General features: G+C 35.1%; 52 protein-coding genes. 21 read left to right on the top strand and 31 right to left on the bottom strand.

The features are described 5' to 3' along the window. Positions 1–980: IS91 family transposase (locus DIT68_RS00005; protein WP_109357768.1), on the top strand; the 980-nt coding region annotated here is incomplete at its 5' end. A 322-nt stretch (positions 981–1,302) separates the two neighbouring features. On the opposite strand, the gene DIT68_RS00010 is transcribed toward DIT68_RS00005, so the two are convergent. From DIT68_RS00010 to DIT68_RS00030, 5 genes are all read right to left on the bottom strand, one after another. Beyond that, the gene (locus DIT68_RS00010) at positions 1,303–1,524 is read right to left on the bottom strand and encodes a KTSC domain-containing protein (protein ID WP_109357769.1); all 222 of its coding nucleotides are present in this window, start codon (positions 1,522–1,524) and stop codon (positions 1,303–1,305) included. Beyond that, a complete protein-coding gene (locus DIT68_RS00015; protein ID WP_109357770.1) occupies positions 1,521–3,302 on the bottom strand; it encodes an ATP-binding protein in 1,782 nt (593 codons plus the stop codon). The genes DIT68_RS00010 and DIT68_RS00015 overlap by 4 nt, the downstream gene beginning before the upstream one ends. Then, entirely contained in the window at positions 3,289–4,569 is a 1,281-nt protein-coding gene (locus tag DIT68_RS00020; protein ID WP_109357771.1) for an SIR2 family protein, read from the bottom strand. The genes DIT68_RS00015 and DIT68_RS00020 overlap by 14 nt, the downstream gene beginning before the upstream one ends. 168 nt (positions 4,570–4,737) lie before the next feature. After that, positions 4,738–5,487, bottom strand: a complete 750-nt coding sequence (locus tag DIT68_RS00025) for a hypothetical protein (RefSeq protein WP_146194071.1) — start codon at positions 5,485–5,487, stop codon at positions 4,738–4,740. A gap of 161 nt (positions 5,488–5,648) precedes the next feature. Further along, positions 5,649–6,551 (bottom strand): leucine-rich repeat domain-containing protein, encoded by a 903-nt coding sequence (locus DIT68_RS00030; protein WP_109357773.1) that lies wholly within the window; start codon positions 6,549–6,551, stop codon positions 5,649–5,651. 814 nt (positions 6,552–7,365) lie between these two features. Between DIT68_RS00030 and DIT68_RS00035 the strand changes: the two genes are divergently transcribed. From DIT68_RS00035 to DIT68_RS00050, 4 genes are all read left to right on the top strand, one after another. Next, entirely contained in the window at positions 7,366–8,526 is a 1,161-nt protein-coding gene (locus DIT68_RS00035) for a hypothetical protein (protein ID WP_109357774.1), read from the top strand. Further along, entirely contained in the window at positions 8,519–9,115 is a 597-nt protein-coding gene (locus tag DIT68_RS00040) for an RNA polymerase sigma factor (protein WP_109357775.1), read from the top strand. Before DIT68_RS00035 ends, DIT68_RS00040 begins: the two co-directional genes overlap by 8 nt. Next, positions 9,112–9,831 carry a hypothetical protein gene (locus tag DIT68_RS00045; protein WP_109357776.1) on the top strand — a complete coding sequence of 240 codons (720 nt, stop codon included), beginning with the start codon at positions 9,112–9,114 and terminating at the stop codon, positions 9,829–9,831. Before DIT68_RS00040 ends, DIT68_RS00045 begins: the two co-directional genes overlap by 4 nt. Positions 9,832–10,214: 383 nt before the next feature. After that, positions 10,215–10,463: a hypothetical protein gene (locus DIT68_RS00050; RefSeq protein WP_109357777.1), complete on the top strand. Its 249-nt coding sequence runs from the start codon at positions 10,215–10,217 to the stop codon at positions 10,461–10,463. Positions 10,464–10,540: 77 nt separating this feature from the next. Here the strand turns inward: DIT68_RS00050 and DIT68_RS00055 are convergent, their stop codons facing one another. The 6 genes from DIT68_RS00055 to DIT68_RS00080 all read right to left on the bottom strand — a co-directional run bounded on the left by DIT68_RS00055 (position 10,541) and on the right by DIT68_RS00080 (position 19,408). Then, entirely contained in the window at positions 10,541–11,278 is a 738-nt protein-coding gene (locus DIT68_RS00055) for a T9SS type A sorting domain-containing protein (protein WP_109357778.1), read from the bottom strand. Positions 11,279–11,382: 104 nt separating this feature from the next. Beyond that, a complete protein-coding gene (locus DIT68_RS00060; protein WP_109357779.1) occupies positions 11,383–13,440 on the bottom strand; it encodes a T9SS type A sorting domain-containing protein in 2,058 nt (685 codons plus the stop codon). Between the two features lie 114 nt (positions 13,441–13,554). Beyond that, complete coding sequence (locus tag DIT68_RS00065) at positions 13,555–14,862, bottom strand: glycosyltransferase family 2 protein (RefSeq protein WP_109357780.1); 1,308 nt, start codon at positions 14,860–14,862, stop codon at positions 13,555–13,557. Then, complete coding sequence (locus tag DIT68_RS00070; protein WP_109357781.1) at positions 14,862–16,289, bottom strand: TackOD1 domain-containing metal-binding protein; 1,428 nt, start codon at positions 16,287–16,289, stop codon at positions 14,862–14,864. Before DIT68_RS00070 ends, DIT68_RS00065 begins: the two co-directional genes overlap by 1 nt. 1 nt (position 16,290) lies before the next feature. Next, positions 16,291–17,379 (bottom strand): HlyD family efflux transporter periplasmic adaptor subunit, encoded by a 1,089-nt coding sequence (locus DIT68_RS00075; RefSeq protein ID WP_109357782.1) that lies wholly within the window; start codon positions 17,377–17,379, stop codon positions 16,291–16,293. After that, positions 17,366–19,408: a TolC family protein gene (locus DIT68_RS00080; protein ID WP_146194072.1), complete on the bottom strand. Its 2,043-nt coding sequence runs from the start codon at positions 19,406–19,408 to the stop codon at positions 17,366–17,368. The genes DIT68_RS00075 and DIT68_RS00080 overlap by 14 nt, the downstream gene beginning before the upstream one ends. 287 nt (positions 19,409–19,695) lie before the next feature. On the opposite strand from DIT68_RS00080, the gene DIT68_RS00085 reads away from it, so the two are divergent. The 3 genes from DIT68_RS00085 to DIT68_RS00095 are packed head-to-tail and all read left to right on the top strand — an operon-like array spanning position 19,696 to position 20,989. Next, entirely contained in the window at positions 19,696–20,067 is a 372-nt protein-coding gene (locus DIT68_RS00085; RefSeq protein ID WP_109357784.1) for a VOC family protein, read from the top strand. 21 nt (positions 20,068–20,088) lie between these two features. Then, complete coding sequence (locus DIT68_RS00090) at positions 20,089–20,514, top strand: DUF1801 domain-containing protein (protein ID WP_109357785.1); 426 nt, start codon at positions 20,089–20,091, stop codon at positions 20,512–20,514. Continuing rightward, positions 20,501–20,989, top strand: a complete 489-nt coding sequence (locus tag DIT68_RS00095; RefSeq protein WP_109357786.1) for a DUF4199 domain-containing protein — start codon at positions 20,501–20,503, stop codon at positions 20,987–20,989. The genes DIT68_RS00090 and DIT68_RS00095 overlap by 14 nt, the downstream gene beginning before the upstream one ends. A gap of 436 nt (positions 20,990–21,425) precedes the next feature. Here the strand turns inward: DIT68_RS00095 and DIT68_RS00100 are convergent, their stop codons facing one another. The 9 genes from DIT68_RS00100 to DIT68_RS00145 form a co-directional block, all read right to left on the bottom strand. Beyond that, positions 21,426–22,601 (bottom strand): dicarboxylate/amino acid:cation symporter, encoded by a 1,176-nt coding sequence (locus tag DIT68_RS00100; protein ID WP_199223367.1) that lies wholly within the window; start codon positions 22,599–22,601, stop codon positions 21,426–21,428. Between the two features lie 166 nt (positions 22,602–22,767). Beyond that, positions 22,768–22,941 (bottom strand): hypothetical protein, encoded by a 174-nt coding sequence (locus tag DIT68_RS16210; protein ID WP_158276073.1) that lies wholly within the window; start codon positions 22,939–22,941, stop codon positions 22,768–22,770. A 520-nt stretch (positions 22,942–23,461) separates the two neighbouring features. Next, positions 23,462–24,706: a threonine ammonia-lyase IlvA gene (gene ilvA / locus DIT68_RS00110; RefSeq protein WP_109357789.1), complete on the bottom strand. Its 1,245-nt coding sequence runs from the start codon at positions 24,704–24,706 to the stop codon at positions 23,462–23,464. Beyond that, positions 24,706–25,749 (bottom strand): ketol-acid reductoisomerase, encoded by a 1,044-nt coding sequence (gene ilvC / locus DIT68_RS00115; RefSeq protein WP_109357790.1) that lies wholly within the window; start codon positions 25,747–25,749, stop codon positions 24,706–24,708. The genes ilvA and ilvC overlap by 1 nt, the downstream gene beginning before the upstream one ends. Positions 25,750–25,809: 60 nt before the next feature. Further along, positions 25,810–26,322 (bottom strand): acetolactate synthase small subunit, encoded by a 513-nt coding sequence (gene ilvN, locus DIT68_RS00120; RefSeq protein WP_109357791.1) that lies wholly within the window; start codon positions 26,320–26,322, stop codon positions 25,810–25,812. Positions 26,323–26,328: 6 nt separating this feature from the next. Beyond that, entirely contained in the window at positions 26,329–28,020 is a 1,692-nt protein-coding gene (gene ilvB / locus DIT68_RS00125) for a biosynthetic-type acetolactate synthase large subunit (RefSeq protein WP_109357792.1), read from the bottom strand. Between the two features lie 8 nt (positions 28,021–28,028). Beyond that, entirely contained in the window at positions 28,029–29,705 is a 1,677-nt protein-coding gene (gene ilvD, locus DIT68_RS00130; protein ID WP_109357793.1) for a dihydroxy-acid dehydratase, read from the bottom strand. Then, positions 29,705–30,604, bottom strand: a complete 900-nt coding sequence (locus DIT68_RS00135) for a branched-chain amino acid transaminase (protein ID WP_109357794.1) — start codon at positions 30,602–30,604, stop codon at positions 29,705–29,707. The genes ilvD and DIT68_RS00135 overlap by 1 nt, the downstream gene beginning before the upstream one ends. A gap of 529 nt (positions 30,605–31,133) precedes the next feature. Beyond that, entirely contained in the window at positions 31,134–31,586 is a 453-nt protein-coding gene (locus DIT68_RS00145) for a DUF420 domain-containing protein (RefSeq protein WP_109357796.1), read from the bottom strand. A gap of 194 nt (positions 31,587–31,780) precedes the next feature. Here DIT68_RS00145 and DIT68_RS00150 point away from each other — a divergent pair, with 194 nt between their 5' ends. Then, positions 31,781–32,827 carry a sensor histidine kinase gene (locus DIT68_RS00150; protein ID WP_109357797.1) on the top strand — a complete coding sequence of 349 codons (1,047 nt, stop codon included), beginning with the start codon at positions 31,781–31,783 and terminating at the stop codon, positions 32,825–32,827. Then, on the top strand, positions 32,824–33,558 hold the full coding sequence (locus tag DIT68_RS00155; protein ID WP_109357798.1) for a LytR/AlgR family response regulator transcription factor: 735 nt from the start codon (positions 32,824–32,826) through the stop codon (positions 33,556–33,558). The genes DIT68_RS00150 and DIT68_RS00155 overlap by 4 nt, the downstream gene beginning before the upstream one ends. 310 nt (positions 33,559–33,868) lie before the next feature. Here DIT68_RS00155 and DIT68_RS16670 read toward each other — a convergent pair whose 3' ends face one another. The 6 genes from DIT68_RS16670 to DIT68_RS00180 form a co-directional block, all read right to left on the bottom strand. After that, positions 33,869–34,099 (bottom strand): DUF5615 family PIN-like protein, encoded by a 231-nt coding sequence (locus DIT68_RS16670; protein ID WP_158276075.1) that lies wholly within the window; start codon positions 34,097–34,099, stop codon positions 33,869–33,871. A gap of 120 nt (positions 34,100–34,219) precedes the next feature. Then, entirely contained in the window at positions 34,220–34,456 is a 237-nt protein-coding gene (locus DIT68_RS00160; protein WP_109357799.1) for a DUF433 domain-containing protein, read from the bottom strand. A 61-nt stretch (positions 34,457–34,517) separates the two neighbouring features. Further along, positions 34,518–35,477, bottom strand: a complete 960-nt coding sequence (locus tag DIT68_RS00165; protein ID WP_109357800.1) for an HmuY family protein — start codon at positions 35,475–35,477, stop codon at positions 34,518–34,520. Positions 35,478–35,491: 14 nt separating this feature from the next. Beyond that, entirely contained in the window at positions 35,492–37,774 is a 2,283-nt protein-coding gene (locus DIT68_RS00170) for a TonB-dependent receptor (protein WP_109357801.1), read from the bottom strand. A 273-nt stretch (positions 37,775–38,047) separates the two neighbouring features. Then, positions 38,048–38,965, bottom strand: a complete 918-nt coding sequence (locus tag DIT68_RS00175; protein ID WP_199223356.1) for a DUF6607 family protein — start codon at positions 38,963–38,965, stop codon at positions 38,048–38,050. Between the two features lie 226 nt (positions 38,966–39,191). Continuing rightward, the gene (locus DIT68_RS00180) at positions 39,192–40,445 is read right to left on the bottom strand and encodes a T9SS type A sorting domain-containing protein (protein WP_109357802.1); all 1,254 of its coding nucleotides are present in this window, start codon (positions 40,443–40,445) and stop codon (positions 39,192–39,194) included. A 190-nt stretch (positions 40,446–40,635) separates the two neighbouring features. Here DIT68_RS00180 and DIT68_RS00185 point away from each other — a divergent pair, with 190 nt between their 5' ends. The 5 genes from DIT68_RS00185 (at position 40,636) to DIT68_RS00205 (ending at position 46,245) form a co-directional block, all read left to right on the top strand. Then, positions 40,636–42,093 (top strand): ankyrin repeat domain-containing protein, encoded by a 1,458-nt coding sequence (locus DIT68_RS00185; protein ID WP_109357803.1) that lies wholly within the window; start codon positions 40,636–40,638, stop codon positions 42,091–42,093. A 5-nt stretch (positions 42,094–42,098) separates the two neighbouring features. Further along, entirely contained in the window at positions 42,099–42,605 is a 507-nt protein-coding gene (locus DIT68_RS00190; RefSeq protein WP_109357804.1) for a DUF2271 domain-containing protein, read from the top strand. A 120-nt stretch (positions 42,606–42,725) separates the two neighbouring features. Further along, positions 42,726–44,969 carry a PepSY domain-containing protein gene (locus DIT68_RS00195; RefSeq protein WP_109357805.1) on the top strand — a complete coding sequence of 748 codons (2,244 nt, stop codon included), beginning with the start codon at positions 42,726–42,728 and terminating at the stop codon, positions 44,967–44,969. A gap of 209 nt (positions 44,970–45,178) precedes the next feature. Next, the gene (locus DIT68_RS00200) at positions 45,179–45,805 is read left to right on the top strand and encodes a carbonic anhydrase (RefSeq protein ID WP_109357806.1); all 627 of its coding nucleotides are present in this window, start codon (positions 45,179–45,181) and stop codon (positions 45,803–45,805) included. A gap of 65 nt (positions 45,806–45,870) precedes the next feature. Further along, on the top strand, positions 45,871–46,245 hold the full coding sequence (locus tag DIT68_RS00205) for a YccF domain-containing protein (RefSeq protein ID WP_109357807.1): 375 nt from the start codon (positions 45,871–45,873) through the stop codon (positions 46,243–46,245). Positions 46,246–46,252: 7 nt separating this feature from the next. Here the strand turns inward: DIT68_RS00205 and DIT68_RS00210 are convergent, their stop codons facing one another. After that, a complete protein-coding gene (locus tag DIT68_RS00210) occupies positions 46,253–46,708 on the bottom strand; it encodes a DUF305 domain-containing protein (protein ID WP_199223357.1) in 456 nt (151 codons plus the stop codon). Between the two features lie 229 nt (positions 46,709–46,937). Between DIT68_RS00210 and DIT68_RS00215 the strand changes: the two genes are divergently transcribed. Then, positions 46,938–49,364, top strand: coding sequence for a TonB-dependent receptor (locus DIT68_RS00215; RefSeq protein ID WP_109357808.1), 2,427 nt, complete (start codon positions 46,938–46,940; stop codon positions 49,362–49,364). Between the two features lie 170 nt (positions 49,365–49,534). On the opposite strand, the gene DIT68_RS00220 is transcribed toward DIT68_RS00215, so the two are convergent. After that, complete coding sequence (locus DIT68_RS00220) at positions 49,535–50,017, bottom strand: GNAT family N-acetyltransferase (protein WP_109357809.1); 483 nt, start codon at positions 50,015–50,017, stop codon at positions 49,535–49,537. A gap of 150 nt (positions 50,018–50,167) precedes the next feature. Between DIT68_RS00220 and DIT68_RS00225 the strand changes: the two genes are divergently transcribed. From DIT68_RS00225 to DIT68_RS00235, 3 genes are all read left to right on the top strand, one after another. Next, positions 50,168–51,136, top strand: a complete 969-nt coding sequence (locus DIT68_RS00225; protein WP_109357810.1) for an oxidoreductase family protein — start codon at positions 50,168–50,170, stop codon at positions 51,134–51,136. A gap of 70 nt (positions 51,137–51,206) precedes the next feature. Next, the gene (locus DIT68_RS00230; RefSeq protein ID WP_109357811.1) at positions 51,207–51,617 is read left to right on the top strand and encodes an OsmC family protein; all 411 of its coding nucleotides are present in this window, start codon (positions 51,207–51,209) and stop codon (positions 51,615–51,617) included. 96 nt (positions 51,618–51,713) lie between these two features. Continuing rightward, positions 51,714–52,238, top strand: a complete 525-nt coding sequence (locus DIT68_RS00235) for a hypothetical protein (protein WP_109357812.1) — start codon at positions 51,714–51,716, stop codon at positions 52,236–52,238. On the opposite strand, the gene DIT68_RS00240 is transcribed toward DIT68_RS00235, so the two are convergent. The 3 genes from DIT68_RS00240 to DIT68_RS00250 all read right to left on the bottom strand — a co-directional run bounded on the left by DIT68_RS00240 (position 52,235) and on the right by DIT68_RS00250 (position 54,321). Further along, on the bottom strand, positions 52,235–52,555 hold the full coding sequence (locus tag DIT68_RS00240; RefSeq protein ID WP_109357813.1) for a DUF6686 family protein: 321 nt from the start codon (positions 52,553–52,555) through the stop codon (positions 52,235–52,237). The genes DIT68_RS00235 and DIT68_RS00240 overlap by 4 nt on opposite strands. A gap of 273 nt (positions 52,556–52,828) precedes the next feature. Beyond that, complete coding sequence (locus DIT68_RS00245) at positions 52,829–53,527, bottom strand: LytR/AlgR family response regulator transcription factor (RefSeq protein ID WP_109357814.1); 699 nt, start codon at positions 53,525–53,527, stop codon at positions 52,829–52,831. Continuing rightward, entirely contained in the window at positions 53,524–54,321 is a 798-nt protein-coding gene (locus DIT68_RS00250) for a sensor histidine kinase (RefSeq protein ID WP_233244122.1), read from the bottom strand. The genes DIT68_RS00245 and DIT68_RS00250 overlap by 4 nt, the downstream gene beginning before the upstream one ends. 509 nt (positions 54,322–54,830) lie before the next feature. Here DIT68_RS00250 and DIT68_RS00255 point away from each other — a divergent pair. Then, positions 54,831–55,241: a DoxX family protein gene (locus tag DIT68_RS00255; RefSeq protein WP_109357815.1), complete on the top strand. Its 411-nt coding sequence runs from the start codon at positions 54,831–54,833 to the stop codon at positions 55,239–55,241. Further along, positions 55,238–57,616 carry an outer membrane beta-barrel family protein gene (locus DIT68_RS00260; RefSeq protein WP_109357816.1) on the top strand — a complete coding sequence of 793 codons (2,379 nt, stop codon included), beginning with the start codon at positions 55,238–55,240 and terminating at the stop codon, positions 57,614–57,616. Before DIT68_RS00255 ends, DIT68_RS00260 begins: the two co-directional genes overlap by 4 nt. Positions 57,617–57,671 lie beyond the last annotated feature (55 nt).

A 57,671-nucleotide genomic window follows, 5' to 3' on the forward strand; every position in this document is an offset into this window, starting at 1 on the left:
GTAATAAATTGCACATCAGTTACAATAGCTGCAGGAATAGACATTGTCCAACTTGCGGGGGACACAAGCGCGAAGAGTGGATAAATGCAAGAGAAAATGAACTTTTAGAAGTTCCTTATTTTCATGTTGTGTTCACCCTTCCATCAGAATTTAATGAATATGCTTTAAGAGAAGGCAAAATCATTTATGGTTCATTATTTAAGGCTGCTTGGGAGACCTTGAAACAGTTTTCACAAAACCCCAAACACCTTGGCGCTAAGATGGGAATGATTTCGATTTTACACACTTGGGGTCAGAATATGTCATTGCATCCTCATTTACACTGTATTGTTCCTGGTGGCGGTTTAACCAAAAGCAATAAATGGAAATCATGTAAAAATAAAGGAAAATACTTGTTCAATGTGAAGTCAATGAGTACTGTTTTTCGAGCAAAATTTATTGCTTTACTGAGAAAAAGCGAGTTAAAAATACAGCAAAGTGTCTATGACAAAGTGTTTTCCAAGAAATGGGTCGTTTATGCAAAACAGCCTTTCTTTAAACCTGAGTTTGTAATTGAATATCTTGGCAGATATACCCACAAAATCGCAATTTCAAATCACAGAATTAAGAACATTGATTACGCCAAGCGAACAGTCACTTTTTCAGCAAAAAACTATAGGAAAGGTGGACAAAAACACGACATAACACTCAATACTTCCGACTTTATTAAACGATTTTCGCTGCATATTTTACCCAAAGGATTTACACGTATTAGACATTTTGGAATATTAAGCAGCAGTTGGAAAAAGGTAAAGCTTCCTGAACTTCAAAAGTTATTGAATGAAAAGAAGACGTCCGAAATTATTAAGGAAAACCCAACGCACAACAGGAGATGTCCAACGTGTAAAAAAGGAAAATTAATCACTGTTTTACTTTTTGATGGAAGAGGACCGCCAGAAAACTGGAGAGAAACTTTAAGTGTCAATAAATCAACAGAATAAATACAACGATATTAACGTAATGGAGAAGTTATGGCTTAGAAATAGTAAAATCGATATCAAACTGGCGGAAGTCCTGATAAATGCGTGGTTTTTGTGACACTGAATAGTAATCAACCAAATTAAATTCGAAATGCACGCTCATAATCAAAGCGTAACACACCAAAATAATCTTTCAAAAATAATGTATTAAAACGTTTTCCCCATACGTTCGGCAAGCTCAGTAGGGCTAAGGAAATCCGGATCCGTCAACATGGTATTCAGCGCTGGCCTATCGGCACGCCGAATACTTAGTTATTGTAAGCTGGCTTCTTTTAGTTTTACTTTATTCAACACGCTCATAAGGAAATACATTTTTATAGCTCCTGTGTAAATAAGAACCTAATGAAGGAGCGTCTCGTAAACTTTCAAATTCATGGATGGGAACACTTGTATAAACATAAAGACTTCCATTTAGAAATCTTACATAGACTTGTTCATTTGATTCGTCATAACCTATACTTTCTATATTAGACGAACTAACTGGAATCATTTCTGGTAAACTCATAATTTATAATTTTTATTTCGCCAAGATTTTAATAATTTCTTGTATTCTTCTTCTGTTCCTTCAATTTTTTCAATCCATTTTTGAGATGCTTTAGGGTCTGAACTTTTGGGTGAATTTGCAATTTTATAAAATTTAATTCGAGATGGAATTTTAACTGCTTCTCCTGAAATAAGAGCTTCTCCTGTTCTTAAGCTTGGTAACAAATCAACCATACTCTGTAATTCGTCTTGGACTGCTGACCTTATATGCCCTCTGTCTTTTGAATTATTCATTCTAAGTGCAACCATTGTTCCACATTGACTTAAAACAGTTTCATCTAGTTCTGAAGGTCTTTGTGTGACGAGTAATAATCCAACTCCATATTTCCTTCCCTCTTTAGCAATCATTTGTACGGTTCTAGATGATATCGAATTTTCACCTGCTTTTAAATAACTATGTGCTTCTTCTAAAACAATTAGCAATGGTTGATTTTTACCACCAACTTTTGTATTAACACCCCAAAATAAACCGTCATATATTATTTTTAAAAGTGTACCTGAAATAGAAGACATAATTTCACTAGGGATACCTGATAAATCTAAAATAGTTAAAGGTAAGGTGTTCCCAAGCCAATTATATAGTAAACTGTCAATATCCTTTTTTGTTTTTCCGTCTACATCAGGTGTGAATTCACCTGGGTTAAACATAAAGCTGTAGCTATTATCTTTTATTTTGTTTCTTACACTATCTAAAAAACGTAATATTCCTTTTCTACTATTATTCAAAAAAGGAGCACTAGCACCTAAGCCTGTAGGAGGATATTCATTTGACTTTAAAGATTCAATATCTCCTTTCGATATTAATTTAGATTTTGTTTTTCTATCACTCTCAAAATTTAACCTTTCATAATCGTCCAATTCAAACCATAGTTTTTTAATGCTAAATGGAATTGGTGTATCAGCTGTAATAGATTCTTCTGGGACGTCTAGTTTATTTGTTTTTGCACTTTCAATTTTTGCATTTACTAATTTTTCTCTTATGTATTCAAGTTGTGAGTCGTTTAAATTACCTGAAAAAATAGACATTAGTTCATTAAAAGGAAGAGCCCAAAAAGGGATATTAAGTTTATTTATTACTTCTTTTGGATTAGTTTCAATAACCCTTGAATAATTAGATAGAGCATCATTATACTCTCCATGAGGGTCAATAACTAAGACTCTTGAACTTGGAAAGTTTCTTTTAGCAATAGCTTCTAATAATACTGAAACTGAGTTTGACTTACCACTTCCAGTTGAGCCAACAATAGCACAATGTCTAGAGATAAGTTTATCTAAATCTAATTTTGCATCTAAGCTTTCAGAGGCACTTATGTTGCCAATAGTTATTGAATTAGAATCCTCATAACCACCATAAATAATATCTAAGTCATTTATTGTTACAAGATGGACTTTATCACCAGTCGTAGGGTATTGAGTTACTCCTCTTTCAAATTTACGTCCTATTTGCTCACCTGCTAGTACAATATTTATCCATCTTGTGTTTTTAAGAGAGTCATAATCTTTAACCACAGCTTCCTTTAAGTTCTCAGGTATAGCAGCAGAACCAATTTGAGTTACTATTCCGTAAAGATTTGCATAACCTAATGGTATTCTGACAAATGAACCTATTTGACCTATACGATAAACAACACCATTTATAATTGGCATATTAGACTTTATGTTGTCAAATAGTTTTACAGAGATGCTATTACCGCTAATGCTATCTATTTCACCTATTTCTGTAATTCTATTTTTGGACATTTTCACCTATTTTTTTAATTTCATTGTCGTTTATCATTTTATTCAAAAACTTAGTTAGTTTACCAAAATCAGGTAAAATAAATTCACCTTTCCCAGTCCAAATTTCACCACCAACAGTTTCTTTATTCAGCTCGATATCTGGATTTTCTGGAGCATCTTCATCAAAATATAAGTTTATATTTATAGTGTCTTCTTTTGTTGGTTCAGATTTAAGAATCCATTCTCCAAATTGACATCCGATTACTGCACTTCTTGAACCATATAATGATATTTTTGAATTTTCAACACCTAATTTTACAGTCGAAGATTCACTAGTTATTTTATCATATTTATCGAACAACAAACCAATAACATGGGAAGTTGTATTAGTTTTTAAAGCTGAAATTATTCTTGAATTTATGTGTTCGTCTCCCCATGAATATCCACAAGTTATTAAAATGGTATCGTCTTGTTTTATGAAATTTGATAACCTATCTAATAGACTTTCATAAGGTTGTTTTTTAGAGTCTTTATACTTTAAGCTTGATGGATAAATTAAGATATCATTATCATCTGAATTTACTCTTAATATTTTTTCAGTGTCTTTATCAAAATGCCAACCTAAAGAACCGTGAATCTTCCATAATTTCGTTTGGTTTGCCAAAAATGAAAAATCTTCAACAGATTCTGGATTGAAAAAAGGTCTTAAACTCCCGCAAAAACCATCATAATATGGTACTTCTTTAGATTCAAGTCCTAATTCAAATAAAAAGTCATAATTTGTTGTAAATAGTTCAATAGGATATTTTCGTTCTGCTTGACCTATCCAACTAGCAAAATCTGTGTGAACTAATTCATTCACAATTTCTGAAGTAACAACTTTATTTGTTTCATTTTCATGAACACTAACCATTGTTCTTACATTTTTCTTAATCTCAATTATGAGATTTTCAAAATCTGTTTTTTTTAAAGTATTTAATTCTCCATTTCCTATAAAAGTTGCCTTTTGCTCTAAATTTGATAGAATAGTTTCAATATTGAAATTTTCTTCTCCGAGTTCAACTTTTATTTCATCTAAAGCTACTTCATATTTTTTTTGAACTTCACCTACAATAGTAATTATGTCGGTTGTCATTTTAGCTATTGCAGGTACTGTGAGAGTCTTATTGCTTTTTTTTGCTAATGAACTTCCTGCACCAAATAAAAATCCTATTCTTTTTTTATCTGAAATCAAAACTTGTTGTATTCCTCTAATATATTCAGAAGGGTCATGAGATATAGAATTCATATTTTATTTTTTTGGTTATTTTATTCGCTTGCTTACAACGGTTGGCAATAAGAAACGTAGGGCATTTCGAAGCGCCTACCTGTCAAGCTGCCAGACTGTTTTTTAAATGTTATATCGTTTAAATTTAGCACTTTCTGCCCTATGTTTTTTATTGCGTGTTGGGTTGCGTTATTCCATCCAATAATATTCTTTAGGAAATGGGTATCTAATCAATATAAAACACTCTTTCCCATTAATAACAAAGCTATCTTCTTTTGATTTCTTTTCATTTAACTTCTCATATACTTTATATTCTTGAGGTGTCAAATACAAACTATAGAAAATAGAATCTCTTTTTACAGTGTTTGAACTATTGAAATCAGGCAGACTATCAGGCCATGTTACACCTTCGTTTCCATTCCTTATCTGAACCATAAGCTCAATTAATTCTGGAGTCCACCTTTTTGCATTATCTGATTTATAATATGCTAATTTGTCATATAATTCAACGACCTTTTTCGAAGCCTTTTTCCTTGACTTCATATCTTTTTTTAAACTACCATAATAATAGTATGCATACCGATTATTCCCTTCAAAGAAATAGAAGTAATTTTGAGGTTGACTCGTATAATCTACCAAGGTATTATTGTATTCCTCTTTTGATAACACTTCTTTATAATTCAGGTCTTTTAGTAAGGAATAAAATGATGATGAATCCAAGACTTCATATGAATAATCAAGAGTAAAACCGCTTTCTTTTTTATTCGAAAATATTACTGTTCCATCATCATATAAAGCAAAAACAGGAGATTCTGAATGAGGATAAAATGTCCAATGGTTTGCTTCATATAATACTATCACAGGTAACCTGTCAGCATTTTGTGCATTTGACATACTAAAAGTCATTAATATCAAAATTCCAAGTATCAGTTTTTTCATTTCGTTATTTTTTTTATGCAACCCAACGTTTTGCAGCTACCCGAAGGTGGCGATTTCGGAGCACTTCACTGTCAACCAAGCACAAACTTTGATAGAAGTACAAAGCTTGATTTAACCACTGAACCGCCACTTTTGGGTAGGTGCTGTTAGGTGCAGAGTTTTTAGTCTTTACAATTTGTCTGTATTTCATTTGTTCTTATCTTGTCTTCTTCATTAAATGGATTAATATCTCTATACCAGCGATGATTTAACTGACTTTCTAATACACAAATTGTCAATCCGACATTTCCATTACTATAGAGTGTCGTAACTTTCAAATTGTTTCTCAAGTCAAGTTTTGTCAACTGATTATTTTGACAATCAAGAAAGACCAATGAAGTATTTTCATTTAAGAACAAATTGTTGAGTTTGTTATTACTGCATGCAAGTTCGACTAACTCTTTATTTTCACTAACATCAAGTTCCTGGAGTAAATTATCTGCGCAATAAAGCCAAATTAAGTATTTGTTTTTTCTAACATCTAATTCGCTAATCTGTGTGTTTTGACAATAGATAGATTGTAGCTTCAGATTTTTTGTAATATTAAGGGTTTTTAAGGGGTTATTTCGTGCTGACAAATGAACTAAATTGATATTACCTGTTAAATCAATGTTACTAATTCGGTTGTTATAAATTTTCACTTCTTTTAAAAGCTGATTTTGGGAAATATTCATCTGTTCAATAGCATTATTCTTGCAATCTAGAAATTCAAGAGCTAAATTTTTACTCAAATCTAAGTTTGTTAGTTTGTTACCAGAACAAATCAATTTTGTTAATTTAACAAATGCTTCAATTCCTTCCAGAGACTTAATTTTCATGTTTGATACATCAATCGTTCCATTAAACGATTGTGCTTCTAATATGGAAATTTCTTTTTTATTTGAGTCAAAGTTAATGCTATCATTTGTTAATAGGTATGATTTAAATCTTGAGTCAGTAAACTTTAACTCTTGAGCACTTAAACTCATCAGATTAACAAAAATGGCTGTTATAGCTGTTAGAAATCTAATTGTCATTCTTTGCATGTCGTGTGTTTTACTTTGCACCTAACAATTGGCTAATCGTATTACGTTTAGCCAACCTATACATTTTTATTCAAATTTATCAATTATAACATATTAGTAGCTTTAAAACGCTATGTTTTATTTAAAAAACAATTTACATTAAAAAGTAATAAGCATTTGTAAGCGTATAATTATACGAATAATATACGTTTAATTCTACCTCTAAAGCTCAATCCCGAAGCCCAAAATCTCCACCCCGACGAAAACCGGTAGCTTTGTGAAGTACTTTTTGTTGTAAACAAGCTAATTTGTGGAGCGACCTTGTGAAGCTCCCGCAAATAGCATTGTTTACTAAAAAGAAGGAGTAAACTATATTAGCTTGTATTTGATAACACAACAATATTAAAATTGGATTCTTTTGAGCACTTTTTACTTTTTTGCTTGTCGGCTGATGCTAAGGCATCTCCTAAAGAAAGAAAAGTAAAAATCTTCTCAAAAAATCTTCAATTTATAAAAATCGTCTGTTTTCAACCACAAGCTATGTTGCAGGCGGAAATGGTGGCCAAGAAAAGACATTAGACATTAGATGTTTAGACCGTTGTTATATTATTTTCTAGCATCTTGGCTTTAATTTAAAAGCTTTTAGATTTTTAGTTAATCACTAAGGAAATTTAGACAATAGCTTTATGTGTTGTTAATCATATTTTCATTTTTCATCTAACATCTAAACTTCTAAAATCTAACGTCTCTATCTAAATCATTCTATTCAAAAAACATAATTACAATTAATTCGAACCTTTTTCAAGCAACTGTGTATTACGGAAAAAGCAAGATCATGAAAATACAGACAATTTTATTCGCAATTCTAATTTTAACTTTTAATACGCAATTGTTTTCGCAAGTGCAACCTGTGAAATCTCTGGCGGTGGAATACCATGAATTTGAGTGGTATGAGGAACAGTATAATTTGTGGGAAAAGGAATTGAAGAGAAACAAAAAGGATGGTGAGGCCTGGATAAATTTTTATGCGGCGGCTCGAATGGCGAGGTTTTCTGCTCCAGATGCGGAAGTGAGAAATGAATGGTATACTAAGGAATACGAAGTGGTGAAAAACATGGAGAAATCGATAAAAGGAACTTTTGCATATTATCGAATTTTGAGTTGGTACAGCCAGATTTGGAACGCTAAAGACAAGGAACAGGAAGATGAATTTATCAGTTATGTGTTGAAAGCGCATGAGTTAAACCCTTTAAATTCGGATATTTATCCAAACTTGATGAATGTTTACGAAATTTATAGAGAGAATCCTGAAAAATTGGAGGAAACAGCCCAATTGTGGAAGGCTTCGGGACATCACACGCCAAATTTGATGGCGCTTTCGTATAACGCTTTAATCAATACGAGCAAAAACGCGATTTTAATTACGGGTGGTGATAATGACACTTATCCGCTATGGATTGCGCAAAAAGCAGATGATTTTAGAAGGGATGTGAATGTGTGGAATATTCATTTGATGAGCATTAAGGAATACCGAAATAAAAAGTTTAAAGCTTTAGATATTCCTATTTTGGAAGAAGAAAACTTAACGAATGAGGCTATTTTGAATCACATCATAGAACACAAAGGAAAGAAGGGTTTGTATTTCTACAGTAAAGGAATTATAGCGGAGGATTCGACCATTTTTGACCGACTTTATAATGTGGGCGTGATTTATAAATATGCAGAGGAATCTTTCAATAATAACGCCTTAGTGGTTGACTTTTTTGAATGTAAATTCTTACTGGATCATTTGAAATATGATTTTTATGAGAGTGCTTATCCTGAAGCAGACAAGAATAGAAATCGCCATTATTTATCTGGCTTAATTATCCTTTATCAGCATTATGCTTTAATTGAAGATTTGGTGAAAGCGGAGAAAACTAGGGAACTAATTATCGAAATAAGTCAAGATTTACCGTATTTTGATGACATTAAACAAGAGATAGGACTTGACTAATTTAGAACATAAAACAGATGAACAGCTGATGTCGTCTCTCCAAAAGGGGGACGAATCGGCGTTTACTATTTTGTATGATCGATACAGTCAGCGCATTTTGTATTTCATGTTTAAAATGTTGAAAAATGATGAGGCGAAAGCGCAAGATTTTACCCAAGATGTTTTTATGAAAGTTATAGAAAAGGCGGATCAATTTGATACTGCTAAATCATTTAAAACTTGGGTTTTTACTGTGGCTGCGAATCATTGCAAAAACTATTTTCGAAGTAATCAACAGCTGTTTGATATTGATTCTTCGGAGAATTCTCTTGTTGATTTAGATTCAATTGAGGCCAATTACGACCAAAAAGAATTTAAAAAGCGACTAGATATCGAAGTGAATAAATTGAGTTATAAATTCAAAGAAACTTTTATTCTGCGCTATTTCGAAAATTTAAAACTCAAGGAAATTGCCGAAATTATGGATTGTCCTGTGGGAACGGTAAAATCGCGATTAAACCATGTTACCCAAGTTTTGGCGAAGAAATTAAAAGTGTACAAAGTGTTGTTTGACGATAGCCCGATGGCACAAAAAAACAAAGGAATATGAAGATTAGATTATCAGAATTGATGGAAAGTAAATCTTTTTCGGAATTAACGATAGAGGAGCGGAATTTTGTTTTATCTGAGATTTCTGAACAGGAATTTAAGGAAAAACGCCAGTTGATTGTCCAAGTAAAAGAGGAGTTAAAATCGGAGGCCAATCAGCTGAAGGTAAATGAACAAACTCACCTCAATGCTTTGGCGGCTTTGCGTGCAAAAAATGCTTCGAAATCTGGATTGATAACAGAAGTTGAAGAAACAGTAGAAAGCCAAGAAAAAGAAGGGAAAGTGGGCTTTTTTGCTTTTAAAATTCCGTTATGGACCGCAATTGCTGCTGTTTTTATGATTTTTATTTTGACGACTCCTGTATTCATCAATTCAGAATTTGAAACTAAAAACGATACAACTTTAGCGGTGGCGGATACTGTATATATCGACAAAATCATTAGAGATACAATAGAAATTTCTATGCCAGCAGATACTGTTGTGAAGGTCGTTTATCAGTCAATGCCTGAAAGCGAGAAAGAGGTCAAAAATCAGAGAAATAACGAATTTATAGCGAATGATTTTGAGCCAATTCCTTTAGAAAATTTCAAGATTCAAGATGATTTAGAAAAAGCCATGGCAAATGACAATTTTTCAAATCCAATCGATATTCAATCTAATGTAAAAGGTAAAAGTTTGTCCGATGATTTAATAGGGAAGAGGGTTTTGGGACTGTGAGAGTGAATTGAGGAAGTGAAACGAGCTAAATTAGCTCCACAAGTTAATATTATGGGATTCCTCAATTAGTGATGAAATAAGGCTAACTCTTAAGGCGTAGGTGCTAATAGCCAATTTTATTTCTTACTTTTCACATTAGGATGACAGGGTTAATAATCTCATTTTTGATTCAATACGCTATGAAACTGTCATCCTGAACCTTGGAAAAAATTTTATTTTTCTGAGGGAAGGATCTTTTCTAAACTATTCTCTAGCCAATCTACATCAATGCTCAACTTGTGAAAAAAGTTTAAATAAGGAGATCTAATCGTGTAGACAAAAATTAAATCTTATCTTGAGGGAACAACAAATTCAAATTACAATAAAAATCAAAACAATATATCATGAGCGACAGTAAAAAAGACCAAATTCCGAAAGACAGAGAAGAAGCCGAAAAGTATTACGGAGACAAGAGCAACACACGCAGAAAAGAGGAGGACTTGGATGAGGTGAAAGCCAGTAAAGGTGAGTCTAAAACGAAAGGAAATGCGGGTGAACGTAAAGATAGCAATGTTTTAACGCATCCTAAAGATAAAAAAGATGAGTCTTTTAATGTGGATCACAATGAGAAAGACAGTAAGGGAAACAAATAATTATGAAGATTTAGGGGACGTTCAGTAAGACGTCCCTCTTATTTCCTTCAGTTTTTTTGATTTACCTGTACAAAACCCTACTCAATCACAACCTTCAATTGCTCGACAGCAGAATTTTCGTTATTGATTATTGTGAAAAGATAAATTCCTGGATTCAAATCAGAAACATCAAATTCGGAGTCGTTTTTCACTTCTCTCAATGGAAGAGATCTTACGAATTCACCTTTTTGATTATGGATTTTCATTTCACCATTTATTAGTGTTTCATTCAGTTTTAAACTTATTTTTCCTGTAGTTGGATTTGGATAAAGCCTTGTTCCTGTTGAAGATTTAGCAATTATGGTGTCTGTTTTCTTTGTGAAAACGTGTATTACAGGGTAATTCGTATTGTACAGCGTGGTGTCGTCGTAACCGATGTATCTCAATTGATAAAAACCTACTATTGCACTATCAAGAACCGAAGTTGCGCCATTTGTGCCATATCTGTAATTTGCCTCGTATTCACCATCGGGCATTAATTGATCATTAAAATACCATTTTGCAGTGTTAATCGTTGGGTAGGTTGTATGGCCCTCGTTAACATATTGCCATCTTAATAAAATAGCCTTGTTTGAGTCATAAGGAATTTTTAAAGTGTCGTTGTGGTCTGCATTAATTGAACTGTAAGAGTGCGGGAATAATGCTCCAATGGAATTAATTGGAGGAACATTTTCATATCCATAGGAAAATCTATCACTTACCTCAACACCTTTTTCTGTTTGCGACCACGATACAACACTTAATAAAAATAGAGATATTACTGTTAAGTTCTTCATAAATAGTTTGTTTTGATTTTAAAACGGACTAGATATAAAATTATTGTACTGAAATAATATGCACGTAAAACTTACTCACTACATTTTAGAAGGAATTTGCTGAACTATTTCCCAATCACAATTTTCTTTCTGTAAAAACTTTCTCCCGATTGAATTACAACAATATAAATTCCTGGAGGAGTAGAATTTTGCGAAATGGATATAGAAATTAGATCATTATTAGAAACAGAGGAATGAACAATTTTACCTGTGAAATCTGTTACAGAAATAAGTTTTTCACCAGTTAATTTTGACGCATCAATTGTAAAACTACCCTTGTTTGGATTAGGATAAATTGTGATGTTAACTGTCGGTTTTTCCTTGACTATACTCGCCGTCATGTCTTTCTGGTAATATAATCTTTGCTTGGCATTCAACTGCTCAAATTCAAAAGTGATTGGCGTATTCATTTCATCTTGGAAAATTACAGTGTCTAGTGAACCATTCCAATCTAAAACGAAAGATTGTTCTTCTACAAATGAAGGAGATTGAAGAGTAACAATTAAGTCATTTCCGCTCATTTCTGTGTGATAATCGAGTGAATCTCTTTTTCTCCAGAAGTCACCAAAATCTTCAAAAAGCATAATTTCTGCCCTTTCTGGTAATGCCGAAATGTAGTCTTTCATTGCGGTTAATTTATATTGACGATTCGGGTGAATTAACAAAGTGGTTGGTGCATGATTGTTATGATATTGCTGTGTCACCGTATTCCAAATATTAACTTTTTCATTGTAGTTGAGTGGAGTTATGGGGTCGCTATTGAAAACGTCTGAAATCGTCATCGGAATTTCTAATATTCTTGATTCTTCCGAACTAAAAGAGCGATCACGCAAAGCATAATAAGGAAAGTTCGAAAGTACATCATTAGCGGAATACGTAGAGTTGAAATCGTAATCTAGCAATTCCAAAGCTCTCACTAAAGAGTCGTTATACGCCAAGTGTCCCGCTCTAAAGCTGCGTACATTTACATTTATATCGTTTTCTAATAAATCTCTGGAAACTTCTAAATCTCCTAAAACACTTCCGTTTAGGGTTTCTGTTCCGTTGTAATAAGGTTTGTAATTACTGGTGTCATTTCCCAATTGACCCAAAGGGAAAATATTCTTGTCTGCAAAATCAGGAAAATGTCCAACAGAGTGTGAAGCAATGGTGTGTCCTTCCAATTTAAGTTGGTTTACCCTTTGTTGATTTCCCAAATAAAAATCCGTCATCCAAATGTCATTTCTGTACCTGGTGGTGATATTGTAATGAGCTTTTATGTTGTTCTGTTGTTGATATTCAGAAAAGAAATGCATGGAATCCATTCCGGTTCTGCTGTCTACATCGTGGGTTAACATTACTGCAGAATGTGCATTATTTGGAGCAGTGTGTTTGTAAATTGTGTGTGGAATGTGTTCTCGAATAATATTTCGAAGCACCATCATTATAACGTCAGATGTTGGTTCAAATCCGTTAGAATAAGTTCTGTGGGCGTTTACATCAAAGTTGGTTTGGTTTCTATAGAGCAAATCTCTAAAATCTGAACCAAAAGAATAAACTGTTCCTGAACCATATTGATTTTTCACGATTGCAGGCTCAAGGTTTTCATAATAAGCGAGTGGAGTAGCGGTGTTCACTTCAAAATAACGGGTGTAAAATGAAAAGCCTTGACTTTCTCTTCCAATAGAAATGTTTACTTCTAAAGAATCATCGATATAATCAAAAATTGGTGCAGAAAGGGTGTCCCACGCCATTTTATATAATGTATTTGAGGAAATTAATGTGTCAACTCCGCAAATATCATATAGTAAGGGTTCTCTAAGTGAAGAATGGATTAAAACCCCGCCGTTGTTCACATAATTTTTAATAGCAATAAGGTCTGAAGTAGCAAAAGAACTGTCTACTATTCTTGAACCTGTAATGATGATAGGATATTGAATAGCGGTGGATAAACTTGTGGTTGTATCAAAGGGAACTCCTGCTAAGCGCATCACGCGAAGGGAAGAAAGTGGGCGAGAAGTACTGATGTCATTATTGTACTTGCTCATGTCTAAAACACAGACTTTTCTATCTACTTGCGACAAAGTGGTAGAATTGAATGATATAGCTAGAAGTAAAAGGCTTAGTATGATGTAGTTTTTCATTTTTTAATTTTAGGTTAATATGCGAATATAGGCTTATATGGTTTTAATTCAATTAATTCCTGATTCATTTTTTTTTGTATGTAACACTTGTTGCATACTTATCGGTTAGAAACATCATAAGCCTTTTTCCTTGGCATGAACTGATGTTTTTAGGGGATTCCACGGATCATTATAACTGGCTTTAAAGAACAATTCCATGAAATAGGCCCTTGTTCTTACGAATCTTAAGAAATATCCAAAATAGATGACCATGAGCGGAATGTAGGGAAGGAAATAATAATTTGGCGCGTTTGATCGTGTTCTGAACCAGCCAAAAAGTATTAATTTAATGTAGCCCATTGTGGTGTACAAGAATAAATTCGTGAGCATGATGTGGACTAACAAATCGGGAAAGTTGATGACTAAATCTATGGCATAAAAATACCACTTGAAATTCAGGATCAAATTATAAAGGATGTTTTCGAAAAAGGAGATAAAATTGATTAAACTAAATCCTTGATTGGGAAAAAGCACGTCTTTGTGCTTACGCAGTCTAAAACGAATGAGTGATTTGTCCCACCTGTACCTCTGTTTTGCTAGTTTTTTAAAGGTATTGGGCACGCTTGTCAAGCAAACAGCTTCAGGGGCAAAATGAATTTTATAGCCTGATTTTCTAATTTTCACTGTGATGTCACCGTCGAGTCCTGGTCCAATGTCCCAACCTTGAATTTTATCCATGACATCTGCTCTAAACGCGCCAAAAGCCCCAGAAATAATGCGGTAGATTCCGAATTGACTGGTTACAATTCTTCCAATTCCTACGGAGTTGAAATATTCTACAGCTTGTAATGTGGTTACTAAACTTTCTTTGTAATTCCTTACCATTACATTTCCTCCAACACCACCAATATCTTTATCGTAGTAAAAAGGGAGAATTATTTTCTCTACGGCATCATTGTCATAAGAACAATCTGCATCCAGGTGAATAATGAATTTTCCCTTGGTAAAACGTAAACCTAGATTGGCAGCCGAAGCTTTTCCACCCCTAACGTCATTTCTGTAAAATTGATCGATTAATCCGTTTTTGAGTAGACTTTTGCAAATAATTGGGGTGTTGTCATCTGAACCGTCATCAATAATGATGAGTTCATAATTTTGATAAGTTTGCTCTGATAAAGATTTTACGAGTTTAAAAATGTGTTTACCTTCGTTTTTTCCGGGAACAATAATTGAAACCAAGGGATTCTCTTTCTTCAATTGTTCACTGGCTCTTTTCCATTTTTTTCTGTTTACCCACAAAGAAACCCGGTGTAAAATAAGTCCGACAAGGTCCAATAGGAAATAACGAAAAAACTCAAAAATTACGAAGAACCAAAACACCCGTAGAAATTTTGCGGGTCCAAGGGCTTGTATGTAACTGATGAATTCTCCTATCGTACTCATTAGAAATAATCCTTGACTAATTGTTGAATTTGCAATTCTCCTGATAATTTATTGGACACGGGTTTTACACTGTGATCTATGCTTACGACCATATCTTTAAAGTTCGTTTCGATTAAAGCGGTCATTAAATCCACAATGTCCTGCGTGAGTCTTTTTGCTATTTTTAGTGGCAAGTCATTCAGTGAAATAAGAATGGTAGACGAACTATAAAAGGTGATTATAGATGAGGTAGGAATATTTTTTCTTATGTCTTGAATTAAAAAATTGAGCATTGTTTTCTGTAAGTCTGTAGTCATTTTTGAGTACGCTTCACCAGAATTTTTTAAGTGCAATACAGCTAAATTACTTTTCCCATCTGTTTGTTTTAGTCGCTCTACTTCGTATTTCAACATTGTGGTAAAGGTGTCCAACTTTACAGTTCCTTTTATTTCTTGTAGATCCCTACTGGTCGTCACATAGCCATTTACAGCCATTACTTGACCCTTTTTTGTGATAGAAATTACGTTTATAGTACTTTTCTTTAATTCTTCAACCTCATTGTCGAATTGACAATTCATACATTTGGCTTTCACGTTAAAGTCTTGGTAACGGTGTCCGCAGCTTAAACAGTCATTCACTATGCTTGGTTTGTCATAGTCTACTCCAATATGCCTCAATGTTTTATTACATTTTGGACAATTGAGTTCGTCATCAATTTGATTTTTAAAGTCTTCAATTGGCCCCACATAACTGCATGGGAAATGGTGAACTATGTCTTGCGATACAGCATTAGAACTGTTGCATTTGGGACAAACTTCGCGGTAGCTCATATAACCAGAAGTACAATTATTGCAAAGATATACAGAGTCGTGAAACTCTTTAGTAATCAATTTTTCCTCCGTCATTGTTTTTATGATGTTGAGGACTTGATGTTCCTCTTTTCGGGAGAAATTAACAGAAAGAATAGGGTAGTTGTACCCAATTCCAGAATTGAAATCTACATTTGGTTTCATTTTATCTATGTTTCTGGAATACATAAATGAAATGGTTTTCTGTATGATGAGCGCTTCATAACTCAAAGAGCTGGTAAATGTTAAATCTTTTATACGCAATAGAATGTTTTGCACACTAGGCAAAATCAATTTGATTTGCTCCAAAGAATAAAGGGTTCCATCAATTAGATTAATGTAGGGATCTTTAAGGCTACTTTGATTGAGTAAAAGCACTGGTTTGAGATAATGCTCTGGGTTGAAATGTCCTCTAATTCTGGTAATAATGTGGCGTGTAAATTCTGGATCACCTGCTTGAATAATTACAGCATCATAGAAAACAATGTCATCTGTTTTTAACGAATCCGTATTATAAATAATATAAAATGACAAACCCGCATACTCTATAACGCGGTCATTCTCTTTGGATGTAGAAATTTCTGTATTTACGTTTTTCATATTAGAATTTTCCTTTGGTAATTTTTACACGCATTTTATAAAACTTTCTCCATTTCTTAAGATCTTCGGTATTCACAGGAAATACATCGGCAGATAAAGTTCTGGTTGGCGGATCATATCTGTTCTGAAATTCATCAGGGATCAAATAGGTTGAAAAATAAAATTTCTTGATGAATCCATCACTTTTGGTTCCATCTGGAAATTCTAGTTTTACGATATCTCCTTCTTTTAGTTCCTTTAAATCTTCTTGATTAAAGAATGCTTTGATGTAAACATTTTCCGGTTTGTGAATGGATAAAATGTTTTCGCTTTTTAAGGCCACTTCGAATTCAGATTTATAAAGTTCTGTTATGGTTCCTTCCATCGGACTTTTGAATAGTTTTCTTAAACTATCAGTTCCTTGCCCTGTTCCACTATTTGAGGTCAAGCCAATCTGATTTACTTCTTCTAATTTTCGTGCTAAAGATTCATATTGCTTTTTATACACATTGATCTCCGCTTCTAGCGCACTGTTTTCTCCAATGAGCTTATTTCTTCTGTCAATGTTATTGGTAAATTCAGATTTAGGTACAACGTCTAGAATGATTTGTTCCTCAATTTTTTTAGCTTGTTGTGCATAGAAATCAATGAGTTTCTGGTTTTCAATAAGTGTAGATTCCTTAATTGAAATGTCCTTTTCCAAATTGTACATTTCTCTCTCCATCCAGCTTTGTGACGATTGTTTTGCCTGAACAATGCTGTAAGTTCCTTCCAGACTAAAGCCTTGGTTCATTTCACCATATTGATCAGCGTTGATGTAAGTGAACAAAGAGTCACCTACCTTTACGGCATCTCCCGCTTCCCTGTGAAACTCCATAATTCTGGAGTCGTCCGTATTTCGAAACTTTACATCTTGAAACCTTACTTGTCCAACGGCTTCAATATAAAAGGCTTGACCTACAAAGTACTTTCCAATAAAAAATAGAATGATCAATAAAATTGAGATATAGATAATTCTGTCCCAGTTTTTGGGCTTTTTAGGCGTTTTCTTGGTCTGAACTGCGCCTTCAAAATTGGATGCTTCTTTTCTTTTGAAATTAATACTCTTCATTTAGCAGTGTCTTTTTATCCAACTCAATTAATGACTCCATATCGTGAATTACGAAATTCGAAACTGTACTTGCATTCTTCAGCAGCTGAATATGTTCTTCAAGCGCAATACGATTTGTAAAATCATTTGTTCGCAAAGCTATAACAACTTTGGATTTATAATCTTCTAGGAAAGGCGTAATTTTACGTGCAATATAATCTATTTTTATGTTTTCATAGGCCATGAAATAAACCTTGTCTGAAATTTCGAATATTTGCATTGTATATTCTTCTATATAGTGCAATGGAATTGAAACAGTTAATTCTATCCCTTGTTGGTCACAGTAGACCCTAACTTTTTTCAGCATAACAAGATATTGCTGTAAATATTCCACTTTTTTTTCTTGCCAATCATCAAAAACATGGGGTTCTACATCCAAGTGGAGGGCATTAATTTTTCTTTTTCCAATATTAGACAAAACTAAATCAATGTATTCATTTGGGTTGTCGTGGAAGATCAATTGATTATTTCCTACCATTATTTCAAGGCGAATACTGTCAGATTTTGGAATCCAATTGTACCTTTCTTCCTGCAAAGTATCGTTTTTAGGCTGAACAATGACTAAAGTATTCAAATTGTACAATTCCGCATATTCTTCCAAGAAGTAACCAGAATAATTACGAATAGCGTCTGTCCAAACATAAATTCCTTTTGAGACATTGTTATAAGTATCCGCATAATTTGGAATATTCGCATTTTTCACGAAGTCTAAACTATCGGCGTAAGGAAGTTCAGAGTAAATTTTTAATAAATTCAAATACAAATTCTGTTTTAAATCAATTAATTCTAGGTCAATGCTCAATAATTCATTTATCGTTTGATTTGCCTTTATTGGGTTGAACGCCATAGACTGACCATTTTTAAGAATTCTCAATTTTCTCACACGTTCTTCATAAACTCTTCTTTTTTGGTAAAGTTGGATGTATTGTTTGAGTTTATAGCGGTATTCATACGTCAAGTTAAGAATGTTTTTCTCTCGAATATAAGATTCGTCCGTATATTTTGAATATTCGATTTTTTGTTGAATTTCCTCCAATTTATTCTTCGCTTTTATATTCACCGGTAAAGGCATGGAAAGTCCTAATCCGAAAGTGAAGAAATTTCGTTTTGTAGCGGAAACACCTGCCAAATCATAGGTGTTGTATCTTGCAAAGGTATTGACCGAAAAGTTTTTCGACCAATGTGTTCTTAAAGCCAATTGTTCTTCCAAAATCATTTTAATGGTGTCGGCAATTGGTGAGTTAAAACTGTTGACCAAGGCTTCATAGTTGATGTCATAGAGCGGAAGTTCATTGATGAATACAGTAGAATCGACATCGTAGAAATATTGGTCATTGTATGAATTATATAGGTTTTTTAATCCTTTAATTTCAGCCAAGGTGGATTCATACTTTAGTAATTCCTCTTTGGAAAGGTGTTTGAGAAAAAAAAGCGATCTGGCAAAATCAATTTGTTCGTTAATCAGTCCTTCACGAACAGAAAGTAGCTTTAATTTTTCTTGATTAAAAAGAAAGATGATGTGATTCCACCGGTCAAGAAAATACCTGTCTTTTTCCTCTTCCATTAAATACTTGTCATCTAAATAGGCCTTATTAGCGAAGTATTGTGCTTCTTTTCTGTTTTCTACAAGTCCATTCTTCAGGATATCCCATTCTACTCCAATTTGTGCTCTTCTGTTGTAAATACTGTTGTCGATTACATTTTCTGAAGGCACGTTGATATTTTCAATATAGTTCGCATTAAGATCTACTCCCCAATCTTTTTTCAAGACTTCAGATTTCTGTAAATTGTATTCTGACAGGAATTGACTGGATGAGCTTCTTTTAAAAACCGTTCTGTTCATCAATGAAAATGCAGCAGTGCTATTTCCGCCTGTTTGCAATTGAGGCACAGTATCAAGGTATGGTGAAATGACAACTGTCGCTTTTTCAATTATTTTCCTTACTTCATTTTCTGGTGTAATTTGAGCGTGAGTGAATGTGGAAAACAAAAGAAGTATTAAAATTATTATGGAAAATTTAATGGGTGTTTTTATCATATATTCTAAAAAATTACAGCACTTTCGCGTTCGTCATGGTAATGTTAGCAATATACAAAAAAACATTTTCACAAAACGCAATTAGTTTGTTGAGAATGCCATTGTTTTACGAATTAAGAGAAATAAAGGTATTTTAGTGCTTTATTCTTTTTGATTCAATATTTTTGATGTCAATAAGAACTCGCCTTAGCACAGAAGAAATGCAGGTGTTTTAGCAATTATAATTCAAATAAAAAGAGATGAAATTAGGAGCGTTTTCAATTAGTTTAGCAGTAAAAGACATTCATAAATCTAAGGCGTTTTATGAGAAATTAGGGTTTTCTTACAAAGGAGGAAATATTGATCAAAATTGGGTGATTCTGAAAAATGAAACTGCCGTAATTGGTCTTTTTCAAGGAATGTTTGAAGGCAATATCATGACCTTTAATCCAGGATGGGATGGTGATGCACAAAACATAGAAGAGTTTGATGATGTGAGAGCGATTCAGGAACACTTGAAAAGTTTAGGAATTGAATTGTCGAAAGAAGCAGATACTTCAACTGAAGGTCCGGAACACATTACTTTAACCGACCCAGATGGGAATAATATTTTAATAGATCAACACAGATAAAGTGAAATTCAATAAACAAGCATGGCAAAAAATAAAACTCAAGAAACAGAGCAAAACGTCGAAGAATTTATTGAATCTTTTGCCAATACAGAACAAAAGAAACAAGACAGTTTTGAATTGATAAAATTGATGAAAGAGGTCACTGATTTTGAACCGAAAATGTGGGGACCATCCATCATTGGATTTGGTTCTTATCACTACAAATACGCAAGCGGACATGAAGGAGACGCTCCACTTGTTGGGTTTTCGCCACGAAAAGCAGAAATTTCATTGTATGTCTTTACTGGAGCAGAAGAGCATGAATACTTATTGGAAAATTTAGGCAAGTTCAGAAAAGGTAAGTCTTGTATTTACATTAAGAAACTGGAGAATATTGACCAAGAAGAACTCAAGAAAGTAATGAGAGAAACAATAAAATATTTAAACCAAATTTATGGAGAAGATTAAACTTGAAATAAAATGGGCGGTAATTTTTATGATTACTCAATTGTTGTGGATGTTGATTGAAAAACTATCTGGCTTGCATAGTACGCACATCGATCAGCACATGTTTTGGACAAATATTTTTGCGATTATTGCAATCACCATCTATGTTTTTGCGCTTAGAGATAAGAAAAAATCAGATTACAGCGGTCAGATGACTTATTTGCAAGGATTGAAATCAGGGATAATTATTTCCGTAATTGTGGCTATATTTTCACCGCTAACGCAATGGATAACAGCAACTCTCATTACACCAGAATATTTCCCAAATATTATTGAATATTCTGTAAAAGAAGGTCATTATGATTCAGTTGAGGATGCTCAGAAATATTTCAACTTGAAAAACTATATGGTTCAGAGTGCCGTTGGTGCCTTGATGATGGGAATTGTAACTTCGGCTATTGTTGCCGCATTTGTTAGAACAAAATCGAAGGGCTAGACCTGAACATATCGGTGATTTTAATCCTATTTAGTGTCTGGTCGGAAAGACATCGAAAATAATTTATTTTAAATGCCTATCCGATACTTTACCAGTAATATATCTAATCAAGTATGTGATTAAGCGGTGAACCGACAAGATCCTTCGCAAATTTCTATTTTCAACAAATTGAAAAAGAAATTTAGGATGACATTAGGCTAGGGGCATATTTCAAACGAGAGGAAAAAAAACAAAAGCGCTTTGGCGCTTTTGTTTTTTTTCCTCTCGTTTGCCCCCTAACTCCCACAACTGTCACCCTGATCATTGTTGAAAATTATGATTTTCAACAATGGAAGGATTTTGTCAAATTTAAGAGAAAACCATTTTCTATTGTAATTTATTAAACCGCTGGTAAAGTTTCCGACCAGCCACTATTTAGTGTCTGGATTTTCTTTTGTTAAACTTGAGATTTCTGCTGGGTTATTTTATCCACCACCAAAGAAATCGCTCCGTCTCCTGTTACGTTACAAGCAGTTCCAAAACTGTCCATCGCGATATACAAAGCAATCATCAATCCTATCATTTCTTCGTTGAAACCAAGCATGGATTGCAAGATTCCAACAGCGGCCATAATTGCTCCTCCAGGAACGCCAGGTGCTGCGATCATTGCGATTCCTAAAACGAAAATAAAACCGGCGAAAAGGGTAAAGGTGAACGGCATACCTTGTAAAATCATCAATGCCATCGCACAAGCGGTAATTTTCATAATGCTTCCCGATAAGTGAATTGTGGCGCATAAAGGAATAACGAATCCAGCGATTTTTTCTGAAACTCCATTCTTTAAAGACTGTTTTAAAGTAACAGGAATTGTTGCAGCAGAAGACTGTGTTCCTAGTGCTGTAAAATAAGCCGGCATCATTGTAGAAAGTAATTTTAAAGGATTCTTTTTGGTCAAAAACCCTGCAATTGTATATTGAAGTAAGAGCAATAAAATGTGTAATCCGAAAATGACGCCAATGATGCTGAGAAATACCGAAAGAATAGAGAATACTTTTCCATTGTAGGACATGCTAACAAAGATTCCCAAAATGAATAAAGGCAATAAAGGAACGATCACTTTTTCAATCAATTGCATGATGATTTTTTGAAAATCCTTAACGACTAGTTTCAAAGTAGACTTCTCTTGAAATGAAAGTCCCAACCCAACAACAAAAGCAAGAACCAGCGCCGACATCACATCTAAAACTGGCGGAATAGTTATACTGAAATAGGGAGATAATTCCCTGCCGGATTCTGTGATTTCAGACGCTGCGTTGACATGCGATTCCAATAGCGAAGGAAAAATATTTGAAGCAGTGAAGTAGGTCATAAATCCAGAAAACAAGGTGGAACCGTAAGCAATCAAAGCTGTAAGGAGAAGGAGTTTTCCTGCACCTTTTCCCAAATCTGCAATCGCAGGCATAATGAGTCCCATGATAATTAAAGGAATGGAGAAGCTCAAAAACTGTCCGAAAAACGCATTAAAAGTCGTGAAAATTCGATTGATGGATTCAGGTAAAACTTGACCAAAAACAATTCCTAAAACTATGGCTAAGAAAACTTTAAAGAGCAAGTTGGAAAATAAGCGTTTTATCATGTGATTTTGAATAACTTTTTAAGTTCGTAAATATAGGGTTTATGTCAGGATTAGAATTCTATGGGAGGAGTTAAAAAGATAAATGCCTTTCGGATACTTTACCCCAATTTGCTTTATGAATAAAATTAGCATTATTAATTGGTGTTTTTCTTTTTGGCATTATTCATTCTTGTCTATTTTTATCTGTAATCATGAGCTTCCTTTGGTCGGTTGCCCCAAAAAGAGAAAAAGCAACGCTTTTGAAGACGAAGTAGCGAGAAGCGATAGTGCCGAAGCTACAAGGAGAAAAAAGGTCTAGCGCCTGATATTTTTTATTCAATTCCTTAAAGTTTTTCATTTGTTTTCATGAGCTCGCTTCGCTACGGTTCTTGTCTTCACTCCTAAAAGTCGATAATGCGATGTGCTGAGCTTGCCGTAGTATCGGTGATCTCCGCCGCAAGCTATGGTCCCTGCTCTAACGTTTGGTCTTCAAAAGCCGTGCTTTTTCTCCACAATTATTAGCGACTTCTAGCACGCTCCACCTTCAAAAAAAGATAAAGCGCGTCCTAAAAACGAAGAATTTCCACCCTAATAACTATTTGGGATTTCATTTTGAAGTTATAAATTTTTAGTTTTCCAATAAAATTAGAATGACAATTCGCAAAACAAACCTAAAACAAAGGGGGGTAAATAGTTTTGGGGTAAAGAAGACGATAGACATTAAAGATAAATGCCTATCCGATACCTAAGCGGTAAACAGCAAAATCCTTCGCAAATTTCTATTTTCAACAATGGAAGGAACTTGTCAAATTAAAGTGAAATCCAATAATTCAACTAAAAAACAAACTCCGTCAACCCGACGGAGTCTCTCTTTCCCCTTAACCAATCAAATGCGTAAACAAATCCTTATTTCCATTCAAATATTGATAGGTAAACTTTTTCGCTTTTAAATTGGCTTCAATTCCAGATAAATCTGCTTTGTTTTGAAGTTCAATTCCAACGACCACAGGTCCTGTTTCTCGGTTGTTCTTTTTTGAATATTGGAAATAGGCGATATCATCATTTGGACCTAAAATGTCGTTTACGAATTCTTTTAATGCTCCGGGACGTTGTGGGAATTTCAACAAGAAATAATGCTTCAATCCTTCGTACAATAAAGAACGTTCCTTGATTTCCTCCGTTCGGGTGATGTCGTTGTTGCTGCCGCTTACCACACAAACCACGTTTTTTCCTTTGATTTGATCTTTGTAAAAGTCAAGTGCTGCAATGGTTAACGCTCCAGCAGGTTCTGCAACAATGGCTTCTTCATTGTATAAACGCAAAATTGTGGTGCAAATCTTTCCTTCAGGAACAAGGATAATGTCCTCCAAGTTGTTTTTGCAGATTTCAAAAGTCTGTTCTCCAACACGCTTCACTGAGGCACCGTCAACAAACTTATCAATGTCCTCTAAAGTGGTGTTGACTCCTTTTTGTATGGAATTTTTCATAGATGGAGCACCTTCAGGTTCAACGCCAATGATTTTCGTTTGTGGACTCAACTTTTTGAACACCGAACTCACTCCAGCCGCTAAGCCACCGCCACCAATGGGAACAAACAAATAATCAATAGGAGAGGAGCTGTCTTCCAACAATTCCAAGGCGATAGTTCCTTGACCAGCCATGACTTTTTCATCGTCGAAGGGATGAATGAAAATTGCTTTGGATAACTTACACAGTTGCACTGCTTCACCATAAGCTTCATCAAAAGTGTCGCCTTTTAAAATGACTTCAACTTTGTCCTTTCCGAAGAGCTTGACTTGTTTTGTCTTTTGCGGCGGAGTCGTTACAGGCATGAAAATCGTCGCTTTAATGTTCAATTTATGACAAGCAAAAGCAACTCCTTGGGCGTGATTTCCAGCACTTGCGCAGACTACTCCTTTGGTTTTTTCTTCGTCAGTCAACGAAACAATTTTGTTGTAGGCACCTCTCAATTTATAGGAGCGAACAGGCTGTAAATCTTCCCTTTTGAGATAAACTTGAGCGAAGAATTCCTCGCTCAAGTTTTCATTTTTCATTAAAGGTGTATGCAGCGCAACGTTTTTTATCCGTTCCCTGGCTTCATAAACTTTGTCTAATAATTCCATTATTTTGTAGGTCTTAATTTTCGCACTTCTAGTCCTGTTTGCCAAAGTTCGCTGCTGTGCATTTCGTTAAGTTCTTCTTCTAATTTGTTACGATAATCAGCTTTACTGTTGGCTTCGATTACGATTTCTGCCTCTTTTCCTGAAACTACGCTATCGTATAATTCATTCAAAACAGGCTCAGTTGCTTCACGGAATTTCCCTTTCCAATCTAATGCTCCACGTTGTGCTGTGGTTGAACAATTGGCAAACATCCAATCCATTCCGTTTTCTGCAATTAAGGGCATTAAACTCTGTGTGAATTCTTCCACTGTTTCGTTAAAGGCCTCGCTTGGCGAATGTCCACGTTGACGTAAAACATTGAATTGCGCTTCAAATATCCCTGCTACAGCGCCCATTAAAACACCTCGTTCTCCAGTTAAATCACTGTACACTTCTTTTTGGAATGTTGTTTCGAATAAATACCCCGAACCTATGGCGATTCCCAATGCCAAAGCACGTTCTGCTGCTTTTCCTGTTGCGTCTTGGAAAACGGCATAACTAGAATTCAATCCTTGACCACTCAAGAACAAACTTCTAAGCGAAGTTCCCGATCCTTTGGGTGCAACCAAAACAACATCGACATCTGCGGGCGGAACAATTCCAGTTTTTTCGTGAAAGGTGACACCAAATCCGTGAGAAAAATAAAGCGTTTTACCTTTTGTCAAATGTTTTTTCATTCCTTCCCATGCTTGGATTTGACCAGCATCAGAAAGTAAATTCATCACCACAGTTGCTTTATCGCAAGCTTCTTCCACTGTGAAAAGCGTTTTTCCTTCTTCCCAGCCATCCGCCAAAGCTTTTTTCCAACTTCCGGTGCCTTTGCGTTGACCTACAATTACATTTACCTCATTGTCCCTTAAATTGAGCGCCTGACCAGGTCCTTGAACTCCATAACCGATTACAGCTACTGTTTCATTTTTTAATACTTCTTGCGCTTTCCCCAACGGAAATTCATCGCGCTTTACTACGTTTTCTAATACACCTCCAAAATTAATTGTTGCCATTTTTTTTATTGTTTATTTGTTTTTTGTTTTTCTGCTAATTCGTAATTGAACAATTCGTAATTAAATTTCTTCTAAATATGCACTCAACTCCTTCATCGGTTTGGTTACTGCAACTCGTCCTGACCTAGCGAATTCGAGCACTCCATACGGTCTGAGCTTTTCGAAAAGCAATTGTGTTTCTTCGACATGGCCTGTTTTTTCGATGACCATGAATTGGGAATCAACTGTTAACACTCGGGCATGATGTTTACGAATAACCTTTTCGACATCGCCATTCGTTAAAGTTTCTGTCCTGATCTTATACAAAGCAATTTCTTGATGAACAATGTCATTTTCTTCGTGAACAAAAGCTTTGATGACATCGATAACTTTCTCCAACTGACCAATCACTTTTTCAATTTGAGCTTTAGTGGTTCTCAAGACAATCGTATAGCGAAAGACTCCCGGAACTTCTGATTCTGAAGCGGTAATGCTGTCTATGTTTAAATGTCTACGTGTGAAAATAATTGTCACACGGTTCATCATTCCTATGCTGTTTTCTGTAAAAACCGAAACGGTATATGTTTTTTTCATTTTTAATTAGTTTAATCGTACTTCTGAAACCGAAGCGCCTGTGGTGATCATTGGGAAAACATTTTCCTCTTTTGCGACCATGACTTCGAGTAAAAAAGAACCTTTGTGATTCAACATTTTTAGTAAACTCTCTTTCAGTTCCTCGCGATATTCTACTTTTTTAGCGCTGATAGAATATGCCTGAGCCAAGGCAATGAAATTTGGACTGACCATATTGGTGAAAGAGTATCGTTTTTCGAAAAACATTTGCTGCCATTGTCTCACCATTCCAAGGAATCGATTGTTGAGAATGACGATTTTTATATTTACTTCACTTTGTAAAATCGTTCCCAATTCTTGTAAAGTCATTTGGAATCCTCCATCTCCGATTATCGCAATGACTGTTTTCTTTGGCGCTCCAAATTTTGCTCCTATCGCCGCGGGAAGAGCGAATCCCATGGTTCCTAATCCGCCAGAAGTAATGTTGCTCTTCGTTTTATTGTATTCGTAATATCGCGCTGTTAACATTTGGTGCTGACCAACATCGGTGACCACAACGGCTTCTCCATTGGTGATTTCAGAAAGCATTTTAATGACTTCATCCATTTTTATTTCATCGTTGAATGCTTCGTCTGTACTTTTTTGCAAAGTTTCCACCTCAACTTTCTTGAGATCTCTGAATTCTTGCAACCAAGTTGAATGCTCTTTTTGGTGAACCAATTCTGTTAATAAAGTCAACGCTTCTTTGGCATCGGCATGAATTCCAACATCCGCATTGATGATTTTATTCAATTCCGCAGCGTCGATATCTACATGAATCACTTTCGCTTGTTTGGCATAACGAGAAACATCACCGGTCACCCTATCATCGAAGCGCATTCCAATGGCGACCAACACATCACATTCATTGGTTTTGATATTTGCTGCGTAATCTCCGTGCATTCCCAAATATCCGGCATATAAAGGATGATGATTTGGAAATGCGCCCAATCCCAAAAGAGTAGAAGCTACTGGAATTCCAGATTTTTCAACGAAATTCAAAAGTTCTTGTTCTGCGTTTGAAAGCATGATGCCTTGACCAATCAATAAGTAGGGTTTTTTGGCCTTGTTGATTAAAATTGCAGCTTCTTCCAACAAGGTTTTGTTCAACTTAGGTTTTGGACGATAACTGCGGATCGTAGTACATTTTTCGTATTGAAATTCCATTTCACCAAACTGAGCATCTTTGGTAATGTCGATTAAAACAGGTCCTGGACGACCAGATTTCGCAATGTAAAATGCTTTTGCAATGGCCGCTGGAATATCTTCCACTCTGGTTACTTGGGTGTTCCATTTTGTAATCGGCATGGAAATTCCCACCACATCTGTTTCTTGGAAAGCATCTGTTCCCAGCAATTTCGAATCGACTTGTCCTGTGATGCAAACCAAAGGCGTTGAATCGATCATTGCATCTGCCAACCCCGTTATTAAATTCGTTGCTCCAGGTCCAGAGGTAGCGAAAACTACTCCTGTTTTCCCTGAAGTTCGCGCATATCCCTGCGCAGCATGTGTAGCGCCTTGTTCATGACGAACCAAAATGTGTTTTATAGTGTCTTCGTAATCATACAAAGCATCATAAATCGGCATAATGGCTCCTCCGGGATATCCAAATATCGTATCGACTTGCTCCGCGACCAAAGATTTCATTACCGCTTGAGCGCCTGTTGTTTTTGTTGTCATTTCTTTTATTATTTATCAGTTACACATCCGGTTGAAGCACACGAAACACACTTGGCATATTTATACAACACTCCTTTTTTTGCTTTAAGCTGGGGTCGTTTCCAATTTGAATTTCGTTGCGCCAATTCTTCTTGGCTCACTTTTAAAGTCATGGTGTTTTTCTTCGTATCAATGCTTATGTTATCGCCATTTTCGACCAGCGCAATTGTTCCACCTTCATAAGCTTCGGGTGTGATGTGTCCCACCACAAATCCATGTGTTCCACCAGAGAATCTTCCATCGGTAATTAAAGCAACATTTCCACCCAATCCAGCACCCATAATTGCAGAGCTTGGTTTTAACATTTCGGGCATTCCAGGACCTCCTTTTGGACCACAGTAGCGAATCACCACAACATCTCCCGGTTTCACATTGCCACTTTTTATTCCGTCAATTGCTGCGTATTCATCGTTGTAAACTTTCGCTGAACCTTCAAAATATTCTCCTTCGTTTCCGCTGATTTTTGCTACACTTCCTTTTGGTGCCAAATTCCCAAAAAGGATTTGTAAATGTCCCGTAGATTTTAATGGAGATTCCAATGGAAAGAACACATCTTGGCCTGCGCTTAAATCAGGAATTACAGCCATATTTTCTGCGACAGTTTTTCCTGTAACGGTTAAACAATCTCCATGAAGTAAGTTGTTGGCGAGTAAATACTTCATTACAGCAGGAACTCCACCAACAGCATGTAAATCTTCCATTAAGTATTTCCCGCTTGGTTTTAAATCGGCTAAAACAGGAACTTTATCGCTAATTTTCTGGAAATCTTCTAATGTTAATTCGAGATCTACCGAATGTGCCATAGCGATTAAATGCAAGACAGCATTGGTAGAACCTCCCAAAACGGTAACCATAGTAATTGCATTTTCAAAAGCTTTTTTGGTCATGATGTCTTTGGGTTTAATGTCTTTTTCAAGCAAAACACGTATCGCTTTTCCTGCATCTAGGCATTCTTGGTTTTTCTCAATGCTCAAAGCAGGATTCGATGAACTATAAGGCAAACTCATGCCCAAAGCTTCAATCGCCGAAGCCATCGTGTTGGCAGTGTACATTCCGCCACATGCACCAGCGCCAGGACAAGCATTTTTGATGACACCTTTGAAATCTTCTGGACTTATCTTATTGTTGAATTTCTTTCCTAAAGCTTCAAAAGCAGAAACGATGTTTAAAGGTTCACCTTTCCATTCTCCAGAATGAATACTTCCACCGTAAATCATGATGGCAGGACGATCTAACCTGCCCATTGCGATGATAGAGCCAGGCATATTTTTGTCACAACCCACAACAGCCAAAACTGCATCGTACCATTGTGCGCTGACGACCGTTTCTATGGAATCCGCAATGACATCGCGAGAAACCAAAGAAAATCGCATTCCGTCTGTTCCGTTGGAAATTCCATCACTTACGCCAATTGTGTTGAAAATTAATCCAACAAGGTCTTCTTTTTGAACACCTGTCTTTACTTCCTTTGCCAAGTCATTCAAATGCATATTGCAAGTATTTCCTTCGTACCCTGTACTTACAATCCCGACTTGTGCTTTTTGCATGTCTTCTTCCGTCAATCCGATTCCGTAAAGCATGGCTTGTGCGGCAGGTTGAGATTCGTTTTGCGTGATTGTTTTACTGTATTTATTTAAAGTTTTCATTATAATTTCGTGCTAAATATTGTTGCTGGTGTTGAACTTTCTCTCACTCTTTTTGAGTAAGCATCTTGTAATTTCTTTCCTAGTGAATCCTTCCATGCTTTTGGGAATTTTGTTTCGTCAACCGATGCGATTCCAATGACTTCAGCGGCTGTTCCACAATAAAAAGCACTGTCTGCTGCGAATAATTCTTTCGGTTCAAAAAGTCCTTGCTGAACTTCGATTCCAAGTTCTTCGGCCAATTCTAAAACTGTTGCTCGGGTAATTCCAGGAAGAATATTTCCCAATTGCGGAGTGAATAAAACGCCATCTTTTTCGAAGAATAAATTTGCACCCGGACCTTCCGCCAAATAGCCATCACTATCCAAAAGTAGTGCTTCGTCAAAACCTTTGTCTTTGGCTTCATTTGTTGCAAGAATAGAATTCACATAATGTCCACAAACCTTTGCTTCAATTTTGATAGAGCGGGGGTGAGGTCGGCAAAAAGAGGAAACTGTTAAACGCAATTGTTTGTCGCCCAAATAAGCGCCCCATTCCCAAGCGCAAATCATGATAGAAACATTGTTGGGACGTGCCAGTGTCATGTTCGGATCACAGAAGACCAAAGGACGAACATAGGCATCAGTTAAATCGTTTTTCTTCAATAAGCTTTCGGTGACTTCCACCAATTTGTGGGGAGAATAATCGAAAGGTATTTGAATAAGTTCTGCTGATTTTTTCAAGCGTTCGTAGTGCGCTAAGGATTTAAAAACTTGTGTTCCATCTTTTGTAGCATAAGCGCGAATCCCTTCAAAAACGCCATATCCGTAGTGAAGTGTTTGACTGTACAAATCTGTAGAAGCTTCATTGGCTTTAACAAATTTTCCGTCGAGATAAATTACTGTGTTGTCATCGAAATACATATTATTTTGTTTTTAGTTGTTACTTTTTGGATATAAAAAAAGCCCTAACATTATTGTCAGGGCTTATAGATTGGACAATACCAGCCTGACTCACCCTGATGGGCAAATAAGAATGATGCTGATAATGATGATTGTATTTGTTTTCATGTTTTTAATTTTTGGGCAAAAAAAAAGTCCTGACACAATGGTCAGGACTTAATATTGGACAATACCAACCTGACTCACTCCGTGAAGCGAATAATAATGTTGATAATAATAATGTTGTTAACTGTTTTCATTTCTTAATCTGTTTTTTAAAAATGGCAATAAAAAAAGCCCTAACGTTTCTGTCAGGACTTTTAAATATTTTTGAATATTCTATATCATCCTGCGACAAAAGTGATAATCACGATTGCAATAATAATTGAAGGAATAATAGATATTTTGTTCATTTTTTCTCTAATTGAGGGCAAAAGTAATTAAATTATTGTGAGAATTACATGGGAATGAAAATAAATGTTTTTTTTAGCTTGAGAGAAAATTGAAAAGACTAGACAAAATTCAGCGTCATCAAGTAAATCACTAAAGCCGTAAGTGCTGTATAAATCAATCCTCCGAAAATAATTAAACCTATTTTTTTGTGGATTTTTGAAAACTTACCAGGAAGTGTTTTTTGATACTTCCGACTTGAAGCAATGATGAGAATCGTCCAAACTGAGTAGGTTAAAACCGCTACAATGATGTGAGAAACTAACGTAATTGTAAAAAACGAAGTTCCATAATAATTACTATTCGAAGCCAAACTTCCTGAACCTCCAGAATATCGAATAAGGATTTCTAAAGCCAAAACCCCCAATCCACAAAGTATAAAAGTGATGGTTTGAATTTTTCGGTGCGCATTGAAATCTTTTTTCCTCGCCAGTTTTACTCCATAATAAACTCCAAACGGAGCGAAAAGTGTGAGAACTAAAACAGAAGTCATTATGAGAATTGTAGCATTCATTGTTGTTTATTTTGAAGTTATTATTGTTTAAAGTGAATAGAACCAAAGTGTTTCGTTTTCAAGATGCAAATATGTTGTCTTTATTTATTTAAAAATAATTTAATCGTTGAGTCAGGTATTTTTCTCGATGACTGCCTTTCGAAAGACCCAATAAATTGCATTAATTTGTAAGTACAATTCAAAACATAAAAATATTGAAAACGATAAAGAGAAATATTTGGATGGATATAATGGGCTGGAGCCTATTAGCGATAGTGCTTTTGGTGATCATCCCCATGTTATATCCAGCTGAATTACCCTTGGTTTATCATATTTATCACATCATACTTTTTGTGGTTTTATTTATCGTTTATTACCTCAACACCAATATTATTATTCCAAACGTGATCAAAAGAGGGATTAACCTCAATTATATTTTATTGTTTTTGGGAATTTGTGCTTTGGTGATCAGTCTTATGAATTTTATAGGAAATGAATTAAACATTCGCGCCTTGGTTTATCAAAGCCTTTATCCGAATGAAGAGTACAGACCTGAGGAGAAGAAATCTTATATCAATTACTATTTATTTTTTCAAACAGCCTTGGTTTTATCTGTAGGATATATCAATCAATCCTATAGAAAGTGGAATTTGGAAGAACTCAAAAACAACGAGCTGAGAGAACGAAAAGCCAAAGCTGAATTGGAAACGCTGAAAGCGCAAATTCAACCCCATTTTTTCTTCAATACCTTAAACACAATCTATGCGCTCACACATACAGATTTAGAAAAATCACAGGAAGCCATTTTGAAACTTTCGAAAATGATGCGTTATGTTATGAATGAAGAGAACAAGTTTTATGTTAAACTAGCTGAGGAAACATCCTTTATTCATAATTATCTAGAATTAATGTCGCATCGACTACCTAAAAATGTGAAGTTAAGTTACGAATTAACAGAAGAACATCCCGAAACTCAAATTGCGCCGATGATCTTGCTCAACTTTATAGAAAATTGTTTTAAGCACGGAGTGAGCACAGAACATGAATGTTTGATTAATATCTCTACACATTTTGAAGGAGATTATTTTGTGTTGTCTACTGAAAATGATTGGTTGAAAAATCATCAAAGCAATAAATCAAAAGGCATAGGAATCAACAATTCAAAAAAGCGTTTAGAGATTATTTATCCCGAAAAACATAAACTCGAATATGAAGTCAAAAAAAATAGATATCACTCTAGTTTGAAAATAAAATTGGTATGAAAATAAGTTGTATAGCAATAGATGATGAGCCTTTGGCATTGGAAATGATCAGAAAACAAATTGAAAAAGTTGATTATTTAGACTTGAAAGCTGTTTTCAATTCTGCTCCTGAAGCATTGAAATATATGTCAGAACATGAAGTAGATTGTATCTTTCTAGACATAGAAATGCCGGATTTAAATGGTCTTGATTTGGCTAAAATCATTCAACAATTTGCTCAGAAACCTGAAATTGTTTTCGTTACCGCTTTTAATCAATACTCCTTAAAAGAATTTAAAACCCAAGCCACTGACTTTCTACTAAAACCTTTTGGATTTGAAGAGTTTAAGACAGTTTCCGATAAAATTAAGGAGATTCAACTTTTAAAGGAATCAATTTCAGATCAAGAAGCAAATAAAGATGATTTCTTCCTTCGAGTTGAAGCCCGACAAGTAAAGTTAAATCCCTCCCAAATTATTCTTTTAGAAAGCATGGGTGATTATGTTAAGATATTTTTTGAAGACAAAAAAAGTCCATTAATTCCTTTAATCACCCTGAAAAAGATCAAAACCTTTTTGCCTGAAAAAATGTTTCTACAAATCAATCGTTCGCAAATCATCAACCTTCAAAAAGTTGATTCTTACGGAAAAAGCAATCTTACTATTGGTGAAAATAAATTTAACGTGAGTGATACTTTTAGAGAAAGCTTTGAGAAGGCTAAGGACGGGTTCAAAGTGATGGATGGAGGCTGAAATGTTTGTAAATGATATTTACTGTGAAATAAGCTAACATTCATAAATGAGTATTTATTCAGGCTTTAAACGAATTAGATGGCTCAGGTTCAAATGATGAAATTCATTATCCTTTAATCTACAATTCCATCCCCCTACAACTCCACAAACTCCCAAACTGGATTCCCCTTCTGCCCTGTCTCAGAGTAAAAATCTACGAATCTCAATTTATAATAAATTCCTTCATGGTCTTGTGAAACATATAAAAAATTTTTCAATATCGAGTTTGCAAAATATTAAATGGATTTTTCTCTAAATAACCTTATTTATCTCAACTATGCTCAATCACACCCTCATTATTAAGCTCTACAAAACTACTCCTTTCCAAAGCTTTCTTTATGAGTAATGAGTTATTTCTGAACAAATCAAACAACTGTCGATTCTGCAAATTACCTGTGGTGATTAAAAATATTTTTTTTGGTTTTCCTAAACTCATGTGCGAATGGTAAAAGTCAGAATCTTTGGTGGTCACAATTAGCTTGTGTACATCTGCATATTTCACAACTTACTTATCAGGAGTTTCATCTCCTTTAGGAAGCTCGTCAACATGCATAGCATCTATACCAAGTGAAATTAATATCTCACAAAGTTTTTTTTGGTAACTGTGCATCTATAATCAACATTATACTGAAATCTTGGTATAACTTGAATATTTCGTCAATTTTGTAGCATAGGCCAAGCATGCAAAAACATCCTCTTTTGTCAAATTAGGATAATCATCTAAAATTTCTTCTATTGTTGATCCTGCTGAGAGAAGATCTAATATCAAGTCTACCGTATATCTTTTATTTCTTATCGTGGGTTTACCATGACAAATTTCAGGGTTGATTGTAATTCTATTTAATAATTGATTACTCATAGTGGAAAGATACAGAACATTTTATTAAAATTTGAATTTTGGAATTGTAATTTCATTCCCCTTACAACTCCACAAACTCCCAAACAGGGTTGCCTTTTTCGCCTGTTTCAGAATAGAAATCAATGAATCTTAATTTGTAGTAAATGCCTTCGTGATCTTGTACCACATAAGAAATATCGGTGTTGATTTCATAGTCGTTTCCTACTAAAGTTTTCCACCCAAAACCTATGGTGTTGGTCTTTTCGGACAAGATGAGGTTTTCTGCGTAGGCTAAATTTATGTCCTCAAATGAAACCTCAGTAATTGCAGCGACTTTTGTATCAATTCTATTGGTGAGAACTCCTGTGAGTAGGTAAGGAGTAACAACTGGTTCATAAAATTGGTGAATGTATTGTGTGAAAACGATGTCCCAGTCTTTTGTTTTTGGCGAAACTTCTTCTTCTGAATTGTTTAACATGCTGAAATAGCTGAAGTTGTACCCATCTTTCTTTAATATTGTTGCCGTCTTGGATAAAGTGGTTTCAATTTTAGCAAATTCGAAAGTGTAGGTTGTGGCTGTTACTTCATTGATTTTGAGTTTGTAAAACCCGATAGCGTTTCCTTCAGAAGAATAGCCCATGTCGATAATTCGCACCAAGCCATCTTCCCAATTTCCTACTCCTGTAGAATCTAAATTTCCGGTTGCATTGTCAAATTTCGGATGAACAAGGTATCCGTTTTCGCTCGTGATTTCAGACAATTCCGTTTTGTCGGTGCTATAAACCATCATGTTTCTGGCAGTATTGATAATTACACGACTGCCATTGTCTCCAGTTTCAAAACCAATATCCCAAATGTCTTTTGAGTTTTTTCCTGTCATTTTATTGGCTGAAAAATCAAAGTAGATTTGGTATGCATAATTCGCTCCCATGCTAACTTCTCCCGTTTTTAAATCTCCAGCCTCTCTTTTAGGAACAGGCAGTTCCTCTTTTAAACATGAAGTAAATAAAATTGCGCTAATAAAAAGTATTGTTAATCTCATCTCTCTCTCTAAGTTTAATTTTTGTTTAATTGTAGCCTAATTCCTAGGTGGTAAACACGCCCCATTCCAATGCTCACACTTCCAGAACTTACTGAGTGTGCGCCTTCGCCACTAGCAGATCCAGTAATTGAGGTGACATCAAATAGGTTTTTAACACCCACTGTAATTTTAAGTCTGTTCTTCCAAGCAAATTTTGAAATTGCTACATCTGCAGTATGATAATCGTTGATTTTGGACTCATAAAGCTCTCCGTCTGCGTTGGTGCGAATATTTGGTAGAACTCCTGTATATTTATAGAAAACAGCAGTTTGTAATCCGATTTTCTTCCAGTTGTGTTGCAAGTTGAATTTTACCTCAGGAGAAAACAGGAAGTTCGTAGAATTTGAATTTTCTTCTGCCAAATCGTTGTATCTTCCAATGTAACCCAATCCAACTCCCGTGGTAATGTTTTTGAAATTCAAATTGCTTTCCACTTGGGCTCCTGTGGTGGTATATCTGTCTAAATTGAAATAAGAATATTCTGTTGCTGAGGCTTGTGCCAAAGTGATTAATTGATGAATATCGTTATAGAATAATACTATTTTGTTCTTTAGTTTTGCCTCTTTCAGTTTAATGTTTTGATGCAATGACAAATTAAAATGATTGGCATATTCAGCTTCTAAATCTGGATTTCCGACGATATTGTGGTTAATGTCGACAAATACATAATGCAATTCTTTAATTGATGGAGCGCGGAAACCTCTGGCATAGGAGGCACGCAGACTTAGCTGCTGAACCGAATTTTTAAAGAATTCATATTTAAGGTTAAGTGATGGGGTTACAGGTGCATTATATTCCGTGTTGTAGCTGTATCGAATTCCTGGACGAATGATCAAAGATTTCACTGGGGAATATTCCGCACTTGCGAAAATGGCATAATCTCCGATGCTTTGTTTTTTATCCAAAATTCTTTCGCCATTTGCAATTTCGTGTAGAATATCGTAACCTATTTCGTAATTGATTTTGCTGTTGATTTTAGTTTGAATCAAGCTTCCTCGCGCGATGAAACTGTGATATGCAGAAGTATCGTGATCCGATGGGTTCCCTGAAATAACATCAGAAATCTCTGTTAAATCTCTAATTTTAGTGTTTTTTTGTCTTAAATATCCGTTGTATGCCGCAATGAAGGAAAGACGGTAGTTGTTTTTAAAACGGTATTGAAAGTTGGCTCTTTGATTAATTCTTGTTGTATTATAATAGTCATCAAAAGCCGCTTGCTGATAGGGTGGACGTGGCATTCCTCGATTGATAATGTTTTCATTAAAAAGCTGACCACTGTAGTTAAACAGCGTGTTTTTTCTATTGTATCGGTAGTTAATTCCACCAAAAAGTTGCTCTTTTGGGTTCCATTGTATTGCTCGAGTGCTGTCTGCAATCGGTTTTGGGTCGTAGTGAAAAGCTTCATGTGAAGAATCCCAACCATCAAAAAAGTGGCGACCTCCTTCCAAACGAATCTGGTGTTTTTTGATTTGCCAACCCAAAGAAACGGTGTTGTTTGCTTTTCCGCTGCTTTCAAAGTAATTGTTGGAGCTCACTTCAAATTTTTTCCCCTGATTCTTTTTGGTAATGATATTAATTGTCCCTGCCAAAGCATCCGTTCCGTAACTTACAGAAAGTGGACCTTCAACTATTTCTATTCTTTCAATGCTTTCTAATGGAATTTGAGATAAGTCAATGTTTCCATTTAATCGGCCAGTTAAAGGAACACCATCTACAAGAATCTTGACATTCTCTCCTCCAATTCCTTGTAGTTGCATACTACTTCCTAGGATATTGTCTTCTCCCAAGCGAACATTTAATTCGTTGGTGAGCACATCTTTTAAATCTTGAGCAGCCATGGATTCAATCTTTTGGCGATCGATGACTTTAATATTGTGCACTGCGTTTTCAACCAGTTGCGATTTGTATTGCGCGGTTACCGCTACTTCGTCAAACTCTTTCACAGCAGAGGCCAAAGCAATTGCGGTATCTTTAGAGATCACTAAGTTCTCTAATCGTTTCTTTTCGAAACTTGAAAAGGAAATGGTCATGGTGATAGGCTGAAGGGTAAATGCTGTTTCAACTTTTAATTCACCGTTATAATTGGTCGTAAAATTGAAAGTCTTTTCATTGAGAAGAATGTCAATCCTAGCGCCAGGAATGGGTTGACTATCTTCAAGAGAAATCACTGTTATGGTTTGACCACTCACGAATTGTGTAAAAAATAAAAGTAAAACGAGTGTATTGAAATTGCTTTTAAAATTCGATTTTGTATTCATGATTTTTCTTTTGACAGTCAACCCTTATTTTTTTTTTGAGTTTGAATTATTTTCCTTTCTAACACAGAAAGTTTAGTCAACATTAATAATTACTATTTCTGAATTATAAAGCTTGATAGCAAGGCGCATGAAGTTTTTTAAGCCAAGGAGTCGACTTTTGTCAATGACTGTTTCAAAAATAATTGCAACGCAGCTATTGGGCTTTATAAGCGGAAATAACCACCTATTCTGGGCCTTAATCAGAATAGGTGGAGTAAAACAAATTATGAAAGATTATTTCTGATTAAGGTAGCTGGTAATTACAGATTGAATTTCTTTCTGAGCTGCAGCTTGGTCATAATTGTCTCCTGTGTATTTGTCTCCCATTCCAAATAATTGCTCGTACATTAACTTTTTATCCACTTTTCTTTCGAATTTCATTGTTTTATTTGCGGCAATAGTTTCTGTCCAAACAGTTCTTACATCTGCCCAAAAACGGTGATTCTCTTTCCACCAGTCAATTGCAGGCTGACAGTCATAGTCTCCTTTTGTGAAAATCTCGTGACCTTTTTCCCAAGTAATTAAGTGATCTTTTCCATCTTCATCACGGTAGATTTTTTCATTGTCTTGTTCCAAATTCCATCCATTTTCCGTGATTTCCATTCTGCTGTGTCTTTTCGTTACATTGTAATCCTGACGAACTGAAGATTCACGTCTTGGCAATGGCGCATCAGCAGTAGATTCCCAGTAGTTTTTTCCATCAACATGAACCCAAGTTCCGTATCCTTCATAACGTGGACTGTCATCTACCTGGAAAACTTTTTGTGTCCAAGTTCCTTTGGCATCTTTCTTAGAAATTTTGTTGTTTTTCCACGTTCTGTCTTTGTCATACATTAAGATTTGTTGATTTTCATACAACCAATCTTGGCGCCAATGTTTCACTAGAAAAGTGTCATTGATTACTAAAATGTGTTGAAGGGAAATAAAATCTTCTTCGTTTTCTATTGCAAACACGTACTCAGTAGCCTGAGAAGAATAGTTGTCGTATTTTACGTATCCTGTATCAGGAGAAAAGGTTTCTGCAAAATCGAATGTTACTTTATAGCAACCTTCCATTTCTAAAATTGATTTTCTGTCTTGCTGTTTTTTGTCTTTTTGTGCAAAAGAAAATGTGCTTGTTAAAGCTAAGGCAATAAAGAGTATCTTTTTCATAACTTATTTTTTGTTTTATTTGTTTTTAATTTTTTCGTCGCTTTCGGCAAGCTCAATCACCGAAGTGTAGACCGTTGACTGAGCTTGTCGAAGGCAACGATGTTTTTAATGTGTTTATTTTTTCGTCGCTTTCGGCAAGCTCAATCACCGAAGTATAAACCGTTGACTGAGCTTGTCGAATGGATCGAAGGCAACTGTGTTTAAGAATAAAAACACAACATCTCTTTTACTTAATAATCAATTTCTGATTAAATTGTTGCTCTCCAGAATTTACATTCACAATGTAAACTCCACTTCTGAAAGCATGAACAGGAATGTTTTTTACATCGAAATCAGATTTTCCAGTAAGTACTTGTTCATACATTATTTGACCTTCCATGTTTAAAATTTGAACAGTTGTAGCATTTGCTTCCATGTTATTCAAAATGAAAGAAACATTGTTTGTTGCAGGGTTTGGATAAACCATAACTTCAGCTTTTGCCATTCCGTTTTCGTCAACAGATAATGCAGAAATCTTTTCTTTTGTGAATTCGAAGTTACCATCTGAACTTCCACCAAATCCAGTTGGAATCAATTTCCAAACATCTCCTGCTTGCGTTTTTACGAAGTAAACTACATCATCTGTAACTTCATAACTCATAGTAGAAAACATGAATTCTTTCCAGTCTGCACCAATAGTACTGATGTCGTTGGAGAAAGTTTCTGCTCCCCAATCGTTGTAGTTGGCCACATCTGCAACCCCATCAATTTGTACAACTTCCGTGTTTGGACCAGCAATAATACCTGTTAAATTATAAGGAGTTGGAATAAAACCTGTATATCTTCCGAAAAATAAGTCCCAGTTCTCTAAAGTTACCGGTTCGTGGTCAACAGCTGTCTCATTTTGAAGAGAGTAGTAACCGAAGAGTTTGTCAGCATAGTCTGCTTTGGCAACACTTGCTTGCACTTCATTTGTTCCATCTAGGTGAGCAAAAGTAAAGTCAAATGCTCCGCTGGCCATTTGGTCTATGCGTAACTTTCTGTAAGAATTATCCATTAATTTAACAATGAAAATAGAATCTCCAGAAATAATGTGCGTGTTCATGTCATAAACTCCCCAGCCTACATCAAAAGGATCATTTGAGTTTATATTTTTGTCTAAAGCCCCATAAAACCAAGTGGTTTCATCGTTGTAGTTAGGCGTCCATGTCGACAATCCTGACGTGTCTACAGTTGCCCAATCATTAATATCACCATTTGGGTAAGGGTAAATCATAACACCGTTTCCGTTGTTGGCCCTGATAGAAGTTCCAAAACCACTTAAATCGAATGTTAAATCCCAATTAGCAGTGGGATTAGAGCCTTGAACTCCATTTTCTAAACTGTACCAAGTGTCGTTGACATATCCAGCTCCTACACTAACCGTTTCCGAAATGGATTGAGCGTTTATAAACTGACTTCCTGTAAAAAGAAGTGATGCGAAAAGTAAATATTTTTTCATTGTATTTATTTAGATTAATTACAAATAACGTTCGCAAATGTAGAGGGAGAATCTCGAAAGGCCAATACCAAAAAGTGTGTATTCATTGGTGTTTGGACAAAAATACCGTGTTCAGGGTATTTTTAGTTGGAATTGATTTCGGTGTGATTATTTATTTATTTTTGCCTTATTTAGAATAAATCTAATTAGTATGAAGACAATTTTGACTTTAATTTTAGTGTTGGGAACTTGGACAGTTTTCGCGCAAAAGAATGTTTTTTTAAGCAATGACTTCTGGAGTAAAACCACGAGCATTGAGGAGGTAAAAGAGCAAATAGATAAAGGGAATAGCCCAACGGAATTTTCCAAGTTTAATTTTGATGCAACGGCCTACGCAATTCTCAATAACTCTCCATTAGAGACAATTCAATTTCTATTGGCTATTGAAGGAAATGAAGTAACCAAAATAACACATGACGCGAGAAACTACTTAATGTGGGCAGCATATAGAGGGAACTTTGAGTTGACAAAATATTTAATGGAAGCTGGTTCTGATATTCATATTATTGATGATAAAGGAAATAATTTACAGACTTTCACAGCTATGGGTGGGGTTGCAGATCACAGAATTTATGATCTTTTTAAAGCCTACGACTTAGAGTTGAATGCACCCAATAGAGAAGGAGCGATAATTATCCATTATGTTGCACAACATGTGAATGATATCAAGGAGCTTGACTATTTCCTCAAGAATGGAATGAGTCTAAAAGCGAAAGACAAGAACAACAGCACGGTTTTTCATTATGCAAGTTCACAAGGGAAAATTGAATTGCTCGAACAACTTATTGCCAAAGGCTTAAACCCAAGTGCAATCAATGACAACAACGAAAATGCTTTGTTTTTTGCCGCAAGAGGAAAGCGCGGATTTCGTAATGAATTGCCAATTTTTGAATATCTGGTAAGCAAAGGCTGCGAACCTACCTTAACAAATAATTCAGGAAGTAATCTTCTTCATTATTTGGCTTCAGGAAATAAAAATAAAGACGTTTTTGCTTATTTCATAGATCAGCAGGTAGATGTTCAAAAGGTGAACAAGGAGGGGAATACACCACTCATGATTGCCGCAGCAAGAAACAATGAAGTGAGTTTGTTGGTGCTATATGAGATGACTGAGGATAAGTTTTTGGTCAACGAAAATGGCTACAATGTACTGACTTATGCTTTACGAAGAAAGAATACGGGCTTAGCGGAGCGTGTTCTAAAACAGGGGATTGACTTTAAATTAAGAGATAAAACTGGAGATAATCTAATTACTCATTTGGTGGCTACTTACAACGAAAAGGAAAAGGAGTTTTTTATTCATTATTTTAAAATGTTAAAAGAGAAGGGAGTTGAGGTGCAGGAAAGTACAATTCATTCTGCCACAGCCGTTGAAAATGAATTTTTAGTGAACACTTTATTGGACGCTGGACTTGACATCAACGCTAAAAATGAAGAAGGAATAACAGCCTTGCAATTGGCTGCTATGAAAGGAGATCATACAAAGTTTCTTAAGTTTTTAATCAGCAAGGGTGCTGATAAAAACGTAAAAACTGATTTTGATGAAACGGTTTATGATTTAGCGAAGAGCAACGAGCTTTTGGAAGGTGATTTACAATTTTTAAAATAAGTAAAATGAAAAGTATATTGATTTTTGGTTCAATCTTCATCAGTCTTTTGATGAATTCTTTCGGTACAAATGCGCAAACTATTGGCGGTGAATACAAATGCCTAATCCAATTAAAAAACTACCAGGGTGAAGGCGCCTACATTATTGTTTCTGTGATTGATGCAGAAGATAAATATGTGGAAACTTTACGTGTTTTGGGAGATGATCACGAGTGGTATCCAGATCTTGAATCATGGCACAATTTCAGAAAGAAAAACAGACATCAGCCAAGGTTAGATGGCGTAACAGGCGCTACAATAGGAAGTGGTGAGCGTTCGGTAATTAATTTTAAAATTGATCCCAAATACATCGATAAAGGCTATTCTTTGCGCTTTGAAACAGCAGTCGAAGATAAAAGCTACCACGTGAAAGATGTTGTGGTGGAATTAACTAAAGATCAAATCAAATTAGGGAAATATGAGGGTAAAGAAGGTTTTATTCGCCAAGTAAGATTAATTCCTGTCAATAAATAATCAGCTTATTCTATGCTTACCAGTATCCGCAAGAAAATTACTCTTTTTCAAGTCTTTGATAAGAAAACTCCAAAGGCAAGGCTTGTGAAGTTTTTAATCATCAGGAGTTTATTTTTATAAATGCCTGTGAATCAAAACAAGCATAACGCAGTATTTGGGTTTTTCTTGCAAAGACTAGCTAATTTTTGGAGGACAAGCCATCTACTTTTAGCGGTATTTTCAAGCGTATTCTTGTTGATCGCCTCAATTTCGGGAATTATACTTTCCACAGCACCTGTGGCTGAGCATTTTAGTTCTCCAAGCGACAAGCTTGCAACAGATACAACCCGCTTATCGGATATTGTTCCCCAATTAAAAGAGGACTACATAGAAGTTTTCTCCCTGTCTGTAGATCAAGAGAAAGCCGTACAAGTGGACGTAATTGGATTTGATGAAAATCCAGACGGCGCATTTTATATTCACCCAAGCACAGGAGAAAAACTAGCCGATCTTCCACCCAAAAATGAAGTTTATACTTGGGTAACAACTTTGCACCGCTCCCTTTTTCTGCACAACACAGGCAGGATTTTTATGGGAATTACCGTTTTCTTGCTTTTACTGATAACTTTAAGCGGAATGGCTTTGGTAATCAAACGCACCAATGGATTCCGAAACATTTTCGCTCACATAAAAAAGCAAAATAGCGCCCAGTTTTATCATACTATTTTAGGGAGAATCGCTTTTGTTCCGATCGTTATCATGGCTTTTTCGGGGTCCGTCTTATTTTTAAATACGCAATTTAAACCTCAAGGAAATAGAGAGATTAATCTTGAAGTTAGCAAGAAAAATGAAAATTTAGAACTACAGGATTTTCCTATTTTTCAAAATACCTACTTGTCAGAGGTTAAAACGCTTAACTTTCCTTTTTCTAGTGATGAGGAAGATTATTTTGAATTAGAACTTCAAGACAGAGCCATAAAAATTAATCAGTTTACGGGAAGCATAATCGCAGAACAAAAAGCAACTTGGATTGAGAATTTAACAACATTATCTATAACATTGCATACAGGGAGAGGCCAATGGATTTGGGCGATAGTCTTGGGCTTAATTTCGCTAAACCTCCTGTATTTTATGTATTCGGGAACTAAAATTGCTTGGCGCAGATTGTCTTCTAAGTCTCGCAATAAGGTAAATCCTGAAGACGCTGAATTCATCATTTTAACGGGATCGGAAAATGGCTCCACTCGAAAATTTGGTCAGCTGCTGTTTTTGGCATTGGTGAATTCTGGTAAATCTGTTTACATCACAGACATGAATCACTACCAAAGCTTCCCAAAAGCAAAGCATTTGGTGATTATGGCTTCGACCTATGGTGACGGAGATCCGCCGTTTAATGCGAGACATTTTCTTTCGAAAGTAGAGGAAATAGAACAAAGGAATACATTAAAAACGCATGTCATTGGTTTTGGATCGATGATTTACCCTCAGTTTTGCCAGTTCGCTATAGATGTTTATGATTCACTCGATAAGAAACTTGGATTTGAACTGAAGGCTCCACCAACATTAATTGATGGAAGATCGCAAACCAGTTTCTCTTTGTCTATTGAAGAATGGAAAAAGCAACACGCCTTAAGCTTTGAACTTCCGAATGAAGCGCCAAAGAAAACGGAGCACTTGTTGCCTTTTGAAATTAATCAAAAACAAGTGGTGGACGATGGTTTTGGTTTGACTTTTACTTTGGAAGTGACTCCTAAAGAGCGAATTAACTTTCAGTCTGGAGATTTGTTGGCGATCGCTCCACCGGGGGATGATGTGGCCCGCTATTATTCCATCGGAAAAACAGAAGAAGGAAATATTCTTTTGAGCATTAAAAAGCATGATGTTGGAGAATGTTCCAATTTTTTATTTAATCAAGAAGTGGGAGGAGAATTTATGGCTTACCTCAAGGTAAATAGTAAATTTCATTTACCCAAAAAGGGAGATGTATTGATGATTGCCAACGGAACGGGAATAGCCCCTTTTCTGGGAATGAGTTCCTTGTTTTCTAAGCAAAAGAAAACTTTTTACTTGGGCGGAAGAAATCCCCTAAGTTTTAAGTTGTATCATAAATTTATACAGCACAATAAATCAACAGAATTATTTAATAAGCTGCATTTTGCTTTATCAAAAGAGGAAGGAAATCAGCGCTATGTTCAAGATTTAGTCATTGAAAACAGAAGTGAAGTGGTGCGCTTATTAAAAAGTAAAGGCAATATTATGATTTGTGGTTCCATAAAAATGAGAGACGGAGTTTTGGATGCGCTAAAATTAATATTGAAGGAAGAAGGACTGCCACCTTTGGAGAAATATATTGAGAAAGGGAAAGTGTTGATGGATTGTTATTGATATGCATTTGCGCTACGCTGAAATACAATAAGCTGAATTGCTTTTTCCCACACAGTTTAAATTCTTAATTCATTTGAATGCCGAGAAGTCTCTTTTAAAGTGTTCGATAGGCCGGTAAAATAGGAGGTGAGCGACATTCTCTCATTAAACGCGTTGCAGAACCATTTTTGTTTTCGATATTGCAGCATCTTTTGGCAAAACATTTAAAAATGGACATTGAACAGATCTTTAGAAACAATCAAGATTGGGTAAAGAAAAAATTAGATTTAGACGCTAATTACTTTGAGAATTTGGCAAAAGGTCAAAATCCAGAAATACTTTACATCGGATGTTCTGATAGTAGGGTTACCGCCGAAGAATTGATGGGAATTGATCCTGGAGATGCTTTCGTTCATAGAAATATTGCCAATATGGTTCCCAATACCGATTTGAGTGTAATGTCAGTCATTGATTATGCGGTTACTCAATTAGAGGTGAAAATGATTGTGGTATGTGGTCATTATTACTGTGGAGGCGTTAAAGCGGCAATGCAATCTTCCGATTTAGGGTTATTGAATCCTTGGTTGAGGAATATAAGAGACGTATATCGCATTCATGAAAAGGAGTTGAATTCAATTGAAAATACAGAGGATCGCTATAAACGTTTGGTAGAATTAAATGTGCAGGAACAATGTATCAATGTCATAAAGACGGCCGCCGTTCAAAAAGCAAGCAAAACACGAAATATTGATGTTCATGGATGGGTTTTTGACATTCATTCTGGAAAATTAATCGATTTAAACATAGATTTTGAACATATTTTGAGCGAAATTAAAGAGATTTACAAATTGGATTAGCAGGGCTTTGCTGATCTGAATAGCTGTGTTTTAGGAGTGATTATTAAAAAAAAAGAAAGTAAAATATGAAAGCAATAGGAAACATTATCTGGTTGGTATTTGGTGGAATTTTCATTGCTATTGAGTACCTAATTTCTAGCATTCTAATGATGCTTACCATTATTGGAATTCCCTTTGGAATTCAAACATTAAAATTGGCAGGTTTAGCTTTATGGCCATTTGGAAAGCAAACACGAGTAGTTGAAAACTCAAATGGAGGCTTGTCCTTCATCATGAACATCATTTGGTTTTTCGTTGGCGGATTTTGGATTTTTCTTTCGCACTTCTTATTTGGAATTTTGTTCGCCATTTCAATTATCGGTTATCCTTGGGCAAGACAACATTTCAAATTAGCGGTTTTGGCATTAACGCCTTTCGGAAGAGAAATTATTGAAAAATAAAGAGTTACTATTCCTTTTCTAATCTTTCAATCATAGCTTTCATTTCCTTGATTTCTTTTTCTTGAGCTTTGATAATATCTTGGGCCAGTTTTTTCACTTCTGGATCGCTTATTTCTGCATTTTCACTGGTTAAAATAGCAATTGAATGATGAGGAATCATGGCCCGCATCCAGCGAACATCTTCTACAGGGATTTGCTGACGTACCATAAAAGTGGAAAAGCCCATTAGAATCAAACTTCCCAATACGATTAAGGCATTCTTTATTTTATTGGTGTACATTTTTCGCATAAAAAGAAACATGATGATCGCCATTCCTCCAATTCCTATAAATGTCATGTACATTCTTGTCCAACTAAAATAAACGTGACTGAATTCATAAGTGTTGAAATACATGGTGATGTACATTGAAATTGCAGAACAAATCAACATAAGGATGAACTTGGTGTAATTGAACTTTTCCATTTTTCGTGTTCTTAAAATTATTTTCCATCAAATTAGAAAATCTAGTTCTGCTATCCAAAAATCAATCTTATTTTTGCATTTATTAAGAGTCTAAAAACAATTAACGTAAAAGAGTGTTCTTTTCTCGTTAGTGTCGGTTTACGACCAGCCACTAATTAATTGGAAATGCATTACTTTACAAAGGTGAAGGTAATTGTTTTTTTCAACTCAAGGCTTATAAAATAATGATATGAAGTCTGCAATTATTCTATTTTTCTTCGGTTTGTGTTTTTCAACTGCTTTTGCTCAAAAAACAGGTGTAATTACGGGAACAATAAAAGATAAAAATCTACAAGAAGCCTTGATTGGTGTTGTCGTTACTTTGTCGGGTCCAGATACTTTAAAGGCCACAACAGATTTAGATGGAAAATTTAACATCAACGCACCAGTGGGTCGCTATAATTTGGAGACTTACTATATTGGTTATAAGGCTTTTATTATCTATAATGTGAATGTTAGCTCGGGTAATGCACAAGTCATTGAAATAGAGTTGGAAGACAATGTTGAAGAGTTCGGTGAAGTCACAATTAATGCTTCAAAGTCGGTGAGAGCTACAGACATGGTGACACCTTTGGCTACTCAAAAATTGACCGCCGAAGAAATTAAAGTAAATCCAGGAGGAAACTTTGACGTTTCAAAAGTAATTCAAGTTTTGCCAGGTGTTGCAGGAGGATCAACTCCAAATAGAAACGACATTATCGTAAGGGGGGGAGGTCCAAGTGAAAACGTTTACTATTTAGATGGAATAGAAATTCCTGTATTGAATCACTTTCAAACACAAGGAGCGAGTGGTGGAGCAACCGGAATTTTAAATGTGTCATTCATAAGAGAAGTTCAATTGACCTCTTCGGCTTTTGATAGTCGGTATGACAATGCCTTGGCCTCCACAATTGTGATAAAACAAAGGAACGGAAACCCAAATAAATTAAGTGGAAATGTGCGATTATCGGGAAGTGAAGCGGCTATTACCCTGGAAGGACCATTAGGGAAGAATACAACTTTTTTAGCTTCTGCCAGAAGGTCATATTTGCAGTTCTTGTTTCAGTTACTTGATTTGCCAATTCGTCCAGATTATTGGGACTTTCAGTACAAAATTAACCATAAAATCAACGCGAAAACAGAGTTGAATTTTATAGGGATTGGAGCAATTGATAATTTTGAATTAGCTGTTCCTGAAGAAGCAGATGCTACTACAGAATACATTAACCGAGCGAATCCACTCATTAAACAATGGAATTATACCGTAGGAGCATCACTAAAAAGATTGATAAACAAAGGATATTTTACTGTTGCTTTAAGCAGAAATATGTTCTTTAATGGAGCAGATAGATTTGAAAACAATGCAACCAAAGAAGGCAGCGAATTATTCAGTTTGAAAAGCCATGAAATAGAGAATAAGTTAAGAATCGACTTTAATCAATTCTTTAATGGTTGGAAATGGAGTTATGGATTAGGTGCACAATATGTGAAATACGATTTAGATTTATTCAACACCGTACAAGATGAAATAACAGACCCATTCGGCAATCTTGTTTCTCCAGCGATCACTTTTAATAGTAATTCTGAAATGGAATTTTATAAATTTGGAGCATATTCTCACTTAAGTAAATACTTCTTCAAAGAGAAATTACTGCTTACAGGAGGTGTGCGTTCCGACATGAATTCATTTACAGCATCTGGCTTAAATCCCTTGAAAACAATTTCTCCAAGACTTTCTTCTTCTTGGGCATTCAACGATAAATGGAATGTTTCAGCTTCAATAGGTTCCTATTACAAATTGCCCGTTTATACCGCTTTAGGTTTTAGAGATTCAACTGGAAATTTGGCCAATAAAGACTTAGATTATATCAATTCTATTCATTATACTGTTGGAACGCAGTTTATTCCGAAGAATGATTTGCGATTCACTTTAGAAGCATTTTACAAGGATTATAGAAATTATCCTGTTTCATTAACCGACGGAATTTCAGCAGCAAATATCGGAACAGATTTCTCCACTGTAGGGAATGACAGTTATGCTTCTATTGGAAAAGGCCGTGTTTATGGAATTGAAGCCTATGCACAGCAAAAGTTGATCAAGAATCTTTTTTATATCATAAGTGCGACAGTTTATAAGTCTGAATTTTCAGGGGCAGATGGTCAATTTAGTTCTTCAACTTGGGATTACGGTTTTGTATTCTCCACAACTTTTGGTTATAAATTCAAGAAAAACTGGGATTTAGGAATCAAGTACCGCATTGCAGGAGGACAACCTTACACACCATTTGATCTTCCAGCTTCGCGAGCAAATTATCTAACAACAGGAGTGGGAACGCTAGATTTCTCTCAATTAAACAGCGAAAGGTTACCCGTCTTCCAGCAACTGGATTTACGTGTCGATAAAAAAATCAATTTTAAAGAGGTGAGTCTGACGCTTTTCGTAGATATTCAAAATGTATTCTTGTACAAAGCTGGTCGACTACCCAATTATACATTTAAAAGAAACGCGGACAACACAGGATTTGAAACGACAGATGGAAATCCAATAGCCAAAGATGGAAGCAATGGAATTCCGGTGATTCTGGATGAAAGATCAGCTACGGTGGTGCCTTCGATTGGATTTATATTTGAATTTTAGGCAATTAACAATTGAAGTTGGGGATTGATATTAATGTGTAAGCAGTTGTAAGTGAGCGCTTCCCCCTTTGGAGGTGGACAAGGGGGAGGATTTGTTTCATCTAATTTAACGGGTTAATCTTTTGATCTGATGAACTAACTTTATTGATGCTATTGTATAACACCTGTTTTTCACAACCTTTGTCCGACCACTATGGGATAATTTCTAATTTGAAAATTCATTTCATACAAATCATAGCCTTTCGCCCAATAATCCTTTTGAATTTTGTTTAAGACGAATCCGTTTTTTTCATAGAACATGAACGTCAATTGGGAAGTTCTCACGTTAATGGTGTCGATGTTTTGCATAGATTTCAGTAATTCCAGCCTATGTTGAAGTAATTTACTACCAATTCCTTTTCCTTGGTGATTCGGATGAATGAAATCCCAGCTAATTATTCCCGTTTTCTTTTCATCTTCGAAATTAATTCCGCCAGCTCCAATTATTTCATCGTTCATTTCAGCGACAAAATACACTTCAATTTGATTGCCTAAATAGCATTTCAAATCCTCTAATTCACTTTCAGCGAAATATTTTGGAACGTTTGATTTGAAAATTTCAACGACTTTACATTTGTCTTTCGTTTGATATGCTCTGATTTTTAGATTTCTCATTAGTGATTTTTCGAATAGAAATTGCTGTATAATGTTCTAATTTAATGATTTTTCTGGCTTTTCATTCCCTTTCTTTGTCCTACCATTGAAGAAAAGCATTAGAATATATGCTAAATTTGTTCTCCAATTATCAATACGAAAGAACAGACAATGAATTCATATTTTAAAGATTTTCTACTCAAAAACACTCAAGCAAAAGACTGCAAAGAAATTGAAATGATTCAGTCTTTGTGGAGTGGTTATGGAAAAATTTCTAGAATTCAATTGGACGGAGCAGCTGTTGAAACTGTTGTGGTAAAACACATTTCACTAGTGAAAGCCCTTGCTCACCCCAGAGGATGGAATACGGATAACTCGCACAATCGAAAAGTGAAATCCTATCAAGTGGAAACAAATTGGTATGAAAACTACAATCAGCGCTGCACAAGTGATTGCCGAACACCACGGTTTTTAGCTTCATTTTCGCGTGACCAAGATCAATGGATTGTTTTGGAAGATTTGGATACTCAATATCCTCTTCGAAAACAACATTTAAAGATTTCAGAAGTAAAAATATGTTTAAAATGGCTGGCGAATTTCCATGCAACATTTCTCAATGAAAAGCCTGAAGGATTATGGGAAATTGGAACCTATTGGCATCTCGCCACTCGACCAGATGAATTTGCTTCAATGAAAGCCTCCGAATTGAAAGATAAAGCCAAAACCATAGATGAAATCTTAAACAATTGTCAATACCAAACTTTCGTACATGGCGATGCAAAAGTGGCCAATTTCTGTTTTTCGAATGATGAAAACTCAGTTGCAGCCGTCGATTTCCAATATGTTGGAGGAGGATGTGGAATGAAAGACCTAGCTTATTTTTTAGGTAGTTGTCTCACTGGAACTGAATGCCAAAACCACGAAGCTGAATTATTGGATTTCTATTTTAATGCACTTGAAGTTGCTTGTCAGAATAAAATAAGCCCCAATCAATTTATCGAACTAGAGCAGGAGTGGAGAAGGATGTATCCTATTGCTTCCGCAGATTTCACGAGGTTTTTAATGGGCTGGATGCCGGGTCATGAAAAGGTGAATGGGTATAGTTTGGGATTGCTGGATGAGGTCTTGGCTGATTTCTAATATGTGCTTAAAACTGTTTAAACTTCAATTTTTATTTTAAGTTTGAATAATAGAAACAAAATGAACTCTTATGAAAATCAAATTAGACCGAAAAAACGAATTTTTCCACTTTACAGCACAAAACGAATCAGGATTAAGCCTAGAAATAGATGGTTCACCAGAAATAGGAGGGGAAAACAAAGGTTTCAGACCTATGGAGTTAATGTTGTCGGGAATTGCTTCGTGTTCCACCATTGATTTATTGCTGATATTGAAGAAACAAAAACATCTGGTGAGTGATATTAGAATTGAAACTTCGGGTGAAAGATCATCAAGTCCTGCAAAAGAATTTACAAGCGTTCACCTTCATTATATTCTTACTGGAGAAATTTCTTCTGACAAATTAGAACGTGCGATTAACTTAGCAATTACGAAATATTGTTCGGCAATTTTGTCGTTGCATCCGGATATTAAAGTGACGAGTAGTTATGAGATTCAGTAAAATGAAGCTAGTTTTAACGAATCAATCTTAATGAGTCTGCATTGATAATTTCTTTTCCATCAACTTCCTTAACTTTACTGGCCAAATATTATCTCAATGCAAACTGTTCTAACTCCCTTAGAATCTATCCTTATCAAGTCCTACAAGGCGGAAATGCTTTCCAACATGGAAGCTAATCCAGCTGATTTTATGGAGTTGGTTGAATTGTCTGTGACCGATAAACAACCGTATTCGTGGCGTGCAACTTGGTTGTTGTGGAGTTGCATGGAGAAAAATGATGCGCGTGTTCAAGCGCATGTTTCCACAATGATAAAGCAACTCAATTCTTTTAAAGATGGACAGCAGCGAAATTTGATAAATATTCTGCTAAAAATGGAAATTCCTGAAGAATACGAAGGTTTATTGTTTGATTCTTGTGTGGATATTTGGCTAGATATCAATAAACAATCTTCCGTCCGATTTAAAGCTTTTGAGGTGATTTTTCAAATGGCTAAGAAATATCCAGAACTGAATAATGAAATAGAATCATTAACAGATAAACGATTTGTAGAGCCACTTTCTGCTGGGATTAGAAAATCGTTAACTAAAATGCTACAAACTTTTGGGGATGCAAGTCACTAGTTTTTGGGCTCTAAGATGTTATGTACTTGAATCATCACTAAAGCCTCTTCTAAAATGTTTTTAAGATGAAGCAATTCATTATAAGTAAGCACAACTTGGATATTGTCATTCATCGTAGGAATTTGAATACTTTTTAAGTCCTGCATTTCTAATTCCTCAGGGAACTTGGCTTCATCAAATACCATTTCACTAAAACTCATAAATTCTTCGTAATCCAAGCACATTCCAGTTGTTCCGAAACTCAATTGATAGTTTCCACAGTTTTTACATACAGCGATATATCCATGCTTGCTGTGAGCTAAAATTTGTTCTGTCATATCTATACTTTTTTATTTGGATTGATTCTAAATAATGAGATAAAAGTATAATTTTCGTAGTGAGTTGGCAATACCTTTTTTAGGGTAATAATTTCCAGAGATAAAAATACTTAGGGTTTAAGACGCTAGAAATCCGTGATTATCCGTGCTGCTAAAACGGTGACTGCGGTGACTGAGTTTACCGATGTGCCGCGTTCCATTACAGCGCAAACCAATTGCCAGGGAATACAACTTAAATTATTTCCTTGCTGGAAAGTTTCTAATTGGAGGCATTTATTTTAAAAATCTCTCAATAAACTCATTTTTAAATGCTCGACCTATTGGAACAACCTTCTTGTTTTCTAAGTAAATTTGATTTCCAGAAACCTTTACTACTTTTTCCGTATTCACAATATATGATTTATGGACCCTGCTGAATTGATGTGTGGGCAGAGTTTGCTCCCAAAATCGCAATGTTTCAGAGGAAAGATATTTGTTTGTTTCATGATGAATTTCTGTGTAGTCTGCGTCAGACATGATATAGGTTATGTCGTCTATTTTGATTCGAATATGGTCAAATCCACTTTTAATGAAAATATCTTTTTTGGAATCTCCTCTGTCGTCATTAAGTCTAGCTTCAGATTGTTTTTTTGTTTCGACTTTAGAAACGGCTTGCACAAATCGTTGAAAGGAGAAAGGTTTTAACAGATAATCAACGACATTTAATTCATAACCTTCTAATGCAAATTCTGAAAAGGCAGTCGTAAAGATCACTTGTGGTGGTTGGTTTAAGGACTTCAAGAAGTCAATTCCCGATATTTTAGGAAGGTGAATGTCTAAAAACATTAAATCTACTTCATTAGATTTCAAAAATTCAATCGCTTCCAGTGCATTGTTAAACACGGCTTCTAATTGTAAAGCTTCAAAATCTAAAATGTATTTCTTTAGAATGCGCTGTGCAGGCAATTGATCTTCAATAATTATACATTTCATTTTGAGTTAGTTTTATTTAAACCAATGATTAAATCTACAATGAAGTACTCATTATCAATTGTTGTTATTTTTAAATCGTGTGCGTTGGGGTATAACAAAAGCAATCTTTTTTGAACGTTTTCTAAACCAATTCCACCACTTAAACAAGAAGTATTGCTCTGATTTCTATAGGTGTTTTTGCATTGGAATTTTAAAGTTCCGCTCTCCAATTCTTCCAATAAAATTTCAATTTCTATTTCATCACTTTGACTTGATGAACTGTGTTTGAAAGCATTCTCAATAAAAACAATTAAAATCAAAGGAGCTATGTGTTTTGTGTTGGAGATGTTTTTCGTGTTAAAAGTTACTTTTCCTCTGTCTTCAATTTGAAGTTCACTTAAACTGATGTAGCTTTTAATTTGTTTGATTTCATTTTCTAAAGAAACATAATCAGCTTTGCAATCATAAAGCATATACCTTAAAACAGCTGACAACTCTAGAATAATTTCAGGTGTTTTTGGCGATTGTTCAACCGCATAAGCATATACATTATTCAAATTATTGAATAAGAAATGGGGGTTGATTTGAGATTTTAGAAACTGTAACTCACTTTCTTTTGCCGCGCTTTTTAGTTTCTCTATTTGCTTTTGATTTCTAAGTAAATCCCAGGCGAATTTGAAACTCACCAATACTGTTAATGTTGGCACTGTACCCAGTAAATTCCGAAATACGCCAAGAAATTTTCTTCCCCGTGTGTCTGGATAATAGATTTGTTCTAGAACAGCTTCTTCGATGAAAATAATGATGCCAATCAATACTAAAACGTAGAAAATAAATCCAAAGTATTTTCCTTTATAAAGAAATTTCGGAAGTAAAATATAATTGATGATCAACGCAGGTATGGCATAATTTAAATAGAAATAGATTTTGAATAGTTCAATTTCTGGATGCCGACGGTCGAATGCAAAAAAGTGAAGACAATAAGATTCAAAGCAATTTGAAATATGATCTCCTTGAGGGTTATTTTTTTAAATTCAGACTTAATCAAGACTGTAAAAGTAAGGAATAGAAAGCTTATTTAGTTAAAATTTATGGTGAACGACATTTTCTAAGCTTCCAACAACATTTTAGGAAAAGCATTGGGTTTACTGTTCTTTCATAGAAAGTAACAGTGGTGAAGATATAGGGTTTGATGTGTTCCCGACCAGATAAATACATTCTGTTGTTCCTTTCACAGGGTTTAATATGTTGTTCAACGGATTTTATTTCTTTATTCAGCGATTGTTTTATTGATTTGTAGCGTAATTCAAAAACTATAAAGAGAATGCTAAAAAACAACATTCAATTAAAAGATGTCGGATTGCTAATTCTAAGGATTTCTTTAGGACTATCAATGCTTCTAGGTCATGGTTTGTCGAAATGGGTAAAACTCATAGAGGGCGGTGAAATTCAATTTGCAGATCCTTTCGGTGTTGGGGTCACAGTATCTCTTATATTAGCCGTTTTTGCAGAAGTTTTCTGTTCGGCATTATTGGTTTTTGGCTTACTCACACGTTTAGCTCTAATTCCTTTGATTATCACTATGGCAGTAGCTGTTTTCTATATTCATTTTGCCGAGGGCTTTTCAGGTTTTGAAAAAGCATTCCTTTACTTAATGGGTTTCGTTACGCTGATAATATCAGGTCCAGGAAAATATGCAATAGATTCATTAATTCATTTAAAATTAAAAAAATGAAAAACGCCATAAAAAAGATTACACTAGTGCTTATTTTGTTTCTTTCGACAGGAGTTGCGACTGCTCAAGAGAAGGGACTTATAATTTCGGGAAGCTTAATTGAACAAGAGACAAAACAGCCCATTCCTTATGCTACAGTTGTTTTGAAAGACTTAGATACAGCAAATGTATTTGTGGGTACAACAACGAATGATAAAGGGGGATTTCGTTTAGCGACCAAAGAAAAAGACTTTCTCGTTGAAATTAGTTTTATGGGATATGCTACACGTGTAATTTCTGATTTTAAAATTGAAAATTCGGTTCTTGATCTAGGAACCATTACACTTGAGTCTGAAAGTCAATCTTTGGAAGAGGTGGAGATTAGAGGTGAGGTTTCTAAAACTGTTTTCAAACTGGATAAACGTGTTTTTAATGTAGGAAAAGATTTGAGCAGCACTGGAATGAGCGGCTTAGAAGTCCTGGATAATGTACCTTCTGTAAATGTGAGTATCGATGGTGAAATCAGTCTTCGTGGTGGTGCAGGTGTTCAAATTTTAATTAATGGAAAACCATCTGTGTTGGCTGATGAATCAAGTAATGCATTGGGAACCATTACCGCAGATATGATTGAAAGCATTGAAGTGATTACTAATGCTTCCGCGAAATATGAAGCTTCTGGAACTGCTGGAATTTTGAACATTATCCTAAAAAAAGAAGAAAAGAAAGGTTGGAACGGTTCTGTAACTGCGAATACTGGTTATCCAGCTAATCACAGCATTGGATTAAGTTTGAACAGAAGAACAGATAAGTTCAATTTATTTACGCAATTGGGTGGTGGTTACCGTTCTATGCCAAGATTCTCGGAATCACGAAACTTTAATAAAATTACTGAAGAAACGATTTCAAGTATTGGGGAAAACTATAGAAATGAAGCTTTTTTCAATATTACATTGGGAACAGATTATCACATCAACGATTACAATGTGTTGACCTTATCAGGAAACTTCGCCTATGAAATGGAAGATCAACCTTCAGAAACTTCTTTCGAATATACAGATGGAAATGGAGATTTAATTTCTAGCTGGACAAGAAACGAAGTGACTGATGCCATCAATCCAAAATGGCAATACGATTTGAATTACAAAAAACAATTCAAAAACAACAAAGAGCATACGCTACAAATTTCGGGGCTAGGTAGTTTTTTTGGAAAAGACCAATCTTCTGATTTTACAACACGAGAAGTAAATGGATTAAATCTGAATGGTGACCAGCGAACAGCAACTAACTTCAACAAGCAAGACTATACTTTTAAAGCCGATTATATAAATCCTATGACTAAGTTTTTTACACTTGAACTGGGTTCACAATACGCCTTAAACAATGTCGCAAACAATTATTTAGTTGAAGATTTTGTTGGCGGTGAATATGTAACCGATCAAAATCAAACCAACAATTTCGAATACAATCAAAAAGTTTTGGGAGTATACACAACTGGAGCTTACGAAAGAGGAAATTGGGGTGTTAAAGGTGGTGTAAGGATTGAAAACACCGATTTAAGTACATTTCTTGTGAATACAGAAGAGTCAAATGATCAAAACTTTACTGATTTCTTTCCTACTCTACATACTTCTTATAAAGTTTCAGACAAATTATCTTTTCAAGCAGGATATTCGAAGAGAATTTACAGACCTAGATTATGGGATTTGAATCCATTCTTTAACATCAGTAACAATTTTAATATTCGTGCAGGAAATCCAAATCTGCAGTCAGAATATACTGATTCTTATGAGTTAACCAGTATTTATAGAATAGGGAAAGCGTCCTTTAGTTCAAGTCTTTATCACCAATACACAAAAGATGTTATCGAACGAGTTTCAACAATTGAAAATAACACAGTTTATGTTCGTCCGTATAACGTTGGCTCAAATTCAAAGCTTGGTTTCGAAACAAATGGGAAATATATTCCTACAAAGTGGTTAACCATCTCAGCGGATTTCAATATGAATTACTTTGATCGCAAGGGAGATTTTCAGAATCAAACTTTCGATTTTTCAGGAAGTCAATGGTCTTTAGGAATTACGCCAAAAATCAAACTGCCTTATGATATTGATTTCGAATTTACAGTAAAAACACAGTCTGGTTATGAAACAGTGCAAGGTGAAACATCAGGTTATACTACCTTAGATGTTGGTTTACGTAAAAAAGTACTCAAAGGAAAAATTATGCTTAATCTTTCTGTTCGTGATGTTTTCGAATCCCGCATTCGTGAAAACTTTGTTAGTCAAGATACTTTTGAAAACTACAGTTTTGGTCAACGCCAAAGACAAATAGCTTTTGGAATTAGCTATGGTTTTGGGAAGGGTGAAGCGATGAATTATACCGGAAGAAGAAGATAGATTTTAGATGAGAAATTGCTTTTATGATTAAAGCATATAGGATATTTTACCAGTA

It is taken from the genome of Brumimicrobium oceani (genome assembly GCF_003143775.1).
In the GTDB taxonomy this organism is placed as follows: Bacteria; Bacteroidota; Bacteroidia; order Flavobacteriales_D; family Crocinitomicaceae; genus Brumimicrobium; species Brumimicrobium oceani.

What these genes read in the sequence shown, in the direction of transcription:
- DIT68_RS00075 (WP_109357782.1), bottom strand. Translation starts at nt 17,379, where the DNA reads ATGAAGAGTATTAATTTCAAAAGAAAAGAAGCATCCAATTTTGAAGGC.
- DIT68_RS00015 (WP_109357770.1), bottom strand. Translation starts at nt 3,302, where the DNA reads ATGTCCAAAAATAGAATTACAGAAATAGGTGAAATAGATAGCATTAGC.
- ilvD (WP_109357793.1), bottom strand. Translation starts at nt 29,705, where the DNA reads ATGAAAACTTTAAATAAATACAGTAAAACAATCACGCAAAACGAATCT.
- DIT68_RS00230 (WP_109357811.1), top strand. Translation starts at nt 51,207, where the DNA reads ATGAAAATCAAATTAGACCGAAAAAACGAATTTTTCCACTTTACAGCA.
- DIT68_RS00030 (WP_109357773.1), bottom strand. Translation starts at nt 6,551, where the DNA reads ATGCAAAGAATGACAATTAGATTTCTAACAGCTATAACAGCCATTTTT.
- DIT68_RS00170 (WP_109357801.1), bottom strand. Translation starts at nt 37,774, where the DNA reads ATGAATACAAAATCGAATTTTAAAAGCAATTTCAATACACTCGTTTTA.
- DIT68_RS00200 (WP_109357806.1), top strand. Translation starts at nt 45,179, where the DNA reads ATGGACATTGAACAGATCTTTAGAAACAATCAAGATTGGGTAAAGAAA.
- DIT68_RS00235 (WP_109357812.1), top strand. Translation starts at nt 51,714, where the DNA reads ATGCAAACTGTTCTAACTCCCTTAGAATCTATCCTTATCAAGTCCTAC.
- DIT68_RS00205 (WP_109357807.1), top strand. Translation starts at nt 45,871, where the DNA reads ATGAAAGCAATAGGAAACATTATCTGGTTGGTATTTGGTGGAATTTTC.
- DIT68_RS00175 (WP_199223356.1), bottom strand. Translation starts at nt 38,965, where the DNA reads ATGAAAAAGATACTCTTTATTGCCTTAGCTTTAACAAGCACATTTTCT.
- DIT68_RS00195 (WP_109357805.1), top strand. Translation starts at nt 42,726, where the DNA reads ATGCCTGTGAATCAAAACAAGCATAACGCAGTATTTGGGTTTTTCTTG.
- ilvN (WP_109357791.1), bottom strand. Translation starts at nt 26,322, where the DNA reads ATGAAAAAAACATATACCGTTTCGGTTTTTACAGAAAACAGCATAGGA.
- ilvA (WP_109357789.1), bottom strand. Translation starts at nt 24,706, where the DNA reads ATGGAATTATTAGACAAAGTTTATGAAGCCAGGGAACGGATAAAAAAC.
- DIT68_RS00255 (WP_109357815.1), top strand. Translation starts at nt 54,831, where the DNA reads ATGCTAAAAAACAACATTCAATTAAAAGATGTCGGATTGCTAATTCTA.
- DIT68_RS00210 (WP_199223357.1), bottom strand. Translation starts at nt 46,708, where the DNA reads ATGGAAAAGTTCAATTACACCAAGTTCATCCTTATGTTGATTTGTTCT.
- DIT68_RS00185 (WP_109357803.1), top strand. Translation starts at nt 40,636, where the DNA reads ATGAAGACAATTTTGACTTTAATTTTAGTGTTGGGAACTTGGACAGTT.
- DIT68_RS00220 (WP_109357809.1), bottom strand. Translation starts at nt 50,017, where the DNA reads ATGAGAAATCTAAAAATCAGAGCATATCAAACGAAAGACAAATGTAAA.
- DIT68_RS00165 (WP_109357800.1), bottom strand. Translation starts at nt 35,477, where the DNA reads ATGAGATTAACAATACTTTTTATTAGCGCAATTTTATTTACTTCATGT.
- DIT68_RS00245 (WP_109357814.1), bottom strand. Translation starts at nt 53,527, where the DNA reads ATGAAATGTATAATTATTGAAGATCAATTGCCTGCACAGCGCATTCTA.
- DIT68_RS00160 (WP_109357799.1), bottom strand. Translation starts at nt 34,456, where the DNA reads ATGAGTAATCAATTATTAAATAGAATTACAATCAACCCTGAAATTTGT.
- DIT68_RS00095 (WP_109357786.1), top strand. Translation starts at nt 20,501, where the DNA reads ATGGAGAAGATTAAACTTGAAATAAAATGGGCGGTAATTTTTATGATT.
- DIT68_RS00055 (WP_109357778.1), bottom strand. Translation starts at nt 11,278, where the DNA reads ATGAAGAACTTAACAGTAATATCTCTATTTTTATTAAGTGTTGTATCG.
- DIT68_RS00135 (WP_109357794.1), bottom strand. Translation starts at nt 30,604, where the DNA reads ATGTATTTCGATGACAACACAGTAATTTATCTCGACGGAAAATTTGTT.
- DIT68_RS00035 (WP_109357774.1), top strand. Translation starts at nt 7,366, where the DNA reads ATGAAAATACAGACAATTTTATTCGCAATTCTAATTTTAACTTTTAAT.
- DIT68_RS00060 (WP_109357779.1), bottom strand. Translation starts at nt 13,440, where the DNA reads ATGAAAAACTACATCATACTAAGCCTTTTACTTCTAGCTATATCATTC.
- DIT68_RS00180 (WP_109357802.1), bottom strand. Translation starts at nt 40,445, where the DNA reads ATGAAAAAATATTTACTTTTCGCATCACTTCTTTTTACAGGAAGTCAG.
- DIT68_RS00225 (WP_109357810.1), top strand. Translation starts at nt 50,168, where the DNA reads ATGAATTCATATTTTAAAGATTTTCTACTCAAAAACACTCAAGCAAAA.
- DIT68_RS00085 (WP_109357784.1), top strand. Translation starts at nt 19,696, where the DNA reads ATGAAATTAGGAGCGTTTTCAATTAGTTTAGCAGTAAAAGACATTCAT.
- DIT68_RS16210 (WP_158276073.1), bottom strand. Translation starts at nt 22,941, where the DNA reads ATGAAAAACTTTAAGGAATTGAATAAAAAATATCAGGCGCTAGACCTT.
- DIT68_RS00045 (WP_109357776.1), top strand. Translation starts at nt 9,112, where the DNA reads ATGAAGATTAGATTATCAGAATTGATGGAAAGTAAATCTTTTTCGGAA.
- DIT68_RS00155 (WP_109357798.1), top strand. Translation starts at nt 32,824, where the DNA reads ATGAAAATAAGTTGTATAGCAATAGATGATGAGCCTTTGGCATTGGAA.
- DIT68_RS00190 (WP_109357804.1), top strand. Translation starts at nt 42,099, where the DNA reads ATGAAAAGTATATTGATTTTTGGTTCAATCTTCATCAGTCTTTTGATG.
- DIT68_RS00070 (WP_109357781.1), bottom strand. Translation starts at nt 16,289, where the DNA reads ATGAAAAACGTAAATACAGAAATTTCTACATCCAAAGAGAATGACCGC.
- DIT68_RS00065 (WP_109357780.1), bottom strand. Translation starts at nt 14,862, where the DNA reads ATGAGTACGATAGGAGAATTCATCAGTTACATACAAGCCCTTGGACCC.
- DIT68_RS00260 (WP_109357816.1), top strand. Translation starts at nt 55,238, where the DNA reads ATGAAAAACGCCATAAAAAAGATTACACTAGTGCTTATTTTGTTTCTT.
- DIT68_RS00145 (WP_109357796.1), bottom strand. Translation starts at nt 31,586, where the DNA reads ATGAATGCTACAATTCTCATAATGACTTCTGTTTTAGTTCTCACACTT.
- DIT68_RS00010 (WP_109357769.1), bottom strand. Translation starts at nt 1,524, where the DNA reads ATGAGTTTACCAGAAATGATTCCAGTTAGTTCGTCTAATATAGAAAGT.
- DIT68_RS00050 (WP_109357777.1), top strand. Translation starts at nt 10,215, where the DNA reads ATGAGCGACAGTAAAAAAGACCAAATTCCGAAAGACAGAGAAGAAGCC.
- ilvC (WP_109357790.1), bottom strand. Translation starts at nt 25,749, where the DNA reads ATGGCAACAATTAATTTTGGAGGTGTATTAGAAAACGTAGTAAAGCGC.
- DIT68_RS00215 (WP_109357808.1), top strand. Translation starts at nt 46,938, where the DNA reads ATGAAGTCTGCAATTATTCTATTTTTCTTCGGTTTGTGTTTTTCAACT.
- ilvB (WP_109357792.1), bottom strand. Translation starts at nt 28,020, where the DNA reads ATGACAACAAAAACAACAGGCGCTCAAGCGGTAATGAAATCTTTGGTC.
- DIT68_RS00020 (WP_109357771.1), bottom strand. Translation starts at nt 4,569, where the DNA reads ATGAATTCTATATCTCATGACCCTTCTGAATATATTAGAGGAATACAA.
- DIT68_RS00090 (WP_109357785.1), top strand. Translation starts at nt 20,089, where the DNA reads ATGGCAAAAAATAAAACTCAAGAAACAGAGCAAAACGTCGAAGAATTT.
- DIT68_RS00025 (WP_146194071.1), bottom strand. Translation starts at nt 5,487, where the DNA reads ATGAAAAAACTGATACTTGGAATTTTGATATTAATGACTTTTAGTATG.
- DIT68_RS00240 (WP_109357813.1), bottom strand. Translation starts at nt 52,555, where the DNA reads ATGACAGAACAAATTTTAGCTCACAGCAAGCATGGATATATCGCTGTA.